Source organism: Streptomyces sp. NPDC005533, from assembly GCF_042871845.1.
In the GTDB taxonomy this organism is placed as follows: Bacteria; Actinomycetota; Actinomycetes; order Streptomycetales; family Streptomycetaceae; genus Streptomyces.
In genome coordinates, this window is the sequence record NZ_JBIAJH010000010.1 from 1 (window position 1) to 56,954 (window position 56,954).

44 protein-coding genes (1 of these 44 running past the window's edge) are annotated in these 56,954 nt (G+C 73.6%); 29 read left to right on the top strand and 15 right to left on the bottom strand.

Translation table 11 applies throughout. The features are described 5' to 3' along the window. Window positions 1-393: 393 nt before the first annotated feature. Both ACFYP3_RS12360 and ACFYP3_RS12365 read left to right on the top strand, forming a co-directional pair. A complete protein-coding gene (locus ACFYP3_RS12360; protein ID WP_388830792.1) occupies window positions 394-2,847 on the top strand; it encodes an HAD-IC family P-type ATPase in 2,454 nt (817 codons plus the stop codon). A 91-nt stretch (window positions 2,848-2,938) separates the two neighbouring features. Then, entirely contained in the window at window positions 2,939-4,609 is a 1,671-nt protein-coding gene (locus ACFYP3_RS12365) for an FG-GAP repeat domain-containing protein (protein ID WP_388830794.1), read from the top strand. A 70-nt stretch (window positions 4,610-4,679) separates the two neighbouring features. On the opposite strand, the gene ACFYP3_RS12370 is transcribed toward ACFYP3_RS12365, so the two are convergent. Beyond that, the gene (locus tag ACFYP3_RS12370; RefSeq protein WP_388830796.1) at window positions 4,680-5,108 is read right to left on the bottom strand and encodes a nuclear transport factor 2 family protein; all 429 of its coding nucleotides are present in this window, start codon (window positions 5,106-5,108) and stop codon (window positions 4,680-4,682) included. A gap of 87 nt (window positions 5,109-5,195) precedes the next feature. Between ACFYP3_RS12370 and ACFYP3_RS12375 the strand changes: the two genes are divergently transcribed. Together ACFYP3_RS12375 and ACFYP3_RS12380 are read left to right on the top strand one after the other, a co-directional pair. After that, window positions 5,196-5,762 (top strand): PadR family transcriptional regulator, encoded by a 567-nt coding sequence (locus tag ACFYP3_RS12375; protein ID WP_388830798.1) that lies wholly within the window; start codon window positions 5,196-5,198, stop codon window positions 5,760-5,762. Next, window positions 5,749-6,555 carry an SGNH/GDSL hydrolase family protein gene (locus tag ACFYP3_RS12380; protein ID WP_388830800.1) on the top strand — a complete coding sequence of 269 codons (807 nt, stop codon included), beginning with the start codon at window positions 5,749-5,751 and terminating at the stop codon, window positions 6,553-6,555. The genes ACFYP3_RS12375 and ACFYP3_RS12380 overlap by 14 nt, the downstream gene beginning before the upstream one ends. Here the strand turns inward: ACFYP3_RS12380 and ACFYP3_RS12385 are convergent. Together ACFYP3_RS12385 and serC are read right to left on the bottom strand one after the other, a co-directional pair. Then, complete coding sequence (locus ACFYP3_RS12385) at window positions 6,552-9,683, bottom strand: sacsin N-terminal ATP-binding-like domain-containing protein (RefSeq protein ID WP_388830802.1); 3,132 nt, start codon at window positions 9,681-9,683, stop codon at window positions 6,552-6,554. The two genes, ACFYP3_RS12380 and ACFYP3_RS12385, sit on opposite strands and share 4 nt — an antisense overlap. Before the next feature lie 556 nt (window positions 9,684-10,239). Then, window positions 10,240-11,358, bottom strand: coding sequence for a phosphoserine transaminase (serC, locus tag ACFYP3_RS12390; RefSeq protein WP_388830804.1), 1,119 nt, complete (start codon window positions 11,356-11,358; stop codon window positions 10,240-10,242). Window positions 11,359-11,442: 84 nt separating this feature from the next. Here serC and ACFYP3_RS12395 point away from each other — a divergent pair, with 84 nt between their 5' ends. Further along, a complete protein-coding gene (locus ACFYP3_RS12395; RefSeq protein WP_388830806.1) occupies window positions 11,443-14,190 on the top strand; it encodes an FAD-binding and (Fe-S)-binding domain-containing protein in 2,748 nt (915 codons plus the stop codon). A gap of 129 nt (window positions 14,191-14,319) precedes the next feature. Beyond that, window positions 14,320-15,288 (top strand): DMT family transporter, encoded by a 969-nt coding sequence (locus tag ACFYP3_RS12400; RefSeq protein WP_388830808.1) that lies wholly within the window; start codon window positions 14,320-14,322, stop codon window positions 15,286-15,288. Between the two features lie 165 nt (window positions 15,289-15,453). Here ACFYP3_RS12400 and ACFYP3_RS12405 read toward each other — a convergent pair whose 3' ends face one another. Then, a complete protein-coding gene (locus tag ACFYP3_RS12405) occupies window positions 15,454-17,076 on the bottom strand; it encodes a CocE/NonD family hydrolase (protein WP_388830810.1) in 1,623 nt (540 codons plus the stop codon). Window positions 17,077-17,424: 348 nt separating this feature from the next. Here ACFYP3_RS12405 and ACFYP3_RS12410 point away from each other — a divergent pair, with 348 nt between their 5' ends. The 7 genes from ACFYP3_RS12410 (at window position 17,425) to ACFYP3_RS12440 (ending at window position 26,478) form a co-directional block, all read left to right on the top strand. After that, window positions 17,425-18,237, top strand: coding sequence for a TIGR03084 family metal-binding protein (locus ACFYP3_RS12410; RefSeq protein ID WP_388830812.1), 813 nt, complete (start codon window positions 17,425-17,427; stop codon window positions 18,235-18,237). Then, window positions 18,234-20,024: an acyclic terpene utilization AtuA family protein gene (locus ACFYP3_RS12415; RefSeq protein WP_388830814.1), complete on the top strand. Its 1,791-nt coding sequence runs from the start codon at window positions 18,234-18,236 to the stop codon at window positions 20,022-20,024. The genes ACFYP3_RS12410 and ACFYP3_RS12415 overlap by 4 nt, the downstream gene beginning before the upstream one ends. Continuing rightward, complete coding sequence (locus ACFYP3_RS12420; protein WP_388830816.1) at window positions 20,021-21,619, top strand: acyl-CoA carboxylase subunit beta; 1,599 nt, start codon at window positions 20,021-20,023, stop codon at window positions 21,617-21,619. Before ACFYP3_RS12415 ends, ACFYP3_RS12420 begins: the two co-directional genes overlap by 4 nt. An 8-nt stretch (window positions 21,620-21,627) precedes the next feature. Beyond that, the gene (locus tag ACFYP3_RS12425) at window positions 21,628-23,559 is read left to right on the top strand and encodes a biotin carboxylase N-terminal domain-containing protein (protein WP_388830818.1); all 1,932 of its coding nucleotides are present in this window, start codon (window positions 21,628-21,630) and stop codon (window positions 23,557-23,559) included. Continuing rightward, complete coding sequence (locus ACFYP3_RS12430; RefSeq protein WP_388830820.1) at window positions 23,556-24,725, top strand: acyl-CoA dehydrogenase family protein; 1,170 nt, start codon at window positions 23,556-23,558, stop codon at window positions 24,723-24,725. Before ACFYP3_RS12425 ends, ACFYP3_RS12430 begins: the two co-directional genes overlap by 4 nt. A 431-nt stretch (window positions 24,726-25,156) precedes the next feature. Then, window positions 25,157-25,894, top strand: a complete 738-nt coding sequence (locus tag ACFYP3_RS12435) for an enoyl-CoA hydratase family protein (protein ID WP_388830822.1) — start codon at window positions 25,157-25,159, stop codon at window positions 25,892-25,894. After that, window positions 25,882-26,478, top strand: a complete 597-nt coding sequence (locus tag ACFYP3_RS12440; RefSeq protein WP_388830824.1) for a TetR/AcrR family transcriptional regulator — start codon at window positions 25,882-25,884, stop codon at window positions 26,476-26,478. The genes ACFYP3_RS12435 and ACFYP3_RS12440 overlap by 13 nt, the downstream gene beginning before the upstream one ends. A gap of 104 nt (window positions 26,479-26,582) precedes the next feature. Here the strand turns inward: ACFYP3_RS12440 and ACFYP3_RS12445 are convergent, their stop codons facing one another. Beyond that, window positions 26,583-27,689, bottom strand: a complete 1,107-nt coding sequence (locus ACFYP3_RS12445; protein WP_388830826.1) for a citrate synthase 2 — start codon at window positions 27,687-27,689, stop codon at window positions 26,583-26,585. Between the two features lie 200 nt (window positions 27,690-27,889). Here ACFYP3_RS12445 and pdxH point away from each other — a divergent pair, with 200 nt between their 5' ends. Continuing rightward, window positions 27,890-28,552, top strand: coding sequence for a pyridoxamine 5'-phosphate oxidase (gene pdxH, locus ACFYP3_RS12450; protein ID WP_388830828.1), 663 nt, complete (start codon window positions 27,890-27,892; stop codon window positions 28,550-28,552). A 507-nt stretch (window positions 28,553-29,059) separates the two neighbouring features. Further along, window positions 29,060-30,316: a PAS domain-containing protein gene (locus tag ACFYP3_RS12455; protein ID WP_388831127.1), complete on the top strand. Its 1,257-nt coding sequence runs from the start codon at window positions 29,060-29,062 to the stop codon at window positions 30,314-30,316. Here ACFYP3_RS12455 and ACFYP3_RS12460 read toward each other — a convergent pair. Continuing rightward, window positions 30,313-31,626, bottom strand: coding sequence for a serine hydrolase domain-containing protein (locus tag ACFYP3_RS12460; RefSeq protein WP_388830830.1), 1,314 nt, complete (start codon window positions 31,624-31,626; stop codon window positions 30,313-30,315). The genes ACFYP3_RS12455 and ACFYP3_RS12460 overlap by 4 nt on opposite strands. 86 nt (window positions 31,627-31,712) lie before the next feature. Continuing rightward, entirely contained in the window at window positions 31,713-32,468 is a 756-nt protein-coding gene (locus tag ACFYP3_RS12465) for an SIS domain-containing protein (protein ID WP_388830831.1), read from the bottom strand. A gap of 191 nt (window positions 32,469-32,659) precedes the next feature. Between ACFYP3_RS12465 and ACFYP3_RS12470 the strand changes: the two genes are divergently transcribed. Next, on the top strand, window positions 32,660-33,352 hold the full coding sequence (locus ACFYP3_RS12470; protein WP_388830832.1) for a metal-dependent transcriptional regulator: 693 nt from the start codon (window positions 32,660-32,662) through the stop codon (window positions 33,350-33,352). A 357-nt stretch (window positions 33,353-33,709) separates the two neighbouring features. Continuing rightward, entirely contained in the window at window positions 33,710-34,585 is an 876-nt protein-coding gene (locus tag ACFYP3_RS12475) for an alpha/beta fold hydrolase (protein ID WP_388830833.1), read from the top strand. A 122-nt stretch (window positions 34,586-34,707) separates the two neighbouring features. Here ACFYP3_RS12475 and ACFYP3_RS12480 read toward each other — a convergent pair whose 3' ends face one another. From ACFYP3_RS12480 to ACFYP3_RS12490, 3 genes are all read right to left on the bottom strand, one after another. Then, window positions 34,708-36,402 (bottom strand): transporter, encoded by a 1,695-nt coding sequence (locus ACFYP3_RS12480; RefSeq protein WP_388830835.1) that lies wholly within the window; start codon window positions 36,400-36,402, stop codon window positions 34,708-34,710. Further along, entirely contained in the window at window positions 36,399-37,241 is an 843-nt protein-coding gene (locus ACFYP3_RS12485) for an ABC transporter ATP-binding protein (RefSeq protein ID WP_388830837.1), read from the bottom strand. The genes ACFYP3_RS12480 and ACFYP3_RS12485 overlap by 4 nt, the downstream gene beginning before the upstream one ends. A 109-nt stretch (window positions 37,242-37,350) precedes the next feature. Further along, window positions 37,351-38,037: a bifunctional DNA primase/polymerase gene (locus ACFYP3_RS12490; RefSeq protein WP_388830839.1), complete on the bottom strand. Its 687-nt coding sequence runs from the start codon at window positions 38,035-38,037 to the stop codon at window positions 37,351-37,353. A gap of 216 nt (window positions 38,038-38,253) precedes the next feature. Between ACFYP3_RS12490 and ACFYP3_RS12495 the strand changes: the two genes are divergently transcribed. Next, a complete protein-coding gene (locus tag ACFYP3_RS12495) occupies window positions 38,254-39,636 on the top strand; it encodes a transcriptional regulator (protein ID WP_388830841.1) in 1,383 nt (460 codons plus the stop codon). Between the two features lie 350 nt (window positions 39,637-39,986). Further along, window positions 39,987-41,294 (top strand): hypothetical protein, encoded by a 1,308-nt coding sequence (locus ACFYP3_RS12500; RefSeq protein WP_388830843.1) that lies wholly within the window; start codon window positions 39,987-39,989, stop codon window positions 41,292-41,294. 3 nt (window positions 41,295-41,297) lie between these two features. On the opposite strand, the gene ACFYP3_RS12505 is transcribed toward ACFYP3_RS12500, so the two are convergent. Then, entirely contained in the window at window positions 41,298-42,587 is a 1,290-nt protein-coding gene (locus tag ACFYP3_RS12505) for an ABC transporter substrate-binding protein (protein ID WP_388830845.1), read from the bottom strand. A 198-nt stretch (window positions 42,588-42,785) separates the two neighbouring features. Between ACFYP3_RS12505 and ACFYP3_RS12510 the strand changes: the two genes are divergently transcribed. Then, a complete protein-coding gene (locus tag ACFYP3_RS12510; protein ID WP_388831129.1) occupies window positions 42,786-43,232 on the top strand; it encodes a hypothetical protein in 447 nt (148 codons plus the stop codon). Window positions 43,233-43,246: 14 nt separating this feature from the next. After that, entirely contained in the window at window positions 43,247-44,131 is an 885-nt protein-coding gene (gene purU, locus ACFYP3_RS12515; RefSeq protein WP_365473066.1) for a formyltetrahydrofolate deformylase, read from the top strand. A gap of 92 nt (window positions 44,132-44,223) precedes the next feature. Here the strand turns inward: purU and ACFYP3_RS12520 are convergent, their stop codons facing one another. After that, window positions 44,224-44,742 carry an EF-hand domain-containing protein gene (locus ACFYP3_RS12520; RefSeq protein WP_388830847.1) on the bottom strand — a complete coding sequence of 173 codons (519 nt, stop codon included), beginning with the start codon at window positions 44,740-44,742 and terminating at the stop codon, window positions 44,224-44,226. 302 nt (window positions 44,743-45,044) lie between these two features. On the opposite strand from ACFYP3_RS12520, the gene ACFYP3_RS12525 reads away from it, so the two are divergent. Next, window positions 45,045-45,608, top strand: coding sequence for a sigma-70 family RNA polymerase sigma factor (locus ACFYP3_RS12525; RefSeq protein ID WP_030706748.1), 564 nt, complete (start codon window positions 45,045-45,047; stop codon window positions 45,606-45,608). Then, the gene (locus tag ACFYP3_RS12530; protein WP_388830849.1) at window positions 45,605-46,885 is read left to right on the top strand and encodes a maleylpyruvate isomerase N-terminal domain-containing protein; all 1,281 of its coding nucleotides are present in this window, start codon (window positions 45,605-45,607) and stop codon (window positions 46,883-46,885) included. The genes ACFYP3_RS12525 and ACFYP3_RS12530 overlap by 4 nt, the downstream gene beginning before the upstream one ends. 87 nt (window positions 46,886-46,972) lie before the next feature. Here ACFYP3_RS12530 and ACFYP3_RS12535 read toward each other — a convergent pair whose 3' ends face one another. Further along, window positions 46,973-48,544, bottom strand: coding sequence for an AMP-binding protein (locus ACFYP3_RS12535; protein ID WP_388830851.1), 1,572 nt, complete (start codon window positions 48,542-48,544; stop codon window positions 46,973-46,975). A gap of 136 nt (window positions 48,545-48,680) precedes the next feature. Between ACFYP3_RS12535 and ACFYP3_RS12540 the strand changes: the two genes are divergently transcribed. From ACFYP3_RS12540 to ACFYP3_RS12555, 4 genes are all read left to right on the top strand, one after another. Then, window positions 48,681-49,874: an amidohydrolase family protein gene (locus ACFYP3_RS12540; protein WP_388830853.1), complete on the top strand. Its 1,194-nt coding sequence runs from the start codon at window positions 48,681-48,683 to the stop codon at window positions 49,872-49,874. After that, window positions 49,874-51,028 carry an acyl-CoA dehydrogenase family protein gene (locus tag ACFYP3_RS12545; RefSeq protein WP_388830855.1) on the top strand — a complete coding sequence of 385 codons (1,155 nt, stop codon included), beginning with the start codon at window positions 49,874-49,876 and terminating at the stop codon, window positions 51,026-51,028. Before ACFYP3_RS12540 ends, ACFYP3_RS12545 begins: the two co-directional genes overlap by 1 nt. Window positions 51,029-51,032: 4 nt before the next feature. Next, window positions 51,033-51,932 carry an acyl-CoA dehydrogenase family protein gene (locus ACFYP3_RS12550; protein WP_388830857.1) on the top strand — a complete coding sequence of 300 codons (900 nt, stop codon included), beginning with the start codon at window positions 51,033-51,035 and terminating at the stop codon, window positions 51,930-51,932. A gap of 324 nt (window positions 51,933-52,256) precedes the next feature. After that, window positions 52,257-52,721, top strand: a complete 465-nt coding sequence (locus tag ACFYP3_RS12555; protein WP_388830859.1) for an ATP-binding protein — start codon at window positions 52,257-52,259, stop codon at window positions 52,719-52,721. 253 nt (window positions 52,722-52,974) lie between these two features. Here the strand turns inward: ACFYP3_RS12555 and ACFYP3_RS12560 are convergent, their stop codons facing one another. Next, window positions 52,975-53,664 (bottom strand): hypothetical protein, encoded by a 690-nt coding sequence (locus ACFYP3_RS12560; protein ID WP_388830861.1) that lies wholly within the window; start codon window positions 53,662-53,664, stop codon window positions 52,975-52,977. A gap of 135 nt (window positions 53,665-53,799) precedes the next feature. Further along, window positions 53,800-54,726: a cyclase family protein gene (locus ACFYP3_RS12565; RefSeq protein ID WP_388830863.1), complete on the bottom strand. Its 927-nt coding sequence runs from the start codon at window positions 54,724-54,726 to the stop codon at window positions 53,800-53,802. A 117-nt stretch (window positions 54,727-54,843) separates the two neighbouring features. Between ACFYP3_RS12565 and ACFYP3_RS12570 the strand changes: the two genes are divergently transcribed. Then, a complete protein-coding gene (locus tag ACFYP3_RS12570) occupies window positions 54,844-55,755 on the top strand; it encodes an SDR family oxidoreductase (RefSeq protein WP_388830865.1) in 912 nt (303 codons plus the stop codon). Window positions 55,756-55,770: 15 nt separating this feature from the next. Further along, window positions 55,771-56,954 carry the 5' portion of an acyl-CoA dehydrogenase family protein gene (locus tag ACFYP3_RS12575; RefSeq protein ID WP_388830867.1) on the top strand. 76 nt of this gene lie beyond the right edge of the window, so only the first 1,184 of its 1,260 coding nucleotides appear in the window; the start codon lies at window positions 55,771-55,773; its stop codon lies off the right edge, out of view.

Genomic DNA, 56,954 nt, shown 5'->3' on the forward strand with positions numbered 1-56,954 from the left:
CCCCCCCCCCCCCCCCCCCCCCCCCCCCCCCCCCCCCCCCCCCCCCCCCCCCCCCCCCCCCCCCCCCCCCCCCCCCCCCCCCCCCCCCCCCCCCCCGCCGACCCCGCCCAAGCGGCGCAGCCAAAGGGCGCCCGGCCCCCACCCCGCCGACCCCGCCCAAGCGGCGCAGCCAAAGGGCGCCCGGCCCCCACCCCGCCGCCCCCGCCCAAGCGGCGCAGCCAACCGGCGCCCGCCCCCACCCCGACCGACCCCCACCCCGCCGACCCCGCCCAAGCGGCGCAGCCGACCGGCAGCCGACCGGCCCCTACCAACGGACGATTCGGGTCATCCCGAGGTCGGATCTTCCCGCCGCTCGGCGGGTGAAGCGTTCGAACCCCGCTTAACGTCGAAGGCATGACGCAGCGGGCGAAGATCGATCAGGACGGGCCGGAGCGACCCGGCGCCGCCATCGACGCGGGCGCGGAGCTCGATCCGGTGCACCCCGTGCGGCCACCCGCGCCCCGGTTCCGGCCCGGCGGGCTGACCACCGCCGAGGTCGCCGAGCGCGTCGCGCGCGGCGACGTCAACGACGTGCCCGTCCGCAGCAGCCGCTCCACCACCGAGATCGTCCGCGCCAACGTCCTCACCCGCTTCAACGCGATCATCGGCGTCCTCTGGGTGATCATGCTCTTCGTCGCGCCGATCCAGGACGGCCTCTTCGGCTTCGTGATCATCGCGAACACCGGCATCGGCATCATCCAGGAACTGCGCGCCAAGAAGACCCTCGACAGCCTCGCCGTCATCGGCGAGGCCAAACCGAGCGTGCGCCGCGACGGCCGGACCGCGGAGATCTCCACCTCCGAGATCGTCCTCGGCGACGTCATCGAGCTCGGCCCCGGCGACAAGGTCGTCGTCGACGGGGCCGTCGGCGAGGCCGAGGGGCTGGAGGTCGACGAGTCCCTCCTCACCGGCGAGGCCGACCCGGTCCTCAAGAAGCCCGGCGACCCGGTCATGTCCGGGTCGTTCGTCGTCGCCGGCGGCGGCGCGTTCACCGCCACCAAGGTCGGCCGCGAGGCCTACGCCGCCCAGCTCGCCGAAGAGGCCTCCCGCTTCACGCTCGTCCACTCCGAGCTGCGCTCCGGCATCTCCACGATCCTCAAGTACGTCACCTGGATGATGATCCCGACCTCCATCGGCCTGATCATCAGCCAGCTGATCGTCAAGGAGAACAACGTCAAGGACTCCATCGCCCGGACCGTCGGCGGCATCGTCCCGATGATCCCCGAGGGACTCGTCCTCCTCACCTCCGTGGCCTTCGCCATCGGCGTGATCCGGCTCGGCCGCAAGCAGTGCCTGGTGCAGGAACTGCCCGCCATCGAAGGGCTCGCCCGGGTCGACGTGGTCTGCCTCGACAAGACCGGCACCCTCACCGAGGGCGGCATGGACGTCACCGAGCTGCGCCCCCTCGGCGGCGCGGAGACGGCGTACGTCAAGAAGGTGCTCGGCGCGCTCGGCGAGTCCGATCCGCGACCCAACGCCAGCCTCCAGGCGATCATCGACGCCTACCCCGACAGCGCGGAGTGGCGCTGCACCGAGTCGCTGCCGTTCTCCTCCGCCCGCAAGTACAGCGGCGCCAGCTTCAGCGAGGGCGACGGCGAGAACAACACCTGGCTGCTCGGCGCCCCCGACGTACTGCTCCCCGCCGGCGACCCGGCCCTCGACGAGATCAACGAGCTCAACGAGCAGGGCCTACGGGTCCTGCTGCTGGCCCGCTCCGGCCGCGAGCTCGACGACGAGGACGTCGCCACCGGGGTCCGGCCGACCGCCCTGGTCGTCCTGGAGCAGCGGCTGCGGCCCGACGCGGCCGACACCCTGCGCTACTTCGACGACCAGAACGTCCACGCGAAGGTCATCTCCGGCGACAACGCGGTCTCCGTCGGTGCGGTCGCCGGCAAGCTGGGGCTGCCGGGCGCGGAGAACACCGTGGACGCCCGCAAGCTCCCGACCGAACAGGCCGACATGGCGCGGGTCCTCGACGAGAACACCGTGTTCGGACGCGTGACCCCGCAGCAGAAGCGGGACATGGTCGGGGCCCTCCAGTCCAAGGGTCACGCGGTCGCCATGACGGGCGACGGCGTCAACGACGTGCTCGCCCTCAAGGACGCGGACATCGGCGTCGCGATGGGCTCGGGCTCGGAGGCCACCCGCGCCGTCGCACAGATCGTCCTCCTGAACAACAGCTTCGCGACCCTCCCCTCGGTGGTCGCCGAAGGCCGCCGCGTGATCGGCAACATCACCCGCGTCGCGACCCTCTTCCTGACCAAGACGGTGTACTCGGTCCTCCTCGCGATCCTGGTGGTCTGCTCGCAGGTCGAGTACCCCTTCCTGCCGCGCCACCTGACGCTGCTGTCCACGCTCACCATCGGCATCCCGGCCTTCTTCCTGGCCCTCGCCCCGAACAAGGAGCGCGCGAAGCCGCACTTCGTGAAACGGGTGATGCGGTACGCGATCCCCGGCGGCGTCATCGCGGCGACAGCCACCTTCATCAGCTACCTGATCGCCCGCCACCACTACACCGGCCCGGGCGCCCTGGAGGCCGAGAGCAGCGCGGCGACGCTCACGCTGTTCCTGACCTCGATGTGGGTCCTGGTGATCATCGCCCGCCCGTACACGTGGTGGCGGGTGGCCCTGGTCGGCGCGATGGGCGCGGCCTTCCTGATCGTCCTCGCGGTGCCGTGGCTCCAGGACTTCTTCCAGCTCAAGCTGGAGGGCACGACGATCCCCTGGATCGCGGTGGCCGTCGCCGCGGCCGCCGCAACGCTGATCGAGTTCACCTTCCACTGGGTGAACCGCAAATTTCCGGCCTAGTTGACTCGTTGTTCGTTTGTCAGTGTGAACCGGTGCACCTTCTGAAAGATTGCGACTGACTACCGTCGTATTCCCAGGGGGGAACCAGCACATGGCACCTCGCGCATTACCGGCAGCGGCCCTGGCCCTGGCCCTGGCGCTCGGCCTCGCGGCCGCCGCGCCGGCGGCCGCCGCGCCGGACCCGGCGACACCGAAGCTTTCGACACCCCGCACCAGCCCCACGCCCGGCTTCGCCGGTGACAACAGGTATTCCGACTGCGACACCGACCCGAATTCCGGGGCGGGAGCCGGCTGGGTCGGCCTGTCCGACGTCACGGCCACCGTCAGTGCCGTCTCGCCGTCGGGCGCCCGACTCCAGACCACGTTCCAGCTCTGGGACACCTCGTACGGGGGCAGCCGGACCGACCACCCGACCTCCTGGTCCACGGTCCCCGAAGCCGGCACCACCTTCGCCCGCGACCTCCTGAAGGACGGAGGGCAGTACGCCTGGCGCGCCCGCACCACCGACGGGAATCTGACCAGCCCGTACACGGCTTGGTGCCATTTCCGCGTGGACCACGCGCCGCCGACCGCCGAGGTCACCACGGACGCCTCCCCCAAGAAGGTCGGAGAGGAGGCGACCTTCACTCTGAAGGGCACCGACACCGGCTCGGAGATCGCCTGCGCCCGATGGCAGCCGACCGGGACGTTCAGCAGCGGCTGGCGTTGCTCGGACGAGGCGACCGACTCGCATGTCGTCCGGCTCACCGACGGTGCGCTCGACATCAAGGTCAAGCCCACCACTTGGGGCAGCCAGTCCGTCTACCTCCAGACGATGGACAACGCGGGCAACGTCTCCCAGCCGGCCAAGGTGGACTACTACGCACAGCCGGACACCGCCCCTGCCGCCTTCGGTGACATCGACGCCGACGGCAGGCCGGACGTGCTCGTCCCGGATGCCGCGGGCCATCTCCGCAAGTGGGGCTCGAACCCGCAGGACACCCCGAGCGCGCACCGGCAGGGTGCCCCCGGAGGCGGCGCGAACTGGGCGGCAGCCCAGTACACCCACCGCGGCACCCTGGGCTACCAGCAGGTGGACGACCTGCTGGCCCACGCCCCGGGCGGCCCGTCCCTCAGCCTGTTCCGGAACGACGGCGGCGGCCTGTTCACCCAGCGGGCGTCGATCTCCGTCGCCAAGCCGACCGTCTGCCGGAGCGCGGCGCGCCTCGTCATCGACTGCAAACTGCACGGATTCGGCTCCGACTGGTCGAAGGTCACGCAGATCGCGGCGTACGGATCCCCCCAGGGCGACAGCGCCGTCCAGGGCGTCCTGCCGCGCACCTCGGTGCTGTTCGTCGAGAACGGCCGCCTGTGGCTGGCGGAGCGAGGGTCCACGAACGACCTGAGCGACGAGGCGATCCTCATCTCGGGCAACGACGGCCGCTGGGCCGGCCAGGAGCTGCTCACTCCGGGGCGGGCCACGGGGACGGACTTCCCCACCCTGTGGGCACGCTCCCGGCAGGACGGCAAGATCCGCGCGTTCTCCGTCACCGGCACTCCGGACGCCCCCGTGTACTCCGCCTTCGCCGACCCGGCCGCCGCGCCCGTCCTGGCGACGCTGGCCCCGGCCGCGCACCCGCGCGTCGGTTCCGACGGCGATCTCACGGGTGACGGCCTGCCGGACCTCTGGTCCGCGGACGCCACCGGCAAGGTCACCGTCTTCCCGGGCAGGGGTGCGGCCGCCCCGTACCCGACGGTGACGGGCTTCGGCCCGGCGGTCTGACAGGCGGGCACCACACCGGCGCAGCCCTCCGGCGCCCCGCAGCGGGGCGCCGGAGGCGTTTCGGGACGGGCTAGGCGAGGCCCTCCGTCTGGAGGCCCGTCAGGACTGCTTGGCCCAAGGCTTGGACGGCGGACTGGGGGCGGACCATCACCGTGAACTCCTTGACGCGGCCCGTCTCGTCGAACTGGAGCAGGTCGATGCCGTGGATCTGCTTGCCGTCCACGGTGGCGCGGAAGGCCAGGATCGCCGAGGGGGCCTGCGTGCCGTCGGCGCTCGTCTCGGCCGTGCCCTCGAAGTCGCCGACGTAGCGGAAGTCCTCGAAGATCCGCAACAGGACCCCGAAGAGGCCCAGCACCATGGGGCGGCCTTCGAAGGGCGTGAACTTCACCGGGCTGTAGAGCCGGACGTCCTCGGTGAACAGGTCCTCCACCGCGCTGAGATCGCGCTTCTCCACGGCTGCGCGGAAGCGTTCGGCGCCCTGCCGGTCCAGTTCCCTCATGGCCCCTCCTCTTACTCATGAAATTGAGTAGTCACATTCATGAGTATGATGCGGGGGAGGGCGAGGAAACGGAAGGGGGCTGCCGCGATGGCCTTGAGACACGCCGTACTGGCGGCGCTGCTGGACGGCGAGTACAGCGGGTACGAGCTGGCGAAGTCGTTCGACATCGGCGTCGCCAACTTCTGGCACGCCTCGCCCCAGCAGCTGTACGCCGAGCTGACCAAGCTGGAGCGGGACGGGCTGGTCGAGGGCCGCCAGGTGGTCCAGGAGAGCCGGCCCAACAAGCGGATGTTCCAGGTCACCGACGCCGGCCGCGCCGCGCTGGAGGCCTTCGCCGCGGCCGCGTCGAAGCCGCAGGTCATCCGGGACGACCTCCTCGTCAAGGTGCAGAACGCCGACCGGATCGGCACCGCGCCGGTGATCGAGCAGCTCGAAGAGCGGGCGGCAGCGGCCGAAGCCAAGATCGAGCTCCTCGGCAGGGTGCTGCGCAAGATGCGCGGCGACCTGGACGAGGAGGAGTACCTGCTCCGCGGCGAGCGGATCGGCGGGTACCTGACCGGCCTGCGCGGCATCGCCTTCGAGCAGGGCCACCGCGACTGGTGCCGCCGCAGCGCGGCCGTCCTGAGGGAGAGGCTGGACCGTGCCGAACGGTGAGTACCTGCGCTACGTGGCCCTGGGCGACAGCCAGACCGAAGGCCTCGGCGACGGCGATGACACGGTGGGTCTGCGCGGCTTCGCCGACCGGCTCGCCGCACACCTGACGGACGTCAACCCAGGCCTGCGGTACGCCAATCTGGCCGTACGGGGACGCCTCGCCGGCCAGGTCCGCGCCGAACAGCTCGGCCCCGCCCTGGCGCTGCGCCCCGACCTGGCCACCGTCGTCGCCGGGGTCAACGACATGCTGCGGCCCCGGTTCGACGCCGCGGAGGTCGCCGCGCAGCTGGAGGAGATGTTCGCCGCGCTCACGGCCGCCGGCGCCCACGTGGCGACCGTGACCTTCCCCGACCTGGGCCGGATCGTGCCCCTGGCCCGGCCCGTCTCGCCCCGGATAGCCGACCTCAACGACCGCATCCGCGCCGCGGCCGCCCGCCACGGGGTCACCGTCGCCGAGACCGCCCGGCCGGTCGCCGTGAACGACCCGCGGATGTGGACCACGGACCGCCTCCACGCCAGCCCCGTCGGCCACGAACGGATCGCCGCCGCCCTCGCGCACGCCCTGCGCCTGCCCGGCAGCGACGACAGCTGGACCCTGCCCCTGCCGCCGCTGCCGCACCCCGCCGGCCGGTCCGCCGCCGCGGCCGCCGCGGCCGAACTGCGGTGGGCCACCGGGTTCCTCGGCCCCTGGCTGGGCCGCCGGCTGCGCGGCCGCTCCTCCGGCGACGGCCGCACCGCGAAGCGTCCCCGCCTGCTGCCGCTGGACGCGGCGCCCACCGACGCCGCGACCTAGTCGAACCAGCGGTCCCGCGCCAGTTCCGCCGTGCGCGACGGGTCCTCCAGCAGCGCCGCGACCTCGAAGCGGCGCGGCCACTGGCCCGCCGCCCAGGCGAGACCGGCCGCCACGCCCTCCAGCGTGGACGCGTGGAGGGTGCCGTCGAGGGTGCGACGCCAGTCGAGTTCCGTGCCGCCCGCGACCAGCTCCTCGTGCTCCACGTACGTCTCCGGGACCGCCGGGCCCAGCAGCACGCGCACCGACTCCGGGACCTCGTGCACCTCACCCGGCGTGGTCACCTCCGCCGGGACCGTCTCCGACAGGCGGCGCACCTGGAGCAGCTCCGCGAGGTCCGCCGCGCGGGACGGCGGCACCGGCAGCAGCGGGAGCCCCGCCGTCAGCGGCAGCAGGTCCGGGGCGTCGGCGATCACGGCGTCGACCGCGTCCACCACACGGACCTCGCCGTCCACCACCGCGCGCAGCACGTCCGGCAGGGTGACCTGCTCGGGGTCCAGATCGGCCAGCGCCCCGTACAGGCCGTGCAGCTGCCGGCCCGTCACCTCGCGCTCCGGGTCGGCGAGCCGGGCCAGCAGCTCGGCCGCGCCGCCGGGCTCGTCCAGCAGGGCCGCCACCGTCGTCCGTACGCCCAGCGCCCGCAGGACCTGCTCGTCCTCGAAGCCCGTGGCGTCCGCCGGGGTGTAGAGGCCGGCCAGCAGCGGGTCGCCGCCCGCCGCGCGCAGGCCGGCCGGGCGGCGGCCGTCGAGCACCGGGTGATCGCGCAGCCACCACGCGGTGTACGGGCGCACGGACTGCGTGGTGCCGTCCGGCAGCAGCACCCGCACGGGCTGGGTCAGGGCGTCGCGCAGCGGCGGCTGCGCGAGCATCGCCAGGGCCTGCGGCCAGCAGTCGTCGTCGACCAGGTCGAGGTCCCGTACGGCGACCAGCTCGGTCGCCACCGGCGGCACCGGGGTGTCCGGCAGCTGGTCCAGCAGGTCCTCGCACCACACGTCCACCGCGTCCAGCAGTCCCGCGTCGTCGGGCTCGGCGAAGTCCCCTTCGCGGGGTTCCAGTTCGTCCGGGTCGAGCACCACGTCGGTGGCGCGCACCAGCTGGAACGTCGCCAGCACCCCGCAGGCGGTCAGCGGGCCCTCGCCCCACCGCTGCGCCAGCTCGGCGTCCACGTACGGGACCTCGTCCTCGCGGATGACGGAGGCGAGCGCCGAGCCCGGCATCAGCAGTTCGCCCGCCGGGACCAGTTCGCCGTCCTCGTCGGGCAGGGCCAGCGCGCCCAGCCAGGGCTCGTCGCCCGGCGCCAGATCGGCGTCCCGGGCCAGCCCCAGGACCACCTCGGCCAGCTCGTCGGCGTCCAGGGTGTCGGCGTCCTCGTCCCAGACCTCCCCGGCGTCGAGGGAGCCGGCGACGGCGGCCCGCACCTGCGGGGTCGTCAGCACGGCCCGCGCCGTGGCCGGCAGGGCTCCGAGCTTCTCCAGCAACGGGTGCGCCGCGTCCGGGTGGGCCACCTTCAGCCCCAGTCGGGCCAGGTCCGCCGGGGTGTCCGCGTACGGCAGCAGGACGTGGCGCGGCCCGATCGTCGTGCGGCCGTCGGCGAGCGGCACGGGCAGCCCGGACAGCCGGTCGGGGTCCACCCCGGCGAGGCTGTCGTAGAGCCGGTGCCACCACTCGGGGGTCCGCTCGATGCCCGCGATCCGCTCGATCGCGTCGCCCAGCGGGAGCCGGCCCACGCCCAGGGTGCGCAGCTCGGCGCGGCGCTCCAGGCCCGCCGGCAGCAGCGTCGGCAGGACCTCGGCGAGGACGCGTACGGTGTCGGCGCCCGCGCCCTCCACCACCTCGGCCTCGAAGGGGCGCAGGGCCGCGCGCTCCTCGGCGTGCTCGGGCGGCGCGGCCGGCGCGAGGAAGGCCGTACGGGGGAGCCGCTGGAGCACGGCGGCGCGCAGGGCGCCGTCCAGTGCGCCCTTGCCGAGCGGGCCGGGGACAAGGTCGACGAGGCCGGTGCCCACCGGGTCCCAGGCGCCGAGGAGTTCGGCGTACGCGTCGGCCGCGCGCTCCACGAGGAAGTCGGTCAGCGGTCCGGGCGCGGGGTGCCGGCGGGTGGTGTCCAGCGGCAGGGTCGCGATGAGCAGGGCGGGGATGCCCAGCGGCTCGTCGGTGGGGGTGGGCGCGTGCACCACGGGCGCCGTGGCCGGGGGCAGCGGGGCGCCCTCGGAGTCGACGGGCACGGCCCAGGACACCGCCCAGGCGGGGCGCAGCCGTTCCTCGACGGGCCGGTCGGCGAGCAGGGCGCGCTCGATGGGGCCGCCGTGCCGGACGGTGCGCCAGCGGCTGGTGCGGGTGCCGGACGCGGTGGTGTCCTCGATGACGGTGTACGGGCCCTCGTCGCGCCGGTGCAGCGCGCGGGAGCCGCCGGAGGGGGTCTCCACCACGACTTCGCGCAGCCCGGGCAGGGTGAGCAGCAGGGCGTCGTCGATGCCCGCGAGGAGCCGCTCCACCAGGTCCTCGGCGGCGGCGTCGCGCAGCGGGAGGACGACGACGGTGTCGTAGCCGTCGGGGGCGGTGCCCTCGGCGGGCAGCGGGAGCCGCAGCAGTGGGACGTGGCCGTCGCGGCGGCGCAGTTCGTCGCCGAGGCCGGGGCTGCCGACGGAGGCGTCCCGGGCCAGTTCGCGGGCCTCGGCCAGGGACCAGCGGACGCCGCCGTGCCGGCCGAGGACGGCGGGTTCGTCGCTGACGGCGAGGACGGCCGCGAAGCCGACGCCGAAGCGGCCGACGCTGTCACCGGAGGGCTCCCGCTTGGCGGAGGCGCGCAGGGTGCTCAGCGACTCCACGCCCGTCGCGTCGAGCGGGGCGCCGGTGTTGGCGACGGCGAGCAGGGCGTGGCCGTTCTCGCCCTCGTGCAGGGTGAGCCGCAGCCGGCCGGGCACCTTGGCCCGGGCCGCGGCGTCGGCGGCGTTCTGCGCCAGCTCGATGACGAGCCGGTCCCGGTAGCCGCCGAGCGCGAGGTCCTCCTCGGCGTTGGCGTCCTCGCGGAACCGGGCCGGGCCCGCGCCCCAGGCGTCGAGCACCCCGCGCCGCAGCCGGGCCGTGCCGAAGGGGTCCACGCCGCTCTGTGCCGCCGTCACTCGCACGCTCACGCCGCTGCCTCCACGCTGTGCTGCCGTCAAGAGTTGCCCACCGGAGTCGCCCTCCGGACCCCTGAAGGTATCGCGTACGCACCTGCCCCTCGCCCGTGAGGTGCGCGAACACGACGACGTCGGCGTTCCCGTCCCGCCGTCGCTCCGGACGCCGGGCCACGGGAGGGAGTGGCCCGGCATCGCGGGGGCGGCCGGCAGCTCGTGGACCGTCCGCACCGGGTCAAACGGCGGGGCGGCCCACCGACGATCAGCTGACGAGCGCGAACCGGTGGTGACCTGGGGCGACAGTAGGCGTCGCCCCCTTGGTCGGACCAACTTCCCCCACCCGCGCGCGATCTTCGAATGGCTCGATCTCGTCGGTGCATCGAACGGCCCGCCCGTCGGCCGGGCTCTTCCGTACCCTGCACGTAGAAGCCTGCTCCACAGACAACCGGAAGGCGGACTTTCCGTCTGCTCGTGCTCGGACGCTGGCCGAAACCCTGCGGGGCGACCGGCACGCCGAAGCCCCCGGCGACTTCACGTCACCGGGGGCCTCGGGAGCGGGCGGTACGGACCGTCAGAGCTTCTCGATGACGTAGTCGATGCAGGCCGTCAGCTTCTGCACGTCCGCCGGGTCGATCGCGGGGAACATCGCGATGCGCAGCTGGTTGCGGCCCAGCTTGCGGTACGGCTCGGTGTCCACGATCCCGTTGGCGCGCAGCACCTTGGCGACGGCCGCCGCGTCGATGTCGTCCGAGAAGTCGATCGTGCCGATGACGGACGAGCGCTTGTCGGCGTCCGCGACGAACGGGGTCGCGTACTTCGACGCCTCCGCCCAGCCGTACAGGTTGCGGGCGCTGGCCGCCGTACGGCCGGTGGTGAACTCCAGGCCGCCCTGGCTGTTCATCCACTCCAGCTGCTGGTCCAGCAGGAAGAGGGTGGCCAGCGCCGGGGTGTTGTACGTCTGGTTCTTCAGCGAGTTGTCGATCGCCGTCGGCAGCGAGAAGAACTCCGGGACGTGCCGGCCCGAGGCGTGCACGCGGGCGGCGCGCTCCAGGGCGGCCGGGGAGAACGCGGCCAGCCACAGGCCGCCGTCCGAGGCGAAGGACTTCTGCGGGGCGAAGTAGTAGACGTCCGTCTCGGTGATGTCCACCGGCAGACCGCCGGCGCCCGAGGTCGCGTCCACCAGGACGAGTGAACCGGCGTCGGCGCCCGCGACGCGCTTGATCGGCGCGGCGACACCCGTCGAGGTCTCGTTGTGCGTGTACGCGTACACGTCCACGCCCGCCTCGGCCACCGGCTCCGGGTGCGTGCCCGGCTCCGAGGAGATCACGGAGGGCTCGTCCAGCCACGGCGCGAGCTTCGCGGCCTTGGCGAACTTGGAGGAGAACTCACCGAAGGTCAGGTGCTGGGACTTCCGCTCGATCAGACCGGCGGTCGCGATGTCCCAGAAGGCGGTGGAGCCGCCGTTGCCCAGGATCACCTCGTAGCCCTCGGGGAGGGAGAAGAGGTCCCGGATGCCCTGGCGCACCGAGCCGACCAGGTTCTTGACCGGGGCCTGGCGGTGGGAGGTTCCGAGCAGGGAGGTACCGGTGGCGGCGAGGGCGTCCAGCGCCTCGGTCCGCACCTTGGAGGGGCCCGCGCCGAAGCGTCCGTCGGCGGGCTTGATGTCAGCGGGAATCTGGATCTCGGCCACGAGCGGAGCGTATCCGGTCCCGGACCGCGGGTCGGAGGCGCGTCCACCCGATGAGACGCGGCCGGACGGTGCGAGGCTGGAGCCGTGACGTCACCCGGGGAACTCGAACGGACACTGCGGGCGGAGCTGCGCGGCGAGGTGGACTTCGGGGCCGCCGCCCGGGCACTGACGACCATGGACGCCTCCAACTACCGGCGGGTCCCCGTCGGCGTGGTGGCCCCGCGCGACGCCGAGGACGTGGCGGCCGCCCTGCGCGTGTGCGCCGAGGCCGGGGTCCCGGTCGTCCCGCGCGGCGGCGGCACCTCCATCGCCGGTCAGGCCACCGGCACCGGAGTGGTCCTCGACCTCACCCGGCACATGAACGCGCTGGTGTCGGTGGACCCGGCCGCGCGCACCGCCGTGGTCCAGCCCGGCCTCGTCCTCGACCGGCTGCGGGAAGCGGTGCGCCCGTACGGACTGACCTTCGGCCCGGACCCGTCCACGCACTCCCGCTGCACGCTCGGCGGGATGATCGGCAACAACGCGTGCGGAGCGCACTCGGTCGCCTGGGGCACCACCGCGGACAACGTCGCCGAGCTGGCGGTGACGGCGTACGGGGGCGCCGCGCACCGGATCGGCACCGGCTGGTCCGGTGCGCCGGAGGGGCTGCGCGAACTGGTCGAGGGGAACCTGGCCCTCCTGCGCACCGGGATGGGCGGCGGCTTCTCCCGGCGGATCTCCGGCTACGGCGCACTGGACGCGCTGCTGCCCGAGCGCGGGGTGCGGCTCGCGCGGGCCTTCTGCGGGAGCGAGGGCACGCTCGGGGTGGTGACGGAGGCCGTCGTGCGCCTGGTGGAGGCGCCGCGCGCGCCGGTCCTGGCCGTCCTCGGGTACGCCGACGAGAGCGCGGCGGCGGACGCGGCCGCCGGCCTGCTCCCGCACCGCCCGCTGACGGTGGAGGGAATGGCCGAGGACCTGGTCCGGGGGGCCGCGGGACTGCCGCGGGGCCGGGCCTGGCTGTTCGTGGAGATGCCGGACGAGGGCGCGGCGCGGGAGCTCGTACGGGCCGCCGACGCGCTCGACGCGGTGGTGGTCACCGACCCGGCGGGGCAGCGGGCCCTGTGGCGGATCCGGGAGGACGCGGCGGGCACGGCGACGCGGCTGCCGGGAGGGGAGATGGCCTGGCCGGGATGGGAGGACTGCGCGGTGCCGCCGGCCCGGCTGGGCGTGTACCTGCGGGAGTTCCGCGCGCTGCTGGCGGCGCACGGGCTGCGGGGATCCCCGTACGGGCACTTCGGCGAGGGGTGTGTGCACGTACGGATCGACTTCGACCTCGTCTCGGCGGAGGGCGTGGCCCGCTTCCGGGCCTTCTCCGGCGAGCTGGCCGACCTGGTCGTCGCGCACGGCGGCTCGCTGTCGGGGGAGCACGGCGACGGCCAGGCGCGCGCCGAACTGCTGCCGCGCATGTACGGGCCGGAGGTGGTCCGGCTGTTCGGCGCGTACAAGGACGTGTGGGACCCGGTCGGCGGCATGAACCCGGGGATGCTGGTCCGGCCCGCGCGGCTCGACGAGAACCTCCGCTTCGCGGTGCTGCCGGCCACGCCGTTCGCCGGTGAGGTCGCGCGGTGCGTCGGGGTCGCGAAGTGCCGCACCACGGACGTCGGCGGGCCGGGGGTGATGTGCCCCTCGTACCGCGCCACGGGCGAGGAACGGCACTCCACGCGCGGCCGGGCCCGGCTGCTGCACGAGATGCTGGCGGGGGAGATCGTGCGGGACGGCTGGCGCTCGGCGGAGGTCGCCGAGGCGCTGGACCTGTGCCTGGGCTGCAAGGGCTGCCTCAGCGACTGCCCGGTGGGCGTGGACATGGCCACCTACAAGTCGCAGTTCCTGCACCACCACTGGGCGGGCCGCGTCCGCCCGCTCGCCCACTACGCCCTGGGCGGCCTGCCGACCTGGCTGCGCCTGATCACCGCGCTGCGGATGACCCGCGCCGCGAACGCCGCCGCCCGCCTCCTCCCCCTCCCGGGCCTGACCCGACAGCGGGCGCTGCCGGCCCTGGCGGCCGAGCCGTTCACCCGGGGGTGGCGGCCTCTCGCGGCCCCGCCGGCGTCCGGGGCGCGGGTCCGGGCCGAGCCCGCCGTCACCCTCTGGCCCGACACCTTCACGGAGTACCTCGCCCCGGAGGCCGGCCGCGCGGCGGTACGGGTCCTGGAGGCGGCCGGGCTCACCGTGTCCGGCCCCCGCGGCGGAACGGTCTGCTGCGCCCTGACCTACGTCTCCACCGGCCGCCTCGACCGCGCCCGCACGGTCCTCCGCCGCACCCTGACCGCCCTCGGCGAGGTCCGGGCACCCGTGGTGGTGCTGGAACCCAGCTGCGCCGCGGCCCTCCGCACGGACCTCCCCGCCCTCCTCCCCGACGACCCCCGCGCGGCCCGCCTGGCGGCAGCCGTCCGCACCTTCGCCGAGACCCTGGAGGAGTACGCCCCCGACTGGCGGCCGCCCCGCCTCGACCGCACGGTGGCCGGGCAGACCCACTGCCACCAGCACGCGGTCCTCGGCGACGCGGCGGACCGGAGGCTGCGCGAGCGCGCCGGCCTCGTGGGCGAGCTCAGCGGCGGCTGCTGCGGTCTGGCCGGGAACTTCGGTTTCGAGCCGGGCCACCACGAGGTGTCGGTGGCCTGCGCGGAGGAACAGCTGCTCCCGGCGCTGCGCGCGGCCGCTCCGGACGCCCTGGTCCAGGCGGACGGCTTCTCGTGCCGCACCCAGATCGCCCAGCTGGGCGGGGTCCGGGCCCGTCACCTGGCGGAACTCCTGGCGGAGGGCCTGGAGGACGGCGCCGCGGCGGACGGGTAGGCGCGCCACCCGCAGGGCAGCACCTGCCAGGCGCCACCTGCGAGCCACCCCTGCACGGCATTCCTGCACGGCATTCCTGTAAGGCAAGACACGGCTCGACACTCCTTACGGAGCGCGTAATCTGGAGAAATGCCCGCACCCTCCGCATCCCCCTCCCCGTCGCCCTCACCGGCCGCCGCGACGGCCCCCGCCCCCGTCCCCGTCGCGGCCCCGGTGCCCGCCGACGGCCATGGCCGCAGCCGCGGTCTCGGGCCGGTGGCGCTGGTGATCTCGGCGGGGATCTCGGTGCAGTTCGGCGCCGCCCTCGCGGTCATGATCATGCCGAGGGCGGGTGCGGCGGGCGTGGTCACCCTGCGCCTGGCGGCCGCCGCGGTCGTGCTGCTGCTCCTGTGCCGGCCCAAGGTGCGCGGCTACTCCCGCTCCGACTGGGGCACGGTGCTCGCCTTCGGCATCGCCATGGCCGGCATGAACGGGCTCTTCTACCAGGCCATCGACCGGATCCCGCTCGGCCCGGCCGTCACCCTGGAGGTGCTCGGGCCGCTCGCCCTGTCCGTCCTCGTCTCCCGGCGCCTGGTGAACGTCCTGTGGGCCGGCCTCGCCCTCGGCGGCGTGGTCCTGCTCTCCGGACACGGCGGGGGCGGCCTCGGCTTCGGCTCGCTCGACCCGCTGGGCGCGGCCTACGCGCTCGGGGCGGGCGCGATGTGGGCGGCGTACATCGTGTTCAGCGCGCGTACGGGCCGCCGCTTCCCGCAGGCGGACGGGCTGGCCCTGGCGATGGCGGTGGCCGCGGTCCTCTCGCTGCCGCTGGGCATCGCCGGCGCGGGCACGGACCTGCTGGTCCCGAGCACCCTCGCGCTGGGCCTGGGCGTGGCCCTGCTGTCCTCCGTCCTGCCCTACACGCTGGAAATGCTCGCCCTGCGGCGGATGCCGGCTCCGACCTTCGCGATCCTGATGAGCCTGGAGCCGGCCATCGCCGCCACCGCGGGCTTCCTCGTGCTGAACCAGGCCATGTCCGCGCTGGACGCCCTGGCCATCGCCCTCGTGATCGCGGCCAGCATGGGCGCGGTCCGCTCCCAGATGCGCAAGCAGCCCGCCTGAGGGACGCCGGCACGGACCGGACCAGGCCGGGACGCCGGGGCCCGCCGTCCCGCCGCCAGCCCCGATTTCACCGGGCTGCAACCGGAGGTGCACTCCCTGCGTCGTTGCTGACGCGTACGCCCGTCCCGCCGGCCGCGGGGGACCGGCCGGACGGGTGTACGTCCCTCAGCCGAGCGGCAGGTCCAGGTAGGAGGGCGTCGCCTCGGGCGAGGTGAACGCCAGCGTGGCGCGCGGCAGGTTGGCGTCGCCGTAGAACGGGTCGCGGGCGTCGATCACCAGCATCAGGCGGTGGCCGCGCGGCACGTCGTACGCCGTCGCCTGAAGGTCGATGTCCGCGCTGACCAGGCTGTCCGGCGGCGAGTCGGCGTCGGTGTAGGGGGCGTGCGTGACGATGTGGGCCGTGCCGTCGGCTGCCGCGTCGAGGAGGTACGCGACGAAGGTGGAGCCGGGGTTCGCCGCCCGGTAGGTCACGCGCAGCCGGGGAGTGCCGCGCAGCCGGACGGTCTCCGCGGCCGGTTCCGCTTCCCAGACGGCCGCGAGGGTGCGGTCGATGTCGTCGGTCGGATAGATCTTCGGGCGTCCGGCGATCTCGTCGTATCCGGACTCGACGACCTTGTCGGCGACGGTCGCCGGGGTGTCCACCCCGCACACGACGGTCGCGGTCCAGCCCGCCTGCGGTGCGTCGGCCAGTTCCCCGTCGTCGGCCAGGTGCAGGCGTTGCACGCTCTCGGTGAGGGAGGGCCAGCTGGGGCGGGCTTCGAGGGTCCCGCTCCACATGACCTCGCCGAGCACCTGGCCCTCGGCGCCGATGCCGTTGTCGATCCCCTTGAGGTGGTGGTCGAACCAGCGGTGGGCGTCCGTCCAGATCCGGTTCGGCAGGCCGAGCATGCCGGTCATCTCGGGCCCGGAGTGGTCGCCGACGGAGACGGCGAGGCGCTTGGGGCCGGTCAGCTCGTTGAACATCTTCAGGGTCTGGTTGGGCGGGAAGAGCGTCTCGTGCCAGGCGTGCGAGAAGAAGACCGGCACCTGGCGGCGATTGAGCTCCTTGATGTGGCTGAAGGGCGAGCGGGTCTCCGCCCAGCGCAGGGTGCCGGGGATGTCGCGGTTGCCGAGGACGTTGTCGAAGACGCTGTGCGTCTGCGGGCTCAGCCGCGCCTTCGCGGCCGCCTTGAGCAGGGCCCGTACGGCGGCGACGTGGCGGGTGGAGTTCTCGTAGAACGCCTCCCCGAGGTCGCCCCAGCTGCTGAGCGCGACCACGGCGTCGACGCGGGTGTCGTGCGCGGCGACCAGCTGGCTGATGCCCGACCCGTACGAGTCCCCGAGGAAGCCGATCTTCGTCACGGGTCCGGAGCTGCGCTCGATGAGGTGGTCCAGGGCCCGGCTGCCGTCGGCGACGTCGAGCGGGCCGGCCACGTCGACCTGGCCCTCGGAGCCGGCGAAGCCGCGGGCGGAGTAGGCGAGGACGTCGTAGCCGCGGGCCGCGAACAGGCTGGCCTGGACGGCGTACGGGAGCCAGCCCAGGCTGGTCCAGGGGGAGGGCATGACGATCACCGGGCGCGGCCGGGCCCCGGTGTGCCGCCAGAGCGCGGCGTCGAGGAGGTCCCCGTCGGCACCGGTCACCTTGCCGCGGGTGAACACGGCGAGGGAGCGGACCTCGGCGACCTCCGCGGCGCGGGCGGGGGCGAGGCCGGTGACGTCGCCGCTCTCCAGGGCGGCGACGAAGGCGCTGAGGGTGGTGGCGTCGAGTTCGGGATAGAGGGAGAAGGGGGGTTGGGCGGCTGGAGTCACGTCAGTCCATCCTCTTCGTCGTGGATCCCAAGCGGATCGAACGTGGAGCGAATGCGGAGCGAACGTGGTGCGCCCGCCCGGGCCCGGAGCGGAACGTTCAGTATCGACGGGACATCCGGTGACGTATCGCGGGTTTCGGGCTTACGGCCTGAATCGCCCCCTCCGTGCCCGGCGGCCGCCGCGCCGCGGGACCTGCGGTCGGCCGGGCGACGCGACAACTCTCCTTTCGCCGTGCCGGTTTGGGGCGGGTGGCGGGAAGGCGCCGCCTGCCGAAAAAATCATGCAAGCGTGCTTGATTGTTTTCTTGGGTGCTGCCAGTCTTCCCTCACGCCGAGAGGGGAGCGCACCGTGCCCGATCCGTCCGCCGTCGACGCAGCCGTCGCCGTCTTCGCAGATCTGCGCGAGGAGGGCCGCGAACTCGAAGCCCTGGTAGGGGAGTTGCCGGATCCCGACTGGGCCCTGCCGACCCCCGCGCCCGGCTGGAGCATCGCCCACCAGATCGCCCACCTGCACTGGACCGACCGCGCCTCACTGCTGTCCCTCACCGACGCCGCCGGCTTCGGCGTCATGGTCGAGGAGGCACTGAAGGCCCCCGACTCCTTCGTCGACGAGGGCGCCGAAGAAGGCGCGGCGCTGCCGCCCGCCGAACTGCTCGCCCGCTGGCGGACCACGCGGGCCGCCCTCGACGAGGCGCTCGCCGCCGCCTCGCCCGACACCCGGTTCCCCTGGTACGGGCCGCCGATGAAGGCCGCCTCCATGGCGAGCGCCCGGCTGATGGAGACCTGGGCGCACGGCCAGGACGTCGCCGACGCGCTCGGCGTGCGCCGCGCCCCGACCGCGCGGCTGCGGCACGTGGCGCGGATCGGCGTACGGGCTCGCGACTACGCCTACGCCGTACGCGGACTGCCCGCGCCCGCCGAGGAGTTCCGGGTCGAGCTGACGGCTCCCGACGGCGCCGGCCCGTGGACGTACGGGCCGCCGGACGCCCCGCAGCGGATCACCGGCCCCGCGCTCGACTTCTGCCTCCTGGTGACCCAGCGGGCCCACCGCGCCGACCTGGGTCTCACCGCGGTCGGCGCCGACGCGGACCGCTGGCTGGACATCGCCCAGGCCTTCGCGGGCCCGGCGGGGGCGGGGCGGGAGCCGGGGGGCGCCCGATGACGCCCCGGCCGCCCGCCGACCGCCCGCTGCGGATCGGCAACGCCTCCGGCTTCTACGGCGACCGCTTCGACGCCCTGCGCGAGATGCTGACCGGCGGCCCGCTCGATGTGCTGACCGGGGACTACCTCGCCGAGCTGACCATGCTGATCCTCGGCCGCGACCGCCTGAAGAACCCGGACCTCGGCTACGCCAAGACCTTCCTGCGCCAGCTGGAAGAGGGCCTCGGGCTCGCGCACGAGCGGGGCGTGCGCATCGTCGCGAACGCGGGCGGCCTCAACCCGGCCGGACTCGCCGACGCCGTCCGGGCCCTGGCGGCCAAGACGGGCGTCCCCGTCACCGTGGCCCACGTCGAGGGGGACGACCTGACCCCGCACGAGGACGGGGCGCTGACCGCCAACGCCTACCTCGGAGGCGCCGGCATCACCGCCTGCCTGCGGGCCGGCGCGGACGTGGTCGTGACCGGCCGGGTCACGGACGCGGCCCTCGTCAGCGGCCCGGCGGCCTGGTGGTTCGACTGGGCCCCGGACGACCACGACCGGCTGGCGGGGGCGGTGGTCGCGGGCCACGTCCTGGAGTGCGGAACCCAGGCCACCGGCGGCAACTACGCCTTCTTCACCGCGCACGACGTCCGCCGCCCCGGCTTCCCGCTCGCGGAGATCTCCGCCGACGGCTCGGCGGTCATCACCAAGCACCCCGGCACGGGCGGGACCGTCTCCGTCGGCACCGTCACCGCCCAACTCCTCTACGAGACGCAGGGCGTGCGCTACCTCGGCCCCGACGTGACCGCCCGCCTGGACACGGTCCGCCTCACCCAGGACGGCCCCGACCGCGTCCGCGTCAGCGGCGTACTCGGCGAACCCCCGCCGTCCACCCTCAAGGTCGGCGTCACCCGCATCGGCGGCTGGCGCAACGAGGTCGTCTTCGTCCTGACCGGCCTGGACATCGAAGCGAAGGCGGCCCTGGTCCGCACCCAGCTCTCCGCAGCGCTGGAGGGCGTGGCCACCGCCGACTGGACCCTCGCCCGCACGGACCACGAGGACGCCCCCACGCAGGAGACGGCCGGCGCCCTGCTGCGGCTGGTGGTCCGCGACCCGTCCCCGGAGCGGGTGGGCCGCGCCCTGACCTCGGCGGCCATCGAACTGGCGCTGGGCAGCTACCCGGGCTTCCACGTCACCACGCCCCCGGGCCCGGCCCACCCGTACGGCACCTTCACCTCGACCCTGACCCCGACCGCCGAAGTCCCCCACGTGGCGGTCCTCCCGAACGGCACCCGCCTGCCGATCCCCGCTGCGCGGAGCCTCGCCCCCACCCCGCCCCTTCCCGAAACCGGGGCTCTGCCCCAGACCCCGTCGGGGCTCCGCCCCGATCTTGAAGCCGCGCCGGCGTTTGAGGCGCGGGGGCGCGGGGGCGGAGCCCCCGAAGGGCCCACCACTCGCGCCCCCCTGGGGGCACTGGCCGGGGCCCGCAGCGGCGACAAGGGCGGCGACGCCAACATCGGCGTCTGGGTCGAGACCGACGAGGCCTGGGCCTGGCTGGACCGCACCCTCACCGTCGAGCTGCTCCGGGAACTGCTCCCCGAGGCCCGGCCCCTGCCCGTGACCCGCCACCGGCTCCCGAACCTCCGCGCACTGAACTTCACCCTCACCGGAATCCTCGGCGCCGGCGTCGCCTCCGGCCACCGCTTCGACCCCCAGGCCAAGGCCCTCGGCGAATGGCTCCGCGCCCGTCACCTGGACATCCCGACCCACCTGCTGCCCGAGACCGCCCCGGAGGGGACCGGCCCATGACCCGCCTCCGCACCACCGTCGACCCGCACGCCCCCGAGCACGCGCAGGCCCGTACCGCCGCCCTGGAACGTCTCGCCGCCCTCGACGCCGAGCACGCGAAGGCCCTCCAGGGCGGCGGCGAGAAGTACACGGCCCGCCACAAGCAGCGCGGCAAGCTCCTGGCCCGCGAGCGCGTCGAGCTGCTCCTCGACCCGGACACCCCGTTCCTGGAGCTGTCCCCGCTGGCCGCCTGGGGCAGCGACTACCCCGTCGGCGCCTCCATGGTCACCGGCATCGGCACGGTCGAGGGCGTCGAGTGCCTGGTCACCGCCAACGACCCGACCGTCCGGGGCGGGGCCAGCAACCCCTGGACGCTGAAGAAGGCCCTCCGGGCCAACGAGATCGCCCGGCAGAACCACCTGCCCTGCATCAGCCTCGTCGAGTCCGGCGGCGCCGATCTCCCCTCCCAGAAGGAGATCTTCATCCCGGGCGGCGCGATCTTCCGCGACCTCACCCGGCTCTCGGCCGCCGGCGTTCCCACCGTCGCCGTCGTCTTCGGCAACTCCACCGCCGGAGGCGCGTACGTCCCCGGCATGTCCGACCACACCATCATGATCAAGGACCGTTCGAAGGTGTTCCTCGGCGGTCCGCCGCTGGTCAAGATGGCCACCGGCGAGGAGAGCGACGACGAGTCCCTCGGCGGGGCGGACATGCACGCCCGCACCTCCGGCCTCGCCGACTACTACGCCCTCGACGAGTACGACGCGATCCGCCAGGCCCGTCGTGTCGTCGCCCGGCTGAACCACCGCAAGCCGCACCCCGATCCGCTGCCGGCCGAGGAGCCGAAGTACGACCCGGAAGAGCTCCTCGGCATCGTCCCCGCGGACCTCAAGACGCCCTTCGACCCGCGCGAGGTCATCGCCCGCATCGTCGACGGCTCCGACTTCGACGAGTTCAAGCCGCTCTACGGCACCAGCCTCGTCACCGGCTGGGCCACCCTGCACGGTTATCCCGTCGGCATCCTCGCCAACGCGCAGGGCGTGCTGTTCAGCGCCGAGTCGCAGAAGGCGGCCCAGTTCATCCAGCTCGCCAACCAGCGCGACATCCCGCTGCTCTTCCTCCACAACACCACCGGCTACATGGTCGGCAAGGAGTACGAGCAGGGCGGCATCATCAAGCACGGTTCGATGATGATCAACGCGGTCTCCAACTCCCGCGTCCCCCACCTCTCCGTGCTCATCGGCGCCAGCTACGGAGCCGGCCACTACGGCATGTGCGGCCGCGCCTACGAGCCCCGCTTCCTCTTCGCCTGGCCGAGCGCCAAGTCCGCCGTCATGGGGCCCCAGCAGCTCGCCGGAGTGCTCTCCATCGTGTCCCGGCAGTCCGCCGCCGCGAAGGGACTGCCCTACGACGAGGAGGCCGACGCCGGGATGCGCGCCTTCGTCGAGGCGCAGATCGAGTCCGAGTCCCTGCCGATGTTCCTGTCCGGGCGGCTGTACGACGACGGGGTCATCGACCCGCGCGACACCCGCACCGTCCTCGGCCTCTGCCTGTCGGCCGTCCACAACGCCCCCGTCGAGGGCGCCCGTGGCGGCTTCGGCGTCTTCCGGATGTGAGCCTGCACATGACCCAGCCGATCACCTCGCTGCTCGTCGCCAACCGCGGCGAGATCGCCGTACGGATCTTCCGCACCGCCCGCGCACTGGGCCTGGCCACCGTCGCCGTCCACTCCGACCCGGACGCCGACGCCCTGCACGTGCGCGAAGCCGACGCGGCCGTCCGCCTGCCCGGCGCGGCCCCCGCCGACACCTACCTGCGCGGCGACCTGATCATCAAGGCCGCCCTCGCCGCCGGCGCCGACGCCGTCCACCCCGGCTACGGCTTCCTCTCCGAGAACGCCGACTTCGCCCGCGAGGTCCTGGCCTCCGGCCTGACCTGGATCGGCCCGCAGCCCGAGGCCATCGAGGCCATGGCCTCCAAGACCCGCGCCAAGGACCTGATGCGCGCCGCCGGGGTCCCGCTCCTGGACCCCGTCGACCCGGCCACCGCCACCCCCGCCGACCTGCCCCTGCTCCTGAAGGCCGCGGCCGGCGGCGGCGGGCGCGGGATGCGCGTGGTCCGCGACCTCGCCGGCCTGGCGGAGGCCCTCGACGCGGCCTCCGCCGAGGCCCGTTCGGCCTTCGGCGACGGCGAGGTCTTCGCCGAGCCCTACGTCGAGCGCGGCCGCCACGTCGAGGTGCAGATCCTCGCCGACGCCCACGGCACCGTCTGGGCGCTCGGCACCCGCGACTGCTCCCTCCAGCGCCGCCACCAGAAGGTCATCGAGGAGGCCCCGGCACCCGGCCTGCCGCACACCCTGCGGGAACACCTGCACGCCGCCGCCGTCGCCGCCGCCCGCGCCGTCTCCTACCGGGGCGCCGGCACCGTCGAGTTCCTCGTCACCGCCGACGGACGCCCGTACTTCCTGGAGATGAACACCCGCCTCCAGGTGGAACACCCCGTCACCGAAGCCGTCTTCGGCCTCGACCTCGTCGCCCTCCAGCTGCGCGTGGCCGAGGGCGAGGCCCTGCCGACGTCGCCGCCGGAGCCCACCGGCCACGCCGTCGAGGCCCGCCTCTACGCCGAGGACCCGGCCCGGGACTGGCGCCCCCAGACCGGAGCCCTGCACACCCTCGCCGTTCCCGGCCGGGTCCGCGTGGACACCGGCTTCGCCGACGGGGACATGGTCGGCATCCACTACGACCCGATGCTCGCCAAGGTCATCGCCCACGCCCCGACCCGCGCCGAGGCCGTACGGGCCCTCGCCCACGCCCTCGCCGGAGCCCGCATCCACGGGCTCACCACCAACCGCGACCTCCTCGTACGGTCCCTGCGCCACCCCGAGTTCGCCGCCGGGCAGCTCGACACCGGCTTCTACGAGCGCCACCTCGCCGCCCTCACCGAGGCTCCCGCGGACGCCACGGAGGCGGCCCTCGCCGCCGCCCTCGCCGACGCGGCCCCCGCCGCGGACGGCCCGCTCGCCGCCCGTCTCGGCGGCTGGCGCAACGTCCGCTCCCAGCCGCAGGTCCGCCGCTACACCGCGGCCGGAGCCGAGTACGAGGTCCGCTACCAGGCCGGCCGGCTCGTCGACCACCCCGGCATCCGGGTCCTGGCCGCCACCCCCGCCCTCGTCACCCTCGAAATCGAGGGAATCCGGCGGGTGTTCCACGTGAAACGTAATTCGAACAAGCCCGACGCGACCGAGATCTACGTGGACTCCGCACTCGGCGCCCACACCCTCACCCCCGTCCCCCGCTTCCCCGACCCCCAGGACCGGACCGAACCGGGCTCCCTGCTCGCCCCGATGCCCGGCACCGTCGTCCGCATCGCCGAGGGCCTCGCCCCCGGCAGCCCCGTCACCGCCGGGCAGCCCCTGCTCTGGCTGGAGGCCATGAAGATGGAGCACCGGATCCTCGCTCCCGCCTCCGGCACGCTCACCGCGCTCCACGCCGTCACCGGCCAACAGGTCGAGTTCGGCGCCCTGCTCGCCGTAGTCCAGGAGGAAACGCAGTCATGAGCTCCGCCACCAACACCGTCGAGACCGAAGAGCACCAGGCCCTGCGCGCGGCGGTCGCCGCCCTCGGGCAGCGCTACGGCCGCCCGTACCTCGCCCGCGTCGCCCGCGAAGGCGGCCACCCCGACGAGCTGTGGGCCGACGCCGCGAAGCTCGGCTACCTCGGGGTCAACCTGCCCGAGGAGTACGGCGGTGGAGGCGGCGGCATCGCCGAGCTGTCCATCGTCCTGGAGGAACTGGGCGCGGCCGGCTGTCCCCTCCTGATGATGGTCGTCTCGCCCGCGATCTGCGGCACGGTCATCTCCCGCTTCGGCACCGACGCCCAGAAGCGGGCCTGGCTCCCGGGTCTCGCCGACGGCAGCCGCACCATGGCCTTCGGCATCACCGAACCCGACGCCGGCTCCAACTCCCACCGGATCACCACGACGGCCCGCCGTGACGGCGACGACTGGATCCTCACCGGCCGCAAGGTCTTCATCTCCGGCGTCGACATCGCCGACGCCACGCTGATCGTGGGCCGCACCGAGGACGCCCGGTCCGGGCGCCTCAAGCCGTGCCTGTTCATCGTCCCGAGGGACGCCCCCGGCTTCTCCCGCTCGGTCATCGACATGGAACTCCAGGCCGCGGAGAAGCAGTTCGAACTGGTCCTGGACGAGGTGCGGCTGCCCGGGGACGCATTGGTCGGCGACGAGGACGCGGGCCTGCTCCAGCTGTTCGCCGGGCTCAACCCGGAGCGGATCATGACCGCCGCCTTCGCCATCGGGATGGGCCGCCACGCCCTGGCCAAGGCCGTGGACTACGCGAAGACCCGGCAGGTGTGGAAGGAGCCGATCGGCGCGCACCAGGCCGTGGCGCACCCGCTGGCCGTGGCGCACATCGAGCTCGAACTGGCCCGCCTGATGATGCAGAAGGCCGCCCGCCTGTACGACGCGGGGGACGACATGGGGGCGGGGGAGGCAGCGAACATGGCGAAGTACGCGGCGGGTGAGGCGTGCGTACGCGCCGTGGACCAGGCAGTCCACACCCTCGGCGGCAACGGCCTCACCCGCGAGTACGGGCTCGCCTCCCTCATCACCGCCTCCCGCGTGGCCCGGATCGCCCCGGTCAGCCGCGAGATGATCCTCAATTTCGTCTCCCACCAGACCCTGGGCCTCCCCAAGTCCTACTGACCCCCCACCGGGCCCCCACCCGCGCCTCAATCGCCGGCGGGGCTGGAGGTGCGGCGAGCCGCCGAAACCGGGGCTCCGCCCCACACCCCGCGCCTCAATCGCCGGCGGGGCTGGGGGATCGGGGCTCCGCCCCGAACCCCGCTCCTCAAACGCCGGAGGGGCTGAAATCGCGCCCCGCTCGCAGGGCTGACGCGGCCAAATCCAGCCCGCCGGCGTTTGAGGCGCGGGTCCGGGGCGGATGCCCGATCCGTCGGCACGCCGCACTCTTCAGCCCCGCCGGCGATTGAGGTGCGGGGTCTGGGGCGGAGCCCCAGGGGGCGGCGGAGCCGGGCCTCGCAGGGCCCTGCGAGGCCCCGCCGCAGGCGGCCCGCATACCCTCCCCGGGAGGATCCCGGCCCGCACGGACACCCGCACACCCCTCCGGAGGAGACATGGTCCAACCCGTTCACACGACAACGGCGGCGGGAGTCACCACCCTGACGCTCGACTCCCCGGCCAACCGCAACGCCCTCTCCGCGGAGCTCGTGGCAGCGACCCGTGCCGCCCTCGCCGCCGCCGCCGCGGACCCGGCGGTCCGGGCCGTCGTCCTCACCCACACCGGCAACACCTTCTGCTCCGGCGCCGACCTGAAGTCCCCCTGCGCCCCGGCCGACTTCCTCGCCCTGCTCCGCGAGATCGCCGCTCTGCCCAAGCCCGTGGTCGCCCGGGTCACCGGCCACGTCCGGGCCGGCGGCCTCGGGCTGCTCGGCGTCTGCGACATCGCCGCCGCCGGGCCGAAGTCCTCGTACGCCTTCACCGAGACCCACCTCGGCCTCGCCCCCGCGGTGATCTCCATGCCGCTGCTCCCGCGCCTGGACCCCCGCGCCGCCGCCCGCTACTTCCTCACCGCCGAGGCCTTCGACGCCGCCGAGGCCGCCCGGATCGGGCTGCTCACCCTGCACGCCGAGGACGTCGACGAGGCGCTGGAGCCCGTACTCGCCGGCCTGCGCAAGGCCTCCCCGCAGGGCCTGGCCGCGACCAAGGCGCTGACCGCCGCCGCCGTGCGCGAGGCCCTGCACCGCGACGGGGCGCGTCTGACAGAGCTGTCCGGGGAGCTCTTCGCGTCCGCCGAGGCCCGTGAGGGCATCACCGCCCGCTTCGAGCGCAGGGACCCGTCATGGGCCCTGTGACCAACGCGGCCGGCCCCAAGCAGGCGCGCAGCCGCGTCACCCGCCGCCACCTCCTGGAGGCGGCCGTCTCCTGTCTGGCGGAACACGGCTGGGCCGGTTCCACCGTCGCCGTCGTCGCCGAACGGGCCGGTGTCTCGCGGGGCGCGGCCCAGCACCACTTCCCGACCCGCGAGGACCTGTTCACCGCGGCCGTCGAGTACGTCGCCGAGGAACGGTCCACGGCCCTGCGCGACCTCTTCCACGCAGGCCCGGCCGCCCGCCCCGCGGTGGTGGAGGCGCTCGTGGACCTGTACACGGGCATCCTCTTCCGGGCCGCGCTCCAGCTGTGGGTCGCGGCCTCCAACGAGGAGCAGCTGCGTCCCCGGGTCACCGAGCTGGAGGCCCGGGTGGGCCGCGAGACCCACCGCATCGCCGTGGAACTGCTGGGCGCCGACGAGTCCGTGCCGGGCGTGCGGGAGACCGTGCAGGGCCTCCTCGACATGGCGCGCGGGCTGGGCCTGGCCAACGTCCTCACCGACGACACGGCCCGCCGGGCCCGCGTGGTGGCCCAGTGGTCCCGCATCCTCGACGCCGCCCTGGCCTGAGGCCCGCCCGAGGCAACTGCAGGGGACCAACGGGAGGGGACCAACGCCAGGGCGCCGCACCCCGGCATCGGGGTACGGCGCCCAGCGGTCGCCCGGCTACGCGCTCACGCGGTCTCGGCGATGTCCGCGTAGCCCTCGATCTCCTGCGGGTTGCGCCGGCCGGGGCCCGTGTAGCGGGCCGACGGGCGCACCAGGCGGCCCGTGCGCTTCTGCTCCAGGATGTGCGCCGACCAGCCGGCGGTACGGGCGCAGCTGAACATGGAGGTGAACATGTGCGCCGGGACCTCCGCGAAGTCCAGCATGATCGCGGCCCAGAACTCCACGTTGGTGGCGAGCACGCGGTCGGGGCGGCGCGCGTGCAGTTCCTCCAGCGCGGCCTTCTCCAGCGCGGCGGCCACCTCGTAGCGCGGCGCGTCGAGCTCCTTGGCGGTGCGGCGCAGCACGCGGGCGCGCGGGTCCTCGGCGCGGTAGACGCGGTGGCCGAAGCCCATCAGCCGCTCGCCCTTGTCGAGGGCCTTCTTCACGTACGCCACGGCGTCGCCGGTGCGCTCGATCTCCTCGATCATGCCGAGCACCCGGGACGGCGCGCCGCCGTGCAGCGGCCCGGACATGGCCCCGACGGCTCCGGACAGGGCGGCCGCCACGTCGGCCCCGGTGGAGGCGATGACGCGCGCGGTGAAGGTGGAGGCGTTCATGCCGTGTTCGGCGGCCGAGGTCCAGTACGCGTCGACGGCCTTGACGTGCCGCGGGTCCGGCTCGCCCCGCCAGCGGATCATGAACCGCTCGACCACGGACTCGGCTTTGTCGATCTCCCGCTGCGGCACCATCGGCAGGCCCTGGCCACGGGCGGACTGGGCGACGTACGACAGCGCCATCACGGCCGCGCGCGCCAGGTCGTCGCGGGCGGTCCGCTCGTCGATGTCCAGCAGCGGCTTCAGACCCCACACGGGGGCGAGCATCGCGAGCGCGGACTGCACGTCGACGCGGATGTCTCCGGAGTGGACCGGGATCGGGAAGGGTTCGGCGGCGGGCAGGCCCGGGTTGAAGGCACCGTCGACCAGCAGACCCCAGACGTTTCCGAACGAGACGTGCCCGACGAGGTCCTCGATGTCGACCCCGCGGTAGCGGAGGGAACCGCCTTCCTTGTCCGGTTCGGCGATCTCGGTCTCGAACGCGACGACCCCTTCGAGCCCGGGTACGAAGTCGGACATCAGGCGGCTCCTCAGATAGTGCGAACACGCGCGGCTCCCGGCGTGACTCGCGGTCCGGCGCGGTCATCCCCGTTGATGCCCGGCACGGTCGATGGTCACCCGCGCGGGGACCTTCGGACCGGCCCCAAGATTTTGGCCGCTCCGCCTCGACTGCGGAAGCGTGACATACGGCACACCGCCACCGGCCCGGCTGCGGCAGGATGGCCAGCGTGACCGATCAGGACATTGACCCCGCCACGATGCGCAAGCAGTACCGCTCGGAAATCGTCCTTGAGGAGACCCTCGCCGAGCATCCGATGGACCAGTTCGCCCTGTGGTTCCAGCAGGCAGCCGACTCGCACCTCTTCGAACCGAACGCGATGGTCGTCTCGACGGCCACCCCCGACGGCCGGCCCAGCTCGCGCACGGTGCTGATGAAGCAGTTCGACGGGCGCGGCTTCGTCTTCTTCACCAACTACGCCTCCCGCAAGGGCCGCGAGCTCGCCGAGAACCCGTACACCTCCCTGCTCTTCCCCTGGCACCCCATCTCGCGCCAGGTGATCGTCACCGGCACCGCGGCCCGCATCGGCCGCGACGAGACGGCGGCGTACTTCCGCTCCCGCCCCCACGGCTCCCAGCTGGGCGCCTGGGCGAGCGAGCAGTCCAGCGTGATCGGCTCCCGCGCGGAACTGGACCGCCGTTACGCCGAGCTGGACGCCCGCTACCCGGAGGGCGAGCAGGTCCCGGTCCCGCCGGAATGGGGCGGCCTGCGCGTGGTCCCGGAGGCGGTGGAGTTCTGGCAGGGCCACGAGAACCGCCTGCACGACCGGCTGCGCTACGTCCTGGACGAGGGCGAGTGGCGCGTCGAGCGGCTCTGCCCGTAGCCGTGCGGCGCCGTGCGGGAGGGTTCGGCCGGCGGGCCCGCCCGCACGAAGGGCCCCCGGAAAGCGGGAGCGGCCGCAACGCAGGCGACCCGCGGGCTCTGGGTCTCTCTCCTGCAGTGAGAGAAGCCGGCCGGACGTACCGGCGAGCCCGCGGGTCGGGTGACTGCTGTGGATTGGCGCCTGGCGATCCCGCCGGGCACCGCACTGGGTGCGTGCGACGACGGGCGCTTAGCCCGCAGCCACCTCACGCGTCCGGTTTCCGTACATTGCGGCAACCACCTCCCTTCTCGTGTACGTCCGAGCCTAGGCAGGGGCCGCGGCAGCCACAACTGTTTATTCACCCGCCAATTTCCCGTATCCAATCCGCGGAAAGCAGTGTGGGCTGCGTCACGTTCCAGTTGAATGATCCGACGTGCCGCACACGCGAACACCTGCTGGGGGTGCCAGGTGACTGCTTCCGGACGTGACGAGACCGCAGACGATCTGCTCGCCGCGCTGCTGGACGGGATGGACGCCGCCTTGTGCGCGTTCGACTCCGACGGCGTGATCACCCACTGGAACCGCGAGGCCGAGCGGATCCTGGGCTGGTCCGCGGGCGAGGCCGTGGGACGCAAGGGCTTCGAGGGGTGGGCGGTGCGGGCCGCCGACGCCCACGACGTGCAGGACAGACTCATGGCTGCCCAGCACGTGCCCGGCCGGCAGGTGCACGAGTTCGCGCTGCTCACCAAGGACGGCGGGCGCGTCCTCGTACGGACCCAGTCGGCCGGGGTGCCGGGCGCGGACGGTAAGCCCGCCGGGGTGTACTGCGCCTTCAGCGAGGTGCACGCGCAGATCGACCTGGAGCGGTCCATCGCGCTGAGCGAGGCCCTGATGGAGGACGCCTCCTGGGGCGTCGTCCTCGTCGACGTCGACCTGCGGCCCGCCGTCGTCAACGCGCACGCCGCGCGCGCCTTCGGGACCGGCCGCACCGCCCTGCTCGGACGCCCGCTGGGGGAGCTGCTCACCCAGGGCGTGGAGGAGCTCGAAGGCGCGCTCCAGCACGTGCTCGCCGAGGGGGCGCCGCCCGCGCCGGTGGAGATGTGGGTGTCGGTGCGCACCGCCGAGGGGGTGCGGCGCAGGTGCTGGCGGTGCGGGTTCCTGCGGCTGGCCTCGCCGCTCGCGGAGGAACCGGTGCCGCTGGGCGTCGGCTGGCTGTTGCAGGACGTCACCGAGGCCCGGCAGGAGCAGCTGGACACCGCGCAGCTGCGGTTCCGGTCCCACCAGCTGCACCGCGCGGGGCGGGCCGCCGCCGAGTGCGAGGACCCGGCCGAGGCGGCCGCCGTACGCCTGGACTTCGCCCTGGCCGGCTTCGCCGAGCACGCGCTGCTGGACGTACTGGATCCCGCGGCCGACCCCGAGCGGCGAAGGCTCGTACGGTCCGCCGCGTCCCCACCGGTGCTGCCGGGGCCCGGCTCGATCCCGGTCCGGTACGCCGCCGGGCATCCGGTCCTCCAGGCCCTGGACCGGATCGGCTCGGTGCGTACCTCCGCCCCGCGCGGCGAGGCCGACGCGCAGTGGGCGCGGGCCCGCCAGTGGCCCGAGGGCGCGGCGCACGTGCTGTGCACGGTGCTGCGCAGCCGGGGGCGGACGCTGGGGGCGCTGACCTTCGTGCGCGGGCCCACGCGGGTGGCCTTCGAGCGCGCGGACGCGGAGTACGCGGAGGAGGTCGCGGCCCGGGTGGCCGCCGATCTGGACCTGGCGGCGGGAGGGCACCTGCCGGGCTAGTGCCCGTCCTGCTGCCCGTCCCCCTGCTTCCGGTTGCCGTCCCCGTTCCCGTTCTGGTTCTCGCCGATCTGTGACGGGGAGGGCAGCGACCACAGGTGGTCCGGGGTGACGATCTCGGTGACGGCCCGGCCGATCGTGGTGCTGTACGAGCCGCCGCGGTCGACGTCGGAGTTGATCAGGACGACCAGCGTGGCCCGCTGCTGCGGCAGTTGGGCCGTGATGGTCTCGTAGCCGGGCAGCTCGCCGTTGTGCCCGAGCCAGCCGTTGACGTCGGCGATGCCGAGGCCGTACGAGATCCCCGGCACGCCCACCGGTCCGGTGCGCAGCCGCTGCGCCTGGGTGGCGGGCGTCAGCAGCCGGCCGTCCGCCAGCGCCGGGGCCCAGGTGTGCAGGTCGTCGAGGTCGGAGACGACGGCTCCGGCGGCCCAGGCCCAGGACGGGTTCCAGGTGGTGGCGGCGGTGACGGCGCCGTCGGGGGTGAAGGCGGTGTAGCCCTGCGCGTGCGGTTCGGGCAGGGCCGCGCCGGTGGGCAGGGCGGTGCTGGTCAGCTTCAGCGGCTCGAACACGTGCTGTTGCAGGAAGGTGTGCAGCGGCTGCCCGCTGATCTTCTCGATGATCAGGCCGAGCAGCACGATGTTGGTGTTGCTGTACTCCCACTTCGCGCCCGGGGCGAAGTTCGCCGGGTGGGCGAAGGCGTAGTCGAGGAGCTGGCGCGGGGTGAAGGAGCGGTGCGGGTCGGCGCGCAGGGAGTCGAGGAACTTCGGGTCGCTGGTGTAGTCGTACAGGCCGCTGCGCATGGCGGCGAGCTGGCGGAGGGTGATCTTCTCGCCACCGGGGACCCCGTCCAGGTACGTCGAGACGGGGGCGTCGAGCCTGACGCGGCCCTGGTCGACGAGCTGGAGGAGGGCGGTGACGGTGAAGGTCTTGGTCACGCTGCCGATGCGGGTGTGGAGGTCGGTCTTCATGGGCGCCCCGGAGGCCGTGTCCGCGAGGCCGAAGGACTTCACGTAGTCCCCGCGCCCGGGCATCCACAGGCCGACGGTCACGCCCGGGATGCCGCCCTTCTTCATCGCCGCGGTGATGGCGGCGTCGAGCCGGGCGACGGTGGCCGGGTCGAGGTCGCGGCTCACGAGGCCCGGGCTCAGGCCGGCGGGGGCGAGCGCCGCCCCGGCGTGCGGGGCGGCGCCCACGCCCGCCACGAAGAGGAGGAGGGCCGCGGCGCCGGCCCGCAGGGCCCGGCGCGCGGCGTGCGGGACATGCCGGACGTGCGGTGCGGAGGATTCTGGGGTCGGGGCGGGAGTGGCGGACATGCCCGGTCACCTCTGAACTGCGCGGGGCCCCGAGTTGCCGTACCCGTCCATCGTAGGAAGGGGCTGCCGGTGGGGCGACCGCCCGGTCAGTGCCGGAAGAAGATCCGGTCGCCGTACTCCCGCATCACGCGGCCGTTCCACTCGTGGCCGCCGTCGACGTTGCCCGAGCGCAGCAACGGGGGCTCCACCCCGCGGGCGGCGAGCTCGCCGGCCGCCGCCGCCATGACCGCCTGCATGATCGCGCTGGTCACGACGGTGGAGGCGGGGGCGAAGGGCGCCTCGATGCCGTCGATGCTCAGCTCGGCGTCCCCGACCGCGATCTTGCTGTCGAGGACGACGTCGCAGTGGTCCTTGAGGAAGCCGCCGGAGACGTGCCGCGACTTGGTCTCGGTGGCGTACGCCACCGAGGTCACGCCGATGACCTTGAGGCCGATGGCGCGGGCGTTCATGGCCATCTCCACCGGCAGGGCGTTGCGCCCGGAGAGGGAGATGATCACGAGGACGTCGCCGGCGCAGGCGGGGCTGCTGTCGAGGACGGCGCCGGCGAGGCCGTCGACCCGTTCCAGGGCGCTGCCCAGGGTCGCGGGCATGACGTCGATGCCGACGGTGCCGGGGACGGCGAGGAAGTTCATCAGGGCCATGCCGCCGGCCCGGTAGACCACGTCCTGGGCGGGCAGCGAGGAGTGCCCGGCCCCGAACGCGAAGAGCCGGTTGCCGCCGGCGACGGCGTCGGCGACGAGGGAGCCGGCCTCCGCGATGTGCGGGGCCTCCTCGTCCCGCACCCGCTCCAGCAGACCGATGGCGGCGTCGAAGAACTGACCGGCCAGCTTGCTCTCGCTCATACGACGATGGCCCTTCCGGAGGTGGGGGTGCGTCCGTGTCCGCCGCTCACCGTGCGGTCTGGACCAAGGGCGTGTCAATACGGGCGCCACGAGATGTCCGGGACCGGTCTTGACCCTCGGCACGGGACGGTTGTCGGCCCGATGCGTCAGAATTGGGGGCAGGGCCAGCGCACGCAATCCGAGGGGCACGAATGTCCGGACTGATCGATACCACGGAGATGTATCTCCGCACCATCCTTGAGCTGGAGGAGGAAGGTGTGGTCCCCATGCGCGCCCGTATCGCCGAACGGCTGGATCAGAGCGGCCCGACGGTGAGCCAGACGGTGGCACGGATGGAGCGGGACGGCCTGGTGGCCGTCGCCAGCGACCGGCACCTGGAGCTGACCGAGGAGGGGCGGCGGCTGGCGACGCGCGTGATGCGCAAGCACCGGCTCGCGGAGTGCCTGCTCGTCGACGTCATCGGCCTGGAGTGGGAGCAGGTGCACGCCGAGGCCTGCCGCTGGGAGCACGTGATGAGCGAGGCGGTGGAGCGGCGGGTGCTGGAGCTGCTGCGCCACCCGACCGAGTCGCCGTACGGGAACCCGATCCCGGGGCTGGAGGAGCTGGGCGAGAAGGCCGAGGCGGACCCGTTCCTGGAGGACGGCATGGTCAGCCTGTCCGAGCTCGACCCGGGCGCGGAGGGCAAGACCGTGGTCGTGCGCCGGATCGGTGAGCCGATCCAGACGGACGCCCAGCTGATGTACACGCTGCGGCGGGCGGGCGTACAGCCCGGCTCGGTGGTGAGCGTGACGGAGTCCCCGGGCGGGGTGCTGGTCGGCAGCGGTGGCGAGGCCGCCGAGCTGGACGCGGACGTCGCTTCCCACGTCTTCGTGGCGAAGCGCTGACCTCGACGCCCCGCACGGCTTCCGCGACCTCGACTTCGACGCGGGCGGTCATGCCCGCCGGTGTCGATTCGTTGCCGGCGTCGGCTCGATTCGTTGGACTGGTGGGAAGTGGGCGGTCCCGGCGCCTTGCGGCACCGGGACCGGTCCTCCCCTTGTGACCCGGAGCCCCGAGCTCTCAAGGTCTCCCCTTCGGACCGTCTTCCCCGAGCGGCCCGCCTCCCTGTTGAAAGGATCTCCATCGGCAGCGGCGGCCAATCCTTGAGCAAGGTCACTCGAAAGAGCGGTGTTGTAGGCGAGAACCCTGTTTTCGAATGTGGGTTCGATAGTCTGGCGGTGAGTGAAGGGGGTGCATCTGCGGTGGTACAGCGCGTCGATGTGACAGGGGCCGGAGGCGTCCGCCTGGCCGCCTGGGAGTTCCGCGAAACGGCCGCCGAGGCCGACCCCCGCCCCGGGGTGCTCTTACTGCACGGTCTGATGGGCCGCGCCTTCCACTGGTCCGGCACCGCCCGCTGGCTCCGCGAGACCCGCCGCGTGGTGGCCCTGGACCAGCGGGGACACGGCCAGAGCGGCCGGCCGCCCGGCGGCCCCGACGTCCCCACCTCCTTCGGGCGCGAGGCGTTCGTGGCCGACGCCGAGGCCGCCGTCGAGCAGCTCGGCCTCGCCCCCGTCACCCTGATCGGCCACTCCATGGGCGCCCTCACCGCCTGGCAGCTCGCGGCCCGCCGCCCGGACCTGGTCGAAGCCCTGGTCATCTGCGACATGCGCGCCTCCGCCCTCGGCGCCGCCTCCCAGCAGGAATGGGAGGAATGGTTCCACCGCTGGCCCCTGCCCTTCCCCACCCAGGACGCCGCCCGCCGCTGGTTCGGCGAGGACGACCCCCGGGTCGAGCGCCCCGACCCCGGCCGCGGTGCCTTCTTCGCCGAGGTCATGCACGAGGCACCGGACGGCTGGCGCCCGCTCTTCTCCCGCCGCGAGATGCTGACGGCCCGCGAGACCTGGGTCCACGACGCCCACTGGGAGGAGCTGGCCAAGGTCCGCTGCCCGACGCTGGTGGTGCGCGGCCTGGACGGCGAGCTGGGCCGGGCCGAGGCCCAGGAGATGGTCCGCGTCCTCCCGTCCGGGCAGTACGCGGAGATCCCCGACGCCGGCCACTACCTCCACTACGACCAGCCGACGGCCTGGCGCGCGGCCCTGGAGCCCTTCCTGGACGGGATCAAGGCCGAGGCCTCCTGACGGCACCGGCAGGCCGTGCCGGCCGGGGACGGCGTCAGGGCGGCGACGCCCCACCGGGTGAACCGTCTCCGCCCGGTCTCCGCTCCCGAGAGGGGAGCGGGGACCGGCCCGTTCGCCGGAGGTCAGCCCTTGCTGACCGCCCACAGGATCTCCGGCAGCTTGCGCGCCACCGTCGGGGCCGCCAGCCGCAGGCCCGCCCAGGTGGCCAGCGCCCCCCAGACCACGCCCAGGGGGAGCACGATCCAGGAGGCGTCCTGGTGCCCGGCCACGTGGAGCCAGATCGTCAGGGCGATCACCGGGGCGCAGATCACCGCCGAGACGAGCAGCCCGCCGAAGATGCCCGCCCAGGCGAGCCCGGCCTGGCCCGGGACGACGTTCTTGAACGCGCCGTCCGACGGGATGGAGTACGGGAAGCGGGCCGAGGCCAGCGCCCCCGCGCAGAGCATCGACCCGAGCAGGGCCAGGGCCAGGCCCGTGGCCGCCGGAAGGGCGCTCCAGTCGCCGGTCAGCGCGGCCGTCACCACGGTGACGAGGATCGTGTACGGGACTGTGACGAGGGCGAGCGCGGCGGCGCGGGCGCGCAGTTCCACGTACGCGTCGCGCGGGCCGCAGATGGTCTGCGCGACCATCCAGAACGCCGAGGTGTCCTGCCCGAACTGGTTGTACATCTGCATGCCCAGCATGCCCGCGCCGAAGGTGGCGAGGTAGACGGACCCGGTGCCCTGGAGGGCGTTGAAGACCGGGACGATCAGGCCGATCGCCAGCGCCGTCACCCAGGCGGCCTTGGTCTTCGGGTCGCGGACGACGTAGCGCAGGCTGCGCTGCACGGCCGCGCCGGTCCGGCCGGCGGGCAGCAGCGACCAGAGGCCGCCCGCACCCCGCTCCTTCGTCGGCCGGGCGGCGGCGATGGTCGAGCCGTCCGGCGTGACCATCAGCCGGGTCAGGCTCCGCTCCCAGAACCACAGCAGGCCGACCAGGGCGGCCAGGGTCAGGGCCAGTTGGGCGGCGGCCACCCCGTACGCGCCCCCGCTCACCGAGTCCACCATGCCGACGGCGGTCGCCGGCGGCAGCCACCGCACCACCGCCTCGACGGGCTCCAGCGTCGACAGGCCGCCCGCCTGGAACAGGCGCTGGCTGCCGAAGTTGACCAGCTGGCCGCCCACCGCGATCAGCAGGCCGCTGAGCAGGGCCAGGTCGCGCCCCTTGCGGCTGGTCAGCAGCCGGACGTTGGCCGTGGCCACGGCCCGTGCGAGGGCCACGCAGCCGAGCAGCAGGAGCGGCGCGGCCACCACCGCGGCCACGGCTGCGGCGGCGCCGCGCGCGACGGCGATCACCGAGCCGGCCGCGAGGCACAGCGTGAACAGCGGCCCGATGCCGACCAGCGACGACGCGAACAGGGCCCGTACGAGGGGACGCGGGCGCAGCGGCAGCATGACGAGCCGGCTGGGGTCGAGCGTCTCGTCCCCGGTGGGGAAGAACAGCGGCATGAACGCCCAGGCGACCGCCAGGATCGCGGCCAGGAGGACGACGACCGTGCCCGCGTGGGCGTTCCCGCGCAGCAGGGCCAGGCCGAGCGTCAGGAAGAAGCCGACGAGCAGGGCGAAGGCGAGCGTCGAGAAGTAGGCGGCCTTGCGCTTGGAGGAGCCCTTCAGGCCGTTGCGCAGCAGCGACAGCTTGAGGCGGACGAAGAGCGGGGTCAGCGGGACCGCCGCGACGGAGGTGGCGGACGCGGCCGCCGGGGCGACAGCGCCGGCACGGGCACTCGTGACACCCGTGGCGGGGGTGTCGGGGGCGGCCGGAGTGGCGGGCGAGGTCATCGCGTGACCGTCCCGGAGCCGCCGCCGAGCCATTCCAGCGCGTCCCCGGCCGCGTCGCGCCCGTGTGCGCCGACCAGTTCGAGGAAGGCGGCCTGGAGGGAGGGCGCGGAGCCCCGTACGTCGGCCAGCGGGCCCGCGGCGCGGATCCGGCCGGCGGCCATCACGGCCACCCAGTCGCACAGCGACTCGACGAGCTCCATCACGTGGGAGGAGAAGACGACGGTGGCACCGGACGCGGTGTAACGTTCCAGCACCCTGCGGATGGTCTGCGCCGACACCGGGTCGACGCCCTCGAACGGCTCGTCCAGGAAGAGCACTTCGGGGTTGTGCAGCAGTGCGGCCGCCAGGCCGATCTTCTTGCGCATGCCCGTCGAGTAGTCCACGACCAGCTTGTGCTGCGAGCCCGCGAGGTCGAGGACGTCCAGCAGCTGCGTCGCCCGCTTGTCGGTCTCCTCGCCCGGCAGCCCGCGCATGCGGCCCATGTAGCCGAGCAGTTCGCGGCCCGACAGCCGCTCGAAGAGCCGCAGCCCCTCGGGCAGCACCCCGATCCGTGCCTTCACCTCGGTCGGGTCCGCCCACACGTCCCGCCCCGCGACGAGCACCCGCCCCATGTCCGGGCGCAGCAGCCCGGTCACCATCGACAGCGTGGTCGTCTTGCCCGCGCCGTTCGGGCCCACCAGACCGATGAACCGGCCCGCGGGCAGCTCCAGATCGATCCCGGCCACGGCCACCTGCTCGCCGAAGCGCTTCCACAGACCTTCCACCCGCACGGCGGAGGGCGCGGGTTTCGCGCCACCCGGCCCGTACGTCCCACCCGTCGCATCGCCCTGGTCCGGCATGCGCCTGCCTCTCTTGCGTCCCCGTTGGTCGTTCCTTCCTCACCATAGGAGGAGGGGGAGAGGCCCGAGCAGTTACTTATGTCATGACTTTCCGATCATGAACTTCACGTCAGGCCTGGCGGCGCTTGCGGTCCGCCGCCGCCTCGCTCCCGCACGCGTACGCCAGCGCGTCGATCAGCTCCTCCGTGTCCGGCAGCCACCGGTTCGCCGGAGTGGGCCGCCGGGCCCACTGGACCGCGCCGCGGCCGCCGAAACGGGTGGGCGGCGCGGCCACGTACTCGCCCTCGCCGCGCGCCACCAGGTCGATGCCGGTCGGCGACCAGCCCAGCTTCCGTACGAGATCGCCGACCTTGACGCCGGCGCCCGGCAGGACGAAGAACAGCATCCGGTGGTCGGGCGTCAAGGTGACCGGCCCGAGCGTGCGCTGCATCCGCTCCAGCCGCGCGAGCGCCAGGAAGCCGGCCGACTCCGGTACGTCCAGCGCGTCGAACGTGCGGCCCGTCGGCAGCAGGATCGAGGCCTCCGGGTGCTTCGCCCAGACCCGCCGGACCTGGACCGCGCTGCCCGTGGCCTGGGCCGCCCAGTCCTTCACCGCGGGGTGTGCGCCGGGCGCGGGGCAGTCCGCCGCTCCGCAGGAGCACAGCTCCCGGCCGTCGCCGGGCTCCAGCCAGGTGCCGGCGAAGACGTCCCAGTGCCGTTCTTCCGCGTACCGCACGGCGTGGTCCAGCAGCAGTTCGCCGCGCTGCTTGGGGATGGGTGCGGTCTCGGTGACTCCGATGGTCTCTTCCACGCCCATCACAACTCCCCGGGTCACCCGGGGTTACGGGCGTAAACCAGCGGGTGGACGGAGCATCGATCCTGCATACGGGGCGCACTGATGCACGCGTGGGGGCGCGTAGGAGGCCGGGGCGCTGGAGTTGGGTAGCGACACGACGCAGAGCGGAAGATTCTCCGCACATCAGGCGGGAAGTGATCATTCCAACGGATCACCCGCGGTCAGCAGGGGGTTTTCATGGCAGCCAGGCCTCTCGTCGCCCGCCAGCCGAACGAACGGCTGCAGGCGCTCATCCAGGAAGCCGGGTGCTCCAATGCCGGGCTCGCCCGGCGCGTGAACATGTGCGGGGCGGAGCACGGCCTCGATCTCCGCTACGACAAGACCTCCGTGGCCCGCTGGCTGCGCGGCCAGCAGCCGCGCGGGCGGGCACCCGGAATCATCGCCGAGGCGATCGGGCGCAAACTCGGCCGGACCGTCACCATCGACGAGATCGGCATGGCCAACGGCAAGAACCTCGCCTCGGGCGTCGGCCTGCAGTTCTCGCCGACCGTCGTCGGAGCGATCGAGCAGGTCTGCGAGCTGTGGCGCAGCGACGTCGGCCGCCGCGACTTCCTGGTGGGTTCGAGCGTGGCGGCGTCCGCGCTCGTCGAGCCGAGCCGCGACTGGCTGATCACCGGGGCCGACACCCAGGTGGCCCGCAGCGGGGGTTCGCGCGTCGGCATGCCGGACGTCGAGGCGGTACGGGCCACCACCGAGGCGCTCAAGGACCTCGACCACCGCTTCGGCAGCGGGCACGTCCGGCCGGTGGTCGTGCACTACCTCAACTCGGTGGTGTCCGGGCTGATCGGCGGCTCCTACCGGGAGCCGGTGGGACGGTCGCTGTTCGCCGCCGTCGCCCGGCTGACCGAGCTGGCGGGCTACATGGCGGTGGACACCGGCCAGCCGGGCCTGGCGCAGCGGTACTACATCCAGGCGCTACGGCTGGCCCAGGCGGCCGGCGACCGGGCGTACGGCGGGTACGTGCTGGCCGCGTCCATGAGCCACCTCGCCGCCGAACTGGGCAACCCGCGGGAGATCGCGCAGCTGGCGCGGGCCGCCCAGGAGGGCACGCGGGGGCAGGTCACCCCGCGCGTCGAAGCCATGTTCTACGCCGCCGAGGCGCGCGGGCACGCCCTGCTGGGGGACACCCGGGCCACGGCGGTGCTGTCGGCGCGGGCGGTCAGCGCGCTGGAGCGGGCGGAACCGGAGTCGGGCGACGACCCGGTGTGGATCCGCCACTTCGACGAGGCGTACCTCGCGGACGAGCTGGCGCACTGCCACCGGGACCTGGGCCAGGCCGACGCGGCGGGCAAGCGGGCGGAGGAGGCGCTGCGGGGCCTGCCGGCGGGCAAGGCGCGGCGCCGGGCCATCGGACTGCTGCTGCTGGCCGCGGCGCAGGTCCAGCAGCGCGAGGTGGAACAGGCCTGCCAGACCGCGACGAAGGCGGCGGAACTGCTGGAGGGGTTGCGGTCGAACCGGGGGACGGAGTACCTGGAGGACTTCCGGACGCGGCTGGAGCCGTACCGGGAGGAGGCGGCGGTACGGGAGTTCGGGGCGCGCCTCGAAGCCAGGGTCGCCTGACGCTCCGGCGCCGCCGCCCCTTCGGCCCCGCCCCGGGCCGCACCCGGTCACGGATCGGGGCTCCGCCCCGGACCCCGCGCCTCAAACGCCGGCGGGGCTGGATGTGGTGCGGGCTCCGCTCCGGGTCCCCCGCCTCAAACGCCGGCGGGGCTGGATGTGCGGGCTCCGCCCCGGACCCCGCGCCTCGGACGCCGGCGGGGCTGGGTGTGCGGGCTCCGAGCCTCGGGCGTCGGCGGGGCTGGGGGGCGGCGGCTCGGGGCAAACCCTGGCGAGGCTGGGTGCGGCGGTGCGTGACCGGGTAGCGTGACCGACGGTTCCGTAGGGTCGGGCGAGTCGGAGAAGGAGTCCCGGTGGCGCAGAGCGGACAAGGGGGTGCCCCCCAGCCGGGTGCCCCGTGGGGTCCGGACGAGGCGTCCGGGTATCCGGTGTACCCGGAGCAGCCGCAGCCCGGGCCCGCGTACGGGTACCCGCACGCCGCACCCGGGCACGTGCTCGGGCCCGGCTACGAGGGGCCGGGGGAGCCGCACGGCTACGGGTACCCGCCGCTGCCCGAGGCCGCGACCCAGTACATCCCGCCGGTTCCGGCGGCTCCCGCGCACGACGAGGCCGCGACGCAGTACATCCCGCCCGTGCCGGCCGCCTCCGCGCACGACGAGGCCGCGACGCAGTACATACCGCCCGTACCGGCCGCTCCCGCGCACGGCGAGGCCGCGACCCAGTACATCCCGCCCGTACCGGCCGGCCCCGCGTACGGCGAGGCCGCGACGCAGTACATCCCGCCGGTGCCGTCGGGGGCCGCCGACCGCGACCCCGGCGACCGGGGCATCGAGGGGTTCGACGGGCTGTTCCGCGGCGACGACGGCTCCGCCGGGCACACCCAGCACCTGCCGCCCGTCCAGGAGCCCGTGCTGCGCCGGCCGCCGCCGCGCCCCTACCCGCCGCGCGCGGAGCGCCCCGTACCCCCCGTGCAGTCCCACCCGCAGCAGCAGTACGCCCCGCCCCCGCCACCCCCGGCGCCGGAGGCGCCCCGCAGGGTCTCGCCCGCCGTCATCGCCGCCGTCGTGATCGGCCTGGCGGTGGTCGGGCTCGGCGTCGGCTCGCTGCTCAGCGACGACAAGCCGCAGAACAACGACCCCGGCGCGGTGCCCGCCGCACCGGCCGCGAGCGGCGCCTCCGCCGCCCCCGGCGGCGAGGCGCCCGTCGACCCGGCCCGCCCGCAGGCCGTCCAGCTGGACAAGCTCCTCGCGGACAGCAACGACAGCCGCGCCTCGGTGATCAAGGCCGTCGAGGACATCAAGGGCTGCGGCAACCTCGACCAGGCGGCCGCCGACCTGCGCGACGCGGCCCGCCAGCGCGAGGAACTCGTCACGCGCCTCCAGGAGCTGAAGCTGGACAAGCTCCCGGACAACGCCAAGCTGTCCGCGGCCCTCACCAAGGCCTGGCAGTCCTCCGCGGACGCCGACAACAGCTACGCCTCCTGGGCGGACGACGTGGACGACGACAAGTGCAAGGACGGCAAGGCCAAGTCGACGAAGAACGCCACCGAAGCCAACAAGTCGAGCGGCGAGGCGACCAAGGCCAAGGAGTCCGCCGCGAGCATGTGGAACACGATCGCGGCCAAGTACGGCCTCACCAAGCGGGACAAGTCCCAGCTCTGAGCATCAGGCCGTCTGGGGCGCCTGCACCAGGGTCGGGGTCATGTCCAGGGGCGGCTCGGCGGGCTGTGCCACGAGCCGTCCGGCCTGGACGATCTGGAAGGTGACCTGGCCGTTGACGATGCGGGGGAAGCCGGCGACGGCGCGCATGTCCTGGTAGCGCCAGCTCAGGTCCGGGGTGAGGCCGCCCGTCTTGACGGGCTGGGACTCGTTCAGCGCCCGCTTGACCACGCGGGCGGTGATGCCCTCGTCCTCCTTGAAGCGCTTCACGATCTCGCTCAGCACGGTGTACGCGATCCAGGTGGTCTGCGCCCCGCTGTCGTCGGGGTCGACGTCGTCGTCGCCGAAGGCGTGCTCGGCGACCACGTTGCGCATCGGCGTCCAGAGCGGATCGGAGCCCACCGGGTACCAGCTGGTGAGGTACGCGCCCTCGAAGGGGCTCTCCTTGCCGCCGGTGCGGTCCACCAGGGACTGGCTGACGCTGCCGAGGACGGAGGAGATCTGCGGCTTCCTGCGCTGCGCCTCGGTCCGCCGGAAGGCGTCGAAGAAGGTCTCGGTGCGCTCGCCGAGGACGGCGGTGACGCAGCCCTTGTCCTTCTCCTTCTCCTTGCCGGTGCCGGTGGTGTGCGCGAGCGCCTCCCGGGCCTGCGGACCGAAGTCCGCGGAGTCCTCGGCGGCCCGGATGTCGGCGGCGTCGGCCATCTTGTTGGCCCGCAGCCCGGCGTTGAGCAGGACCGGCAGGGTGTCGCCGGCGAGGGTGTCGGGGCGGACGAGGGCGACCTGGGCACAGGCGCGGCTCAGCTGGTGGCCGGCGCCGGCGATGAGGACGGGCTGGCCGCCGTTGACGGGGTAGGAGAGCGGGGACTGGAACTCCTCGGAGGAGACCCCGTACCCGCCGATGAAGGGGATGCCCTCCGCCTCCAGCGGGGCCATGAAGGCGCGGCCGTGCTGGCTGTACGAGCCGACGACGGCGACGGCCTTCTCGGCGACGGCCTTGCGGGCGCAGTCGGCGGCGCCGCTGGGGGTGTTCTTCTCGTTGCAGGTCAGTACGCGCAGCTTGTGCCCGTTGATCCCACCCTTGGAATTCACCCAGCGTTCGTACGCCTTCGCCATGCCGGTCATCCCCGGCATGTTGGTTGCCTTGGTGCCCTCCGGGGCGAAGGTCATGACCGTGATGGTCCCCCCGGAGCCCCCCGGGCCTCCGGGGAGCGCCCCGCATCCGGCGACGAGACAGGCACCCATCGCCGTGGCCACGAAGGTGCGGGACAGGGATGCTGCGCGTCGCGAGATGGTCATGTCCATGCACCATTCCGCCCCACAGGTAACTGTCGAGTGAGATGGACACAACATTCGGTGACGCCCAGGTGAATTACGGGGGCGCCCGCTCCGTCACGGGCGCCTGAAGATCGCGTTGAACAGGAACGTACGATCGAAAGCGTGACATTCGCCCAAGGTTCGAAGAACTCTTCCCGCCGCGGCGGCCGCTCCTCCACCATGGGCGGCATGCCCCTCAATGACATGCCGTGGTGGCGCTGGCGCGGCAACGTGCGCTCGGCGCTGCACATGCTCTCCGACCCGGCCTTCCACGAGGACACCTGGCTGACCGGCGTCGACGGGTACGGCGACGTCACCGACGCCGTGTACCGGCTCGTCGAGGACACCTGGCTCGACAGCTGGTCGGCCGAGAAGTACGTCGGCACGATCTTCCGCGACTCGCAGGAGGCCGCCCTCGTCGACCTCGCGGTCCTGCGGGTGCTCCGCATCCTCCACCAGGTCGGGCCCGACGCCCCGGTCTCCGCCTACCTGGAGCACCACGCGTGGCCCGAGGCGGTGCGCGCCGCCCGCGAGGCGCACGTACGGCTCGCGGAGGCGGACGGGGACGACCCCGACGTCCGGCCGACGTCGCTGGAAGTGTTGAGGATCCTCACCCGCGCGGTGTGAAAGGCTGTGCGGTCATGAGCGACCCGCACAACGAGGCCCCGGCCCAGCCCCAGCCCCAGTACGTCCTGACCGTGTCCTGCCCCGACAAGCAGGGCATCGTGCACGCCGTGTCGAGCTACCTCTTCATGACCGGCTGCAACATCGTGGACAGCCAGCAGTTCGGAGACCGGGAGACCGGACTCTTCTTCATGCGGGTGCACTTCGAGGCCGAGCCCGCGGTGACCGTCGAGAAGCTGCGCGCCAGCTTCGCCGCGATCGGCGACTCGTTCAAGATGGACTGGCAGATCCACCGCTCCGAGGAGCGGATGCGGATCATCCTCATGGTGTCGAAGTTCGGCCACTGCCTGAACGACCTGCTCTTCCGCTCGAGCATCGGCGCCCTGCCGGTCGAGATCGCGGCCGTGGTCTCCAACCACACCGACTTCGCCGAGCTGGTCGCCTCGTACGACGTCCCGTTCGTGCACATCCCGGTGACGAAGGAGACGAAGGCGGCGGCGGAGGCGCAGCTGCTGGAGCTCGTGCGCGCGGAGAACGTCGAGCTGGTGGTGCTGGCGCGGTACATGCAGGTGCTGTCGGACACCCTGTGCAAGGAACTGAGCGGGCGGATCATCAACATCCACCACTCGTTCCTGCCGAGCTTCAAGGGCGCGAAGCCGTACCACCAGGCGCACGCGCGCGGTGTGAAGCTGATCGGCGCGACCGCGCACTACGTGACGGCGGACCTCGACGAGGGGCCGATCATCGAGCAGGAGGTCGAGCGGGTGGGCCACGAGGTGACCCCCGACCAGCTGGTGGCGGTGGGGCGGGACGTGGAGTGCCAGGCGCTGGCGCGCGCGGTGAAGTGGCACAGCGAGCACCGCGTCCTCCTGAACGGCTCCCGCACGGTCGTCTTCGCGTAGCCGCAGCACGATCAGCCCCTACCGGGCGGACGCCGGCGGGGCTGGGTCTCGTGCGGCCGTGACGGCGGTACCGCGGGGCCCCGCCGCAGGCCTTACGCGTCGGGGGCTTCCACCCCGCAGTACGCCGCGAACGCCGCCAGGATCTCGTCCTCCGAGATGCGGCCGTCGCCGTCGGCGTCGAGGGCGGTGGCCAGCTGGGGGGCCAGGTCGGGCGGGGTGCCGAGGACGCGCAGGACGCGGGCGGCGGCCTGCGGGGTCGCCCCCGCGCCGTCCTCGTCCGCCACCGCGATCACGGCCCGCAGGAACGGCCGCGCGATCTCCGCGAACCGCTCCGGGTTGTCCCGCAGCCGCTTCGCCGCCCCGGTGATGAACTCCTCGCGGGACACCCGCTGGTCCCCGTCGACGTCCGCGATGCCGGCCATCCCCTGCCAGAAGGCCTCCGCGCCCGCGAAGACGGCCTGGCCCCGGTCCGACCGGGCGGTGGTGCCGAATTCGGCCAGGACGGCCTTCGCGGCCGTGCTGAAGTCCTCCCGGTCGATGTACCCGGACCCGTCCTGGTCGAAGGTGGCGAATCGGGCGGCGATCTTGCGCTCGTATTCTGCGCTGTCCATGTTCGGCGTTCCGCCTTCACGTGTGCGATGGGGTTCAGTTCAAGACAAGGCAGGAGCGTAAGGCCTACGTGGCCAGCGCGTTAAGCGAAGTGGTCAAGGAGGCTGCCGCATCGAACCCGCGCACGGGGAGCGCGGTGGGGCGCGTACACCTGTCCCCATGTGCCGTCGGCCGCACCCCCGTTCACGCCCTGCCACGCCCCTATCACGGAGGGCGCGCTTCCAGGGTGACCTTCCCCCAAAACAGGCGCGAACCGCCGTGTGCCCACTACATTCGTTGGGTCGACACACGGCTGGGGGCACTTATGCCGAAGGACGTACCACCGCGCTGGGACCGCCGCATGCAGCAACGCCTGGCCCGCGGCGAGGCCGCCGCGCTCGGAGAGCTGTACGACCGCTTCGCCTCGCTCGTGCACAGCCTGGCCCACCGGGTGCTGGGCGACGAGAAGGCGGCGGACCGGATCACCCGCGAGGTCTTCGGCTACATCTGGGAGAACCCGGACGCCTACGACCCCAAGCAGGGCTCCATGCGCTCCTGGGTCGCCCGGATCACCCAGGGCCAGGCGGTGGCCCGGCTGCGCCAGGCCGAACTGGGCCGGGGCTCCCGCGAGGAGCTGGAGCAGAAGGTACGCAGCGCCAACGCGGCCGCCCGCGCGGACTACATCGTCACCTCCATGCCCGCGCCGCTGCGCGCCGCGCTCGAACTCGCCTACTTCCAGCGGCGCGACTACCGGCAGGCCGCCGCCGACCTGCAGATCAGCGAGGACGAGGCGCGCCGCCGGCTGCGGCTCGGCCTGCAACTGCTGTCGACCGCCAACGCCCTCCCGCAGGAGGACACCGCCCAGTCCGGATACGGAACACCCCGATGAACGGACCTGCCCAGTCGCCCGACGACGGATACGAGCGTCCCGGCGGCCGGGCGCGGATACCTGGTCCGCGCGGAGCCGCCGACGACCTGGACCCGGGGAACGCGCCGCAGCCGCCGCGCCCGCCGAGGCCGGTTGCGGAAGCCGTGCCCGAGCCGTTTCCGGAGCCGGTGGCGCCGCCGCCCTCGCACGCCGTACTGAAGTCCCTGCTCGGCGCCTGGGCGCTGGCGGCCTGCTCCGCCGAGGAGACGCAGGCGGTCGAGGACCACCTCACCGAGTGCGCCCCCTGCGCGGAGGAGGCGTTGCGGCTGCGCGACGCGGTGGGGCTGCTGCACCCGGAGGAGCCCCTCGACCTGAAACCGCTGCTGCGCTCGCGCGTCCTGGAGGACTGCCTGGGCAAGCGGCCGGCGCGCATCCCCGTTCCGGTGTGGGCGAGTCCGTACGACACCGAGACGGCGCGGCTCGACGCGCTGCTGCAGGACTTCGGGGACTCGGAGTGGCACACCCCGGTGCGGCTGAAGTGGTTCGAGGAGGAGCGGCGGCGCTCGCAGCGCACGACGGTGGCGGGGGTGATCGGCCACCTGATGACGGTGGACGGGCTGATCGCCAACGCGTTGGGGCTGGACGACCCGCTGGGTCCGGAAGCGCCGCCGGGCGGTCCGACGGCGCGGACGGAGCACTTCTGGACCGCGTCGGCGTACCCGACGACGCGGCAGGTCCGCGACCCGTGGCGGGAGCAGGGGCACACGCTGGTGCGTACGGTGTCCTTCGCCGGCCGGGGCGTCGCCGAGCTGGCCGTCGACTACGGGAACTTCGCACTGCCGCTCGGGGACGCGTTCCTGGAGCGGGCCTTCGAGTGCTGGGTGCACGCCTGGGACATCGCGGACGCGGTGGACTACCCGTACGAGCCGCCGTCCGGGCCGCACCTGCACGGGATGATCGACCTGGCGGCGCGGCTGCTGCCGAGTGCGCTGGCGCAGCGGCGGCGCGCGGGGCTGGCGGCCCCGGCGCGGGGCCTGGTCGCGGCGGGCGCGCCCGGGCGGACCCTGCACCTGGAGATCGAGGGCGCGGGTGGCGGCGGCTGGGACATCGCCCTGGACTCGCCGGGGGCGAAGCCGTCGCAGGAGCGCACGGTGGCGGAGATCGCCCTGGACGGCATCGAGTTCTGCCAGCTGGCGGCCGGCCACATCGCGCCGCAGGAGGCGGCGGTGGGCCAGCACGGCGACCGCGAGGCGATCCGCGACGTCCTCTTCGCGGCGGCCTCCCTGAGCCGCCTGTAACGGCCGCATCGGGGGCGGGTGCCCGACCCGTCCCGTCCCGCGGGCCGCGCCGCGCCCCTCCCGCCGGCCCGCGCCGTCGCCGTGGGGTCAGGCGTAGCGTTCGCGGAGTTTGTACTTGAGGATCTTGCGCAGGGCCTCGTTGCGGGGGAGGGAGTCCAGGAGCTCCAGCTGTTCCGGGAGCTTGTGGGTGGCCAGGCCTTCCGCGCGGAGGTACGCCGTCAGCTGGGGCAGGGTCAAGGGGGCGGTGCCCGGAGGTTGTTCGATCACCGCGCAGACGCGTTCGCCGCGGGCCGGGTCCGGGAGGCCGATGACCGCGACGTCCGCGACGCCCGGGAGGCGGTGGAGCAGGTCCTCGATCTCCTTCGCCGAGATGTTCTCGCCCTTGCGGATGATGACGTCCTTGCTGCGGCCGGTGAGGACCAGGTAGCCCTCGTGGGTGAGGTGGCCGAGGTCGCCCGTGATCAGGTAGCCGTCGGAGTCGAAGGCCTGCGCCGACTGGTCGGGGTCCAGGTAGCCCTGGCAGACGGCCTCGCCCCGGAGCCGGACCTCGCCGTCCGTGTTCGGGGGGAGCGGGGTGCCGTCGGGGGCGGTGATGCGGACGGACATGCCCGCCGGGGGCCGGCCCTCGGTGGTCGCCAGGTGGTCGGGGGTGTCGTCCGGGGCGCCCATGGTGATCATCGGGACCTCGGTCATGCCGTAGCCGTGGGTCAGCTGGCAGCCCATTTCGCGGACGACGGCGTGGTAGATCTCCGGCGGCTTCGGGGCGCCGCCGCCGGCGAGGAGGCGGAGCGTGGGGACGAGCTTCGCGGAGGGGTCCTTGCGCTGCTCGGTCAGGAACATCGAGTAGAAGGCGGTCGATCCGCCGGCCACCGTGACGCCGTGGCGGCGGTAGCCGTCCAGCGCGTCGGGCATCGCGAACTTCTCGAAGAGGACCGCGGGGAACCCGTACAGGAGCAGCATCACCAGGTAGTCCGGGCCGCCTATGTGGGCGTACGGGAAGGCCACCGAGCCGACGTCGTGGGGACGCGGGCGCAGCGCGTGCGCGAGGCAGGAGCCGCCCGCGATGAGGGAGCGGTCGGTGTGCAGGACGCCTTTGGGGTCGGAGGTGGTGCCGGAGGTCCAGTAGATCCACCGGACGTCGGTGCCGGAGGCGGGCGGGGCGGGGAGGGCGCGGGGGTCGCCGTCCGGGAGGTCCTCGTAGGCCTCGAACACGCCGCGCGCGCCGAGCCGCCGGGCCATCGCGGGGTGGTCGAAGCCGCGCCAGACGCCGGGGACGGCGAAGAACTCGGCCCGGGACTCGCGGAGCGCGAAGCCGACCTCGCGGTCGCGGTAGAAGGGGATGACGGGGCTCTGGACGGCGCCGATCCGGGCGAGGGCGACGGAGAGCAGGACGGTCTCGATGCGGGTGGGGAGCTGCCAGGCGACGACCGTGCCGGGGTGGACGCCCATGTCGTGGAGGCCGGCGGCGACGCGTTCGGAGCGCTCGCGCAGTTCCCCGAAGGTCAGCCGGCGGTCCCGCGCCGGGTCCTCGGCGGCCTCGACCAGGACGGTGGCGTCCGGGGTCAGTGCGGCCCGGCGGGCGACCAGGTCCCACAGGGTGCGGGAGCGGCTCAGTTCTGTCGCTGTCGCTGTCGCGGTCGCGGTCGCGGTGTCCGTCATCCCAGACCTCCCCATAGCTGACGGATAGTCAGATCAAGCGCAGAGCGTAGGGCTCCGGCGCTTGTCGGTCCAGGGGTGGCGGAGCTAGCTTGTTTCTGACGATCCATCAGATTGGCACGGGATTGGGGAGACCGCCATGGGACTGGAACTGCCTCGGATCATCAGCGTCGACGACCACGTGATCGAACCCGCACACCTCTTCGACGTCTGGCTGCCCGCCAAGTACCGGGACCGGGGACCCAAGGCGCTCACCGCCGGCATCGGCGAGCTGGCCTACACGGGCGGCAAGTACGTGATCACCATGGACCCCGACGGCCCGCCGACCGACTGGTGGATCTACGAGGACCTGAAGTTCCCGTACAAGCGCAACATCGCCGCCGTCGGCTTCGACCGCGACGAGATGACCCTGGAGGGGATCACCCGCGAGGAGATGCGCCGCGGCTGCTGGGACCCGAAGGCGCGCCTCGCCGACATGGACCTCAACCACGTCGAGGCCTCGCTGTGCTTCCCCACCTTCCCGCGCTTCTGCGGGCAGACCTTCGCCGAGGCCCACGACAAGGAGGTCGCCCTCGCCTGCGTGCGCGCGTACAACGACTGGATGGTCGAGGAGTGGTGCGGCGACAGCGGCGGCCGGCTGATCCCGCTGTGCATCATCCCGCTCTGGGACATCGACCTCGCGGTCGCGGAGATCCGGCGCAACGCCGCCCGCGGGGTGCGCGCCGTGACCTTCTCCGAGATCCCCACCCACCTGGGCCTGCCGTCCATCCACTCGGGCTACTGGGACCCCTTCTTCGCCGTCTGCCAGGAGACCGGCACGGTGGTCAACATGCACATCGGGTCCAGCTCCCAGATGCCCGCCGCGTCCCCCGACGCGCCGCCCGCCGTCCAGGCCTCGCTCAGCTTCAACAACGCCATGGCCTCGATGATGGACTTCCTCTTCAGCGGCGTCCTGGTGAAGTTCCCGACGCTCAAGCTCGCCTACAGCGAGGGCCAGATGGGCTGGATCCCGTACGCCCTGGAGCGCGCCGACGACGTGTGGGAGGAGCACCGGGCCTGGGGCGGGGTCCGCGACCTGATCCCCGAGCCGCCCTCCACCTACTACTACCGGCAGATCTTCTGCTGCTTCTTCCGCGACAAGCACGGGATCGCCTCGATCGACGTCGTCGGACGCGACAACGCCACCTTCGAGACGGACTACCCGCACGTGGACTCGACCTTCCCGCACACCAAGGAGGTCGCCCTCGACCACGTGAAGGGGCTCGACGAGCTGACGGTCCACAAGCTGATGCGCGGCAACGCCATCCGCATGCTCGGCCTGGACCTCGTCTGATGGATCTGACCTGCACGGAGGAGGAAGAGGACTTCCGGGCCCGGCTGCGCGCCTGGCTCGGCAAGGTGCTGCCCGAGCTGCCCGCCAAGCCGTCCCCGGACGACTGGCCCGGACGGCGGGCGTACGACCTCGGCTGGCAGCGCAGGCTGTACGAGGCCGGGTACGCGGGTCTGCACTGGCCGGTGGACGCCGGCGGGCGCGGGGCCACCCCGACCCAGCACCTGATCTTCCTGGAGGAGACGGAGCGCGCCGGGGCCCCGTACGTCGGCGCGAACTTCGTCGGGCTGCTGCACGCCGGCCCGACGATCGCCGCCGAGGGCAGCGCCGGGCAGCGGGCGCGCTGGCTGCCGCCGGTGCTGCGCGGGGACGAAGTGTGGTGCCAGGGGTTCAGTGAGCCGGACGCGGGCTCGGACCTCGCCTCCCTGCGCACGCGGGCGGTCCGCGACGGCGACGACTACGTGGTCACCGGGTCGAAGATCTGGACCTCGCACGCGGAGGTCGCCGACTGGTGCGAGCTGCTCGTGCGGACGGACCCGCAGGCGCCCAAGCACCGGGGGATCTCCTGGCTGGCCATGCCGATGGACGCGCCGGGGGTCAGCGTACGGCCGCTGCGCACGCTCGCCGGGTCGACCGAGTTCGCGCAGATGTTCCTGGACGAGGTACGGATCCCGGTCGCGAACCGGGTCGGGGCCGAGAACGACGGCTGGCGCGTCACCATGGTCACCCTCTCCTTCGAGCGGGGCACCGCCTTCGTCGGCGAGGTCGTCGCCTGCCGCCGCACCCTGGGCGAGCTGGCCCGCACAGCGAAGGCCAACGGCCGCTGGGACGATCCGGTGCTGCGGCGCAGGCTGGGCCGGCTGTACGGGGAGTTCGGCGCGCTGTGGCGGCTCACCCAGTGGAACGTCAGCGAGGCGCAGGGTTCCGGCGGGGTCCCCGGCACCGGCGGCTCGGTCTTCAAGCTCGCCTACTCGTACGCGCGGCAGGAGCTGTACGAGGTGGCGGCGGAGGTCCTGGGCGCCGCCTCCCTGTCCCTGGAGGAGGAATGGACCCTGGACCGGCTCTCCTCGCTCTCGTACACGATCGCGGCGGGCACCTCGCAGATCCAGCAGAACATCGTCGCCGAGCGGATCCTCGGCCTCCCGAAGGGCCGGTGAGGGCATGCACTTCCAGCCGACCGAGGAGCAGCGGGACCTGCGGGCGGGCGTACGGGAGCTGCTGGCGGGGCGGTACGGGCGCGAGGCGCTGCGCGCTTCGGTGGACACCGGCGCGGCCGTGGACCGCGGGCTGTGGCGGGAGCTGGGCGCGGCGGGCTTCTTCGCGCTGCGGCTGCCCGAGCCCGCCGGCGGCGTCGGGCTCGGCCTCCCGGAGGCGGTGCTCGTCTTCGAGGAGGCCGGGCGGGCACTGCTGCCGGGGCCCCTGGTGGCCACGCACCTGGCCGCGGGGGTGGTCCCGGGGGCGGCGGCGGGCACGGCGGTGGTGACCGCCTTCGACCTGGGGGGCGGCCTGGTCGCACACCTGGGCGAGGCGGACGCGGTGCTGGGGGCGCCGGGGGTGCCGGCGGGCTCGCCGGTGCGTTCGGTGGATCCGCTGACGCCGCTGCACCGGGTGGCGTCGCCGCCGGGGGACGTGTCGCGCTACCGCGCCGAGGGCGCGCTGCTGACGGCGGCGCTACAGGTCGGCAGCGCGCTGCGGACGGTGGAGCTGGCGGTCCGGTACGCCGGCGAGCGCGAGCAGTTCGGGCAGCCGATCGGCGCGTTCCAGGCGGTCAAGCACCTGTGCGCGCGGATGCTGGTGCGGGCGGAGGTGGCCCGTACGGCGGTCTACGCGGCGGCGGTGACGGGTGACCCGGGGGAGGTCTGGGCGGCCAAGCTGCTCGCGGACGAGGCGGCGGTGAGCGGCGCCCGGGACTGCTTGCAGGTGCACGGCGGGATGGGCTTCACGTGGGAGGCGGACGTGCACCTGCACCTGAAACGGGCGTGGGTGCGGGCCGAGCAGTGGCGGACGGCGGGGGAGGCGGAGGAACTGCTGGCGGCGGAGCTGCTGGACTCGGCGGCGTAGCCGTTCGCGGCCGTCGCGGGGCACGGCGGGGACGACGCGGGACGCATGTCCGATTACAGAGAGTTGATATCGGTTTGTGTCCTTCGCCTCCGCCATTACGGACCGGAGTCGGGGGCCTGCTCCGGTACGCTCCCACAGATGCGAGCGGTTGAGCGGCGCGAGCGTCGCACAGTATGCACCACGCCCACTCCTTCGCGCGGGAATATGCCCGAAGCGCTTGTTGTGGTGACTGTACGTCAACCATGCTGCTCCGCAAGGGGATCACAGTGGGTGATCCCATCCTGTCGCGAGGCGAAGTGTCCGCCGGTTCGGATGGTGTGAGCGGTGCAGGTGCTTCAGGTTCAGCTGGAGGTAGGAGCGGACCCGGCCGAGGTCGGCCGGGCCCGCCGATGGGCCCGGTCCCGGCTGGCCGGGTCGGGCATAGGGGATGACGAGCCGCTCGCCGAGACGCTGATCCTGCTGATCTCCGAGCTGGTCACCAACGCGGTCGTGCACACGGGCTGCCCGGCGGTGCTGCGGATGCTGTTCGGCGGGCCCGGGGTGCGGGTCGAGGTGGCCGACGCGAGCGACCGGGCGCCCGCCCGCCGGCAGGCGGCCGGGGACGACACCGGCGGACGCGGCCTGGAGCTGGTGGACGGGCTGGCGGACCGCTGGGGCTGGCAGCGCGAGGGCGCGGGCAAACGCATCTGGTGCGAGATCGACCGCGCGGAGAAAGCGGCCTCGGACTGCGCCTCCGACGGGCCGTCGGAAGTTCACCCCCCGAAGCGGGAACCGCGCTTGTACCTCTAACGAGGTGTTGACGATCCGTCACGAGTTGATCACCCTGGTGTGGAGCGATTCGACGCGAGGGGACGCCAAGGGCACGCCTTGACGAGTGCGGGTCGCGGGGTGGCGGCTGCCGTGCCGCGCTCGGGGCGTGCATGCGCGCCGCCGCCACCCGCATCACCCCACCGGCGAAGGGCTCACCATCATCCGTTCTCGGACGCCGGGCCCGGCCCCCGCGGTTCGGCGGCCCGCAGGCGGCCTTGCGCGGGGGCGGGGCTCAGCCGTCGGTGCAGATGACGTCGTACGGGCGGCCGATGGCCAGGGTCAGCTCGATCGGGTCCGTGGTGCCGGAGGGGCACTCGGACTTCGTCTTGACGAGGCCGAGGACCTTCTGGGCGCCGGAGCCGCCGCAGGCGACCTCCTTGGCCTGGTTGGTCACGCAGTCGCCCTTCACCAGCTGGCCGCCGCCGGCACCCGCGTCGCCGGGGTGGTCGTTCGACAGGTTGCGGCCGCAGACGGTGTTGGTGGGGATGCCGCTCGACTTGGAGCTGCCGTAGGAGATGCTCACGTCGATCATCAGGTCCGTGCCGGGCGGGCACTGGATCGCGCCCGGGAGGATGCTGGCCTCCTTGATGTCGATGGCCTTGAAGGTGGCCCCGGAGTCGGAGCAGCCCGTCCGCTTGTACCCGTCGGGGGCCTTGGCCGGGTCGGGGCCGCCGCAGTCGCCGACCTTCCACGCGCTGGAGGTGTCGGAGGAGGACTCGGGCGAACCGGGGTCCTTGGCCGTGGGCTTGACGGAGGGGGACGCCGAGGGGGACGCCGACGGCTTGCCGTCGTCCTTGCGGAGCGTCTGGAAGGCGAGGTAGCCGCCGACGACGATCACGGCGAGGACGATGACGGCGACGACGTTGCCGCCCGAGCGGCGCCGGGGGGCGGGCGGCGGCGGTACCTGGTACGGGTTGGCCATGCGGGCTTCTCCTGCGGGGAAGGGACGGGGGGTGGCGCGCGTACGGGGACGCGTCATGTCCACCTCATGGTTCCACCGCGCCCGGCCCGCGCGCGGCCGGGGTCGTCCGGCCCGGCGCCACCCGCCCCGCCGGGCTCAGAGGACGGCCACCGGGGCCACCGGGGTGCCCGTACCGCCGACGAAGGGTTCCGGCATCGCGGAGAGGAAGAAGGAGTACCGGTTTTCTTCTGCACAGGCTGTGGACAACTTTTCGAGATTCCAGTTCTGGCCCTGGTGCATGCCCATCTCGACCAGGTCGAGGGCGTGCACCGGCAGCCACAGGTCGTCGATCTCCGGCGGGAAGATCTCGAAGGTGAGGGTGTCGTTCGCGACGGCCGCCACGTCCCGGGCGTGGAACCACTGCGGGGTGCGGACCGAGAGGCCGGGTGAGGGGAAGCCGTAACCGTGCTTGTCGCCCGCCAGGTAGACCTGGACCTGGCCGGTGCGGACCAGGACGATGTCGCCCGCGCGGACCGTGACCCCGCCGAACTCCTCGGCCTCCGACAGGTCTTCCGGGGTCACCGCGTGGCCGCCCTCCAGCCGGTCCAGGCCCTTGGCCCGGGCCACGTCCAGGAGGACCCCGCGCGAGACGATGGGGCCGGCCTTGTCGATGCCGCTGTACTCGGCGCGGCCGTGCGCGGTGATCGTGCCGGCCGGGCGGCCGTTGTAGATCTTCCCCGAGTGCGAGACGTGGGTGAGGGCGTCCCAGTGCGTGCCCGCCTGGAGGCCCATGCTCACGGCGTCGTCACTGCACGCCACCGTGCCCGGCCCGAAGATCTCCTGGTTGATCTGCACCATCGTGTGCAGCGGGTTGATCCGGCCGGGGATCATGCCGACCTGCACCCCGTCCTCCTTGAGGGGGAGGGCGAGGGGGATGCGACGGCCGCTGCGGACCTCCGCCGCGGCGGCCCGGACGACCTCGTCCGTGATCAGGTTCAGGGTGCCGATCTCGTCGTCGGCGCCCCATCGGCCCCAGTTGTTGACGCGCTTGGCCATGTCGTGGAAGGCGGCGGGCAGGGTCATGGGCGTCGACAGCTCCTTGCGTGGATGCGACAACGGCGGCAACGAGGGCTTGTGCAGCTGTATCTGACTACCCATAGAATCTAACGGTCCGTCAGAAAACGCGGGAAGGGGCCGGACGTGGGGAACTTCTTGGCAGGCAAGGTCGTCGCCGTCACCGGCGCCGGCCGGGGCATCGGGCGGGCCGTGGCACTCGCCGCGGCCGCCGAGGGCGCCAAGGTCGTCGTCAACGACTACGGCGTGGGGATCGGGGGCGGCGAACCGACCAGCGAGGTCGCCGAGGGCGTGGTGAAGGAGATCCAGGCCGCCGGCGGCGAGGCCGTGGCCGTCGCCGACGACATCTCCACCATGGCGGGCGGCCAGCGCATCGTGGACACCGCGCTCACCGAGTTCGGCCGCATCGACGGCGTCGTCTGCGTGGCCGGCATCCTGCGCGAACGGATGCTGTTCAACATGTCCGAGGAGGACTGGGACCCGGTGGTCGCCACCCACCTCAAGGGAACCTTCACCGTCTTCCGCGCCGCCTCCGCCGTCATGCGCCGGCAGGGCTCGGGCACCCTGATCGGCTTCACCAGCGGCAACCACCAGGGCTCGGTCGCCCAGGCCAACTACAGCGCGGCCAAGGGCGGGATCATCTCCCTCGTCCGGTCCGCGGCCCTGGGCCTCGCCAAGTACGGGGTGACGGCCAACGCCGTCGCACCCGTCGCCCGCACCCGCATGTCGGCGAACGTCCCCATGGAGCTCAAGGAGATCGGCGAGCCCGAGGACGTGGCCGCGCTGGTCACCTACCTGCTCAGCGACCGCGCCCGGGCCGAGGGCATCACCGGGCAGGTCTACACGATCGCCGGCCCGAAGATCGCCGTCTGGGCGCAGCCGCGCGAACTGCGCGCCGGGTACGCCGAAGGCTCCTGGACCCCGGAGAAGATCGCCGACTTCCTGCCCGGGACGGTGGGCACCGACCCGATGCCGATGCTGGCGCAGCTGGAGGCCATGGCCAAGGCGGCGGCCGCCAAGGACCGCCCCAACGCGTAGGGGGGCCGGAGCAGGATGGACTTCAGCTTCGGGGCCGAGGACGAGGAGCTGCGCGGGCACGCCCGGGCGTGGCTGACGGAGCACCTCGTGGGCCCGTACGCACAGGCCGTCGGCCTCGGTGGGCCGGGCAGCGAGCACGAGGGGGTCGGGACGCGGCGCGCCTGGGAGCGCGAGCTGGGCCGCGGCGGCTGGATCGGCCAGGGCTGGGAGGCCCCCGCCGGTGCGTACGGGCAGCGGCGGCTCTCGCTCACCGGACAGGTGGTGTGGGCCGAGGAGTACGCGGCGCTGCGCGCACCCGGCCGGGTCGGCCACATCGGGGAGAACCTCCTCGCGCCCACGCTGATCGCGTACGGCAGCCCCGAGCAGCGGGACCGCTTCCTGCCCGCGATCGCGCGGGGCGAGGAGCTGTGGTGCCAGGGCTACAGCGAGCCGGGGGCCGGCTCCGACCTCGCGGGGATCCGTACGGCCGCGGTACGGGACCCGGCCGACGGGCTGTACCGGGTCACCGGGCAGAAGATCTGGACCTCCCTGGCCCGGGACGCCGACTGGTGCTTCGTCCTGGCCCGCACCGAGCCCGGCTCGCGGCGCCACCGGGGGCTGTCGTTCCTGCTCGTACGGATGGACCAGCCGGGGCGGGTCGAGGTACGGCCGATCCGGCAGATGTCGGGGACCTCGGAGTTCAACGAGGTCTTCTTCGACGGGGCGGTGGCGGCGGAGGTCGTCGGCGGGGAGGGCGACGGCTGGACGGTGGCCATGGGCCTGCTCGCCCTGGAACGCGGGGTCTCGACACTGGTGCAGCAGATCGGCTTCGCGGCCGAACTGGAGCGGGTGCTGGCGGCGTACGCGGCGGGTGCCGCGCACGGGGCCGGCTCGGGCGCGGCCACTGCCGCACGAGCCGCTCCCGCCGCCGATCCCGCCGCCGATCCCGTCCTGCGGGACCGGCTCGTGCGGCAGTGGGCGGAGCTGCGCACCATGCGGTGGAACGCCCTGCGCACGCTCGGCGCCACCGACGACGCGGGCGCGCCCAGCGTGGCCAAGCTGCTGTGGGGCGGCTGGCACCGACGGCTCGGGGAGCTGGCGGTGGAGGTCCGCGGCGCCGCGGCCACCGCCGGTCCGGCGGCCTGGGCGCCCGGGCTCCCGTACGAACTCGGACTCGACGCGGAACAGCGGCTCTTCCTGTTCACCCGCGCCGACACCAT

What these genes read in the sequence shown, in the direction of transcription:
- ACFYP3_RS12545 (WP_388830855.1), top strand. Translation starts at nt 49,874, where the DNA reads ATGGATCTGACCTGCACGGAGGAGGAAGAGGACTTCCGGGCCCGGCTG.
- ACFYP3_RS12550 (WP_388830857.1), top strand. Translation starts at nt 51,033, where the DNA reads ATGCACTTCCAGCCGACCGAGGAGCAGCGGGACCTGCGGGCGGGCGTA.
- purU (WP_365473066.1), top strand. Translation starts at nt 43,247, where the DNA reads ATGAGCGACCCGCACAACGAGGCCCCGGCCCAGCCCCAGCCCCAGTAC.
- ACFYP3_RS12445 (WP_388830826.1), bottom strand. Translation starts at nt 27,689, where the DNA reads ATGTCCGACTTCGTACCCGGGCTCGAAGGGGTCGTCGCGTTCGAGACC.
- ACFYP3_RS12425 (WP_388830818.1), top strand. Translation starts at nt 21,628, where the DNA reads ATGACCCAGCCGATCACCTCGCTGCTCGTCGCCAACCGCGGCGAGATC.
- ACFYP3_RS12370 (WP_388830796.1), bottom strand. Translation starts at nt 5,108, where the DNA reads ATGAGGGAACTGGACCGGCAGGGCGCCGAACGCTTCCGCGCAGCCGTG.
- ACFYP3_RS12505 (WP_388830845.1), bottom strand. Translation starts at nt 42,587, where the DNA reads ATGACCATCTCGCGACGCGCAGCATCCCTGTCCCGCACCTTCGTGGCC.
- ACFYP3_RS12490 (WP_388830839.1), bottom strand. Translation starts at nt 38,037, where the DNA reads ATGGGCGTGGAAGAGACCATCGGAGTCACCGAGACCGCACCCATCCCC.
- ACFYP3_RS12465 (WP_388830831.1), bottom strand. Translation starts at nt 32,468, where the DNA reads ATGAGCGAGAGCAAGCTGGCCGGTCAGTTCTTCGACGCCGCCATCGGT.
- ACFYP3_RS12560 (WP_388830861.1), bottom strand. Translation starts at nt 53,664, where the DNA reads ATGGCCAACCCGTACCAGGTACCGCCGCCGCCCGCCCCCCGGCGCCGC.
- ACFYP3_RS12455 (WP_388831127.1), top strand. Translation starts at nt 29,060, where the DNA reads ATGGACGCCGCCTTGTGCGCGTTCGACTCCGACGGCGTGATCACCCAC.
- ACFYP3_RS12430 (WP_388830820.1), top strand. Translation starts at nt 23,556, where the DNA reads ATGAGCTCCGCCACCAACACCGTCGAGACCGAAGAGCACCAGGCCCTG.
- ACFYP3_RS12375 (WP_388830798.1), top strand. Translation starts at nt 5,196, where the DNA reads ATGGCCTTGAGACACGCCGTACTGGCGGCGCTGCTGGACGGCGAGTAC.
- ACFYP3_RS12460 (WP_388830830.1), bottom strand. Translation starts at nt 31,626, where the DNA reads ATGTCCGCCACTCCCGCCCCGACCCCAGAATCCTCCGCACCGCACGTC.
- ACFYP3_RS12565 (WP_388830863.1), bottom strand. Translation starts at nt 54,726, where the DNA reads ATGACCCTGCCCGCCGCCTTCCACGACATGGCCAAGCGCGTCAACAAC.
- ACFYP3_RS12530 (WP_388830849.1), top strand. Translation starts at nt 45,605, where the DNA reads ATGAACGGACCTGCCCAGTCGCCCGACGACGGATACGAGCGTCCCGGC.
- ACFYP3_RS12485 (WP_388830837.1), bottom strand. Translation starts at nt 37,241, where the DNA reads ATGCCGGACCAGGGCGATGCGACGGGTGGGACGTACGGGCCGGGTGGC.
- ACFYP3_RS12495 (WP_388830841.1), top strand. Translation starts at nt 38,254, where the DNA reads ATGGCAGCCAGGCCTCTCGTCGCCCGCCAGCCGAACGAACGGCTGCAG.
- ACFYP3_RS12440 (WP_388830824.1), top strand. Translation starts at nt 25,882, where the DNA reads ATGGGCCCTGTGACCAACGCGGCCGGCCCCAAGCAGGCGCGCAGCCGC.
- ACFYP3_RS12360 (WP_388830792.1), top strand. Translation starts at nt 394, where the DNA reads ATGACGCAGCGGGCGAAGATCGATCAGGACGGGCCGGAGCGACCCGGC.
- ACFYP3_RS12540 (WP_388830853.1), top strand. Translation starts at nt 48,681, where the DNA reads ATGGGACTGGAACTGCCTCGGATCATCAGCGTCGACGACCACGTGATC.
- ACFYP3_RS12400 (WP_388830808.1), top strand. Translation starts at nt 14,320, where the DNA reads ATGCCCGCACCCTCCGCATCCCCCTCCCCGTCGCCCTCACCGGCCGCC.
- ACFYP3_RS12480 (WP_388830835.1), bottom strand. Translation starts at nt 36,402, where the DNA reads ATGACCTCGCCCGCCACTCCGGCCGCCCCCGACACCCCCGCCACGGGT.
- ACFYP3_RS12415 (WP_388830814.1), top strand. Translation starts at nt 18,234, where the DNA reads ATGACGCCCCGGCCGCCCGCCGACCGCCCGCTGCGGATCGGCAACGCC.
- ACFYP3_RS12525 (WP_030706748.1), top strand. Translation starts at nt 45,045, where the DNA reads ATGCCGAAGGACGTACCACCGCGCTGGGACCGCCGCATGCAGCAACGC.
- pdxH (WP_388830828.1), top strand. Translation starts at nt 27,890, where the DNA reads ATGGCCAGCGTGACCGATCAGGACATTGACCCCGCCACGATGCGCAAG.
- ACFYP3_RS12535 (WP_388830851.1), bottom strand. Translation starts at nt 48,544, where the DNA reads ATGACGGACACCGCGACCGCGACCGCGACAGCGACAGCGACAGAACTG.
- ACFYP3_RS12365 (WP_388830794.1), top strand. Translation starts at nt 2,939, where the DNA reads ATGGCACCTCGCGCATTACCGGCAGCGGCCCTGGCCCTGGCCCTGGCG.
- ACFYP3_RS12420 (WP_388830816.1), top strand. Translation starts at nt 20,021, where the DNA reads ATGACCCGCCTCCGCACCACCGTCGACCCGCACGCCCCCGAGCACGCG.
- ACFYP3_RS12510 (WP_388831129.1), top strand. Translation starts at nt 42,786, where the DNA reads ATGGGCGGCATGCCCCTCAATGACATGCCGTGGTGGCGCTGGCGCGGC.
- ACFYP3_RS12435 (WP_388830822.1), top strand. Translation starts at nt 25,157, where the DNA reads ATGGTCCAACCCGTTCACACGACAACGGCGGCGGGAGTCACCACCCTG.
- ACFYP3_RS12520 (WP_388830847.1), bottom strand. Translation starts at nt 44,742, where the DNA reads ATGGACAGCGCAGAATACGAGCGCAAGATCGCCGCCCGATTCGCCACC.
- ACFYP3_RS12470 (WP_388830832.1), top strand. Translation starts at nt 32,660, where the DNA reads ATGTCCGGACTGATCGATACCACGGAGATGTATCTCCGCACCATCCTT.